The 57671-nt window shown below is 72.6% G+C and carries 29 protein-coding genes and 3 pseudogenes (1 of these 32 running past the window's edge); 16 read left to right on the forward strand and 16 right to left on the reverse strand.

The window, feature by feature from the left end; translation table 11 throughout:
* The first annotated feature begins 379 nt into the window (after window positions 1–379).
* Entirely contained in the window at window positions 380–1939 is a 1560-nt protein-coding gene (locus ACWEBX_RS10800; RefSeq protein WP_451884543.1) for a hypothetical protein, read from the forward strand.
* Window positions 1940–2196: 257 nt separating this feature from the next.
* Window positions 2197–6279 carry a molybdopterin-dependent oxidoreductase gene (locus ACWEBX_RS10805; protein ID WP_451884587.1) on the forward strand — a complete coding sequence of 1361 codons (4083 nt, stop codon included), beginning with the start codon at window positions 2197–2199 and terminating at the stop codon, window positions 6277–6279.
* 48 nt (window positions 6280–6327) lie between these two features.
* On the opposite strand, the gene ACWEBX_RS10810 is transcribed toward ACWEBX_RS10805, so the two are convergent.
* From ACWEBX_RS10810 to ACWEBX_RS10835, 6 genes are all read right to left on the reverse strand, one after another.
* Entirely contained in the window at window positions 6328–6828 is a 501-nt protein-coding gene (locus ACWEBX_RS10810; RefSeq protein ID WP_451884544.1) for an NUDIX hydrolase, read from the reverse strand.
* Between the two features lie 50 nt (window positions 6829–6878).
* A complete protein-coding gene (locus tag ACWEBX_RS10815) occupies window positions 6879–7109 on the reverse strand; it encodes a hypothetical protein (RefSeq protein WP_451884545.1) in 231 nt (76 codons plus the stop codon).
* Window positions 7106–8680, reverse strand: a complete 1575-nt coding sequence (locus tag ACWEBX_RS10820) for an amidohydrolase (protein ID WP_451884546.1) — start codon at window positions 8678–8680, stop codon at window positions 7106–7108. Before ACWEBX_RS10820 ends, ACWEBX_RS10815 begins: the two co-directional genes overlap by 4 nt.
* Before the next feature lie 8 nt (window positions 8681–8688).
* On the reverse strand, window positions 8689–8904 hold the full coding sequence (locus tag ACWEBX_RS10825; protein WP_351863477.1) for an MbtH family protein: 216 nt from the start codon (window positions 8902–8904) through the stop codon (window positions 8689–8691).
* Between the two features lie 91 nt (window positions 8905–8995).
* Window positions 8996–14275 (reverse strand): amino acid adenylation domain-containing protein, encoded by a 5280-nt coding sequence (locus tag ACWEBX_RS10830; protein WP_451884588.1) that lies wholly within the window; start codon window positions 14273–14275, stop codon window positions 8996–8998.
* Window positions 14245–31245: an amino acid adenylation domain-containing protein gene (locus ACWEBX_RS10835; protein ID WP_451884547.1), complete on the reverse strand. Its 17001-nt coding sequence runs from the start codon at window positions 31243–31245 to the stop codon at window positions 14245–14247. The genes ACWEBX_RS10830 and ACWEBX_RS10835 overlap by 31 nt, the downstream gene beginning before the upstream one ends.
* 188 nt (window positions 31246–31433) lie before the next feature.
* Here ACWEBX_RS10835 and ACWEBX_RS10840 point away from each other — a divergent pair, with 188 nt between their 5' ends.
* From ACWEBX_RS10840 to ACWEBX_RS10850, 3 genes are all read left to right on the forward strand, one after another.
* A complete protein-coding gene (locus ACWEBX_RS10840) occupies window positions 31434–32459 on the forward strand; it encodes a FecCD family ABC transporter permease (RefSeq protein ID WP_451884589.1) in 1026 nt (341 codons plus the stop codon).
* A gap of 85 nt (window positions 32460–32544) precedes the next feature.
* Window positions 32545–33591, forward strand: coding sequence for a FecCD family ABC transporter permease (locus tag ACWEBX_RS10845; protein ID WP_403645891.1), 1047 nt, complete (start codon window positions 32545–32547; stop codon window positions 33589–33591).
* A 4-nt stretch (window positions 33592–33595) separates the two neighbouring features.
* Window positions 33596–34474 (forward strand): ABC transporter ATP-binding protein, encoded by an 879-nt coding sequence (locus ACWEBX_RS10850; RefSeq protein ID WP_451884548.1) that lies wholly within the window; start codon window positions 33596–33598, stop codon window positions 34472–34474.
* 154 nt (window positions 34475–34628) lie between these two features.
* Here ACWEBX_RS10850 and argB read toward each other — a convergent pair whose 3' ends face one another.
* Window positions 34629–35492, reverse strand: coding sequence for an acetylglutamate kinase (gene argB, locus ACWEBX_RS10855; protein WP_451884549.1), 864 nt, complete (start codon window positions 35490–35492; stop codon window positions 34629–34631).
* Window positions 35489–36436, reverse strand: coding sequence for a methionyl-tRNA formyltransferase (locus tag ACWEBX_RS10860; RefSeq protein WP_451884550.1), 948 nt, complete (start codon window positions 36434–36436; stop codon window positions 35489–35491). The genes argB and ACWEBX_RS10860 overlap by 4 nt, the downstream gene beginning before the upstream one ends.
* Before the next feature lie 85 nt (window positions 36437–36521).
* Between ACWEBX_RS10860 and ACWEBX_RS10865 the strand changes: the two genes are divergently transcribed.
* The 8 genes from ACWEBX_RS10865 to ACWEBX_RS10900 all read left to right on the forward strand — a co-directional run bounded on the left by ACWEBX_RS10865 (window position 36522) and on the right by ACWEBX_RS10900 (window position 49136).
* A complete protein-coding gene (locus tag ACWEBX_RS10865) occupies window positions 36522–37868 on the forward strand; it encodes a lysine N(6)-hydroxylase/L-ornithine N(5)-oxygenase family protein (protein ID WP_451884551.1) in 1347 nt (448 codons plus the stop codon).
* A gap of 168 nt (window positions 37869–38036) precedes the next feature.
* The gene (locus ACWEBX_RS10870; protein ID WP_451884552.1) at window positions 38037–39731 is read left to right on the forward strand and encodes an ABC transporter ATP-binding protein; all 1695 of its coding nucleotides are present in this window, start codon (window positions 38037–38039) and stop codon (window positions 39729–39731) included.
* Window positions 39728–41629: an ABC transporter ATP-binding protein gene (locus ACWEBX_RS10875; RefSeq protein WP_451884553.1), complete on the forward strand. Its 1902-nt coding sequence runs from the start codon at window positions 39728–39730 to the stop codon at window positions 41627–41629. The genes ACWEBX_RS10870 and ACWEBX_RS10875 overlap by 4 nt, the downstream gene beginning before the upstream one ends.
* A complete protein-coding gene (locus tag ACWEBX_RS10880; protein WP_451884554.1) occupies window positions 41629–42690 on the forward strand; it encodes an ABC transporter substrate-binding protein in 1062 nt (353 codons plus the stop codon). The genes ACWEBX_RS10875 and ACWEBX_RS10880 overlap by 1 nt, the downstream gene beginning before the upstream one ends.
* A gap of 125 nt (window positions 42691–42815) precedes the next feature.
* A complete protein-coding gene (locus tag ACWEBX_RS10885) occupies window positions 42816–44627 on the forward strand; it encodes a methylmalonyl-CoA mutase family protein (protein ID WP_451884555.1) in 1812 nt (603 codons plus the stop codon).
* The gene (scpA, locus tag ACWEBX_RS10890; protein WP_451884556.1) at window positions 44627–46801 is read left to right on the forward strand and encodes a methylmalonyl-CoA mutase; all 2175 of its coding nucleotides are present in this window, start codon (window positions 44627–44629) and stop codon (window positions 46799–46801) included. Before ACWEBX_RS10885 ends, scpA begins: the two co-directional genes overlap by 1 nt.
* Window positions 46798–47781 carry a methylmalonyl Co-A mutase-associated GTPase MeaB gene (meaB, locus tag ACWEBX_RS10895; protein ID WP_451884557.1) on the forward strand — a complete coding sequence of 328 codons (984 nt, stop codon included), beginning with the start codon at window positions 46798–46800 and terminating at the stop codon, window positions 47779–47781. Before scpA ends, meaB begins: the two co-directional genes overlap by 4 nt.
* Before the next feature lie 503 nt (window positions 47782–48284).
* Window positions 48285–49136, forward strand: coding sequence for a COG4705 family protein (locus ACWEBX_RS10900; protein ID WP_451884558.1), 852 nt, complete (start codon window positions 48285–48287; stop codon window positions 49134–49136).
* A 158-nt stretch (window positions 49137–49294) separates the two neighbouring features.
* On the opposite strand, the gene ACWEBX_RS10905 is transcribed toward ACWEBX_RS10900, so the two are convergent.
* The 8 genes and pseudogenes from ACWEBX_RS10905 to ACWEBX_RS10940 form a co-directional block, all read right to left on the reverse strand.
* Entirely contained in the window at window positions 49295–50053 is a 759-nt protein-coding gene (locus tag ACWEBX_RS10905) for a CbtA family protein (protein ID WP_451884559.1), read from the reverse strand.
* A 20-nt stretch (window positions 50054–50073) separates the two neighbouring features.
* Window positions 50074–50295: a CbtB domain-containing protein gene (locus ACWEBX_RS10910; RefSeq protein WP_355775546.1), complete on the reverse strand. Its 222-nt coding sequence runs from the start codon at window positions 50293–50295 to the stop codon at window positions 50074–50076.
* Window positions 50296–50539: 244 nt separating this feature from the next.
* Window positions 50540–51625, reverse strand: coding sequence for an enoyl-CoA hydratase/isomerase family protein (locus tag ACWEBX_RS10915; protein ID WP_451884590.1), 1086 nt, complete (start codon window positions 51623–51625; stop codon window positions 50540–50542).
* Between the two features lie 96 nt (window positions 51626–51721).
* Window positions 51722–51909, reverse strand: a pseudogene (locus tag ACWEBX_RS10920) (hypothetical protein); the annotation flags it as partial.
* Between the two features lie 20 nt (window positions 51910–51929).
* Window positions 51930–52010 (reverse strand): annotated as a pseudogene (locus tag ACWEBX_RS10925) (phosphodiesterase); the annotation flags it as partial.
* A 103-nt stretch (window positions 52011–52113) separates the two neighbouring features.
* Window positions 52114–52501, reverse strand: a pseudogene (locus tag ACWEBX_RS10930) (helix-turn-helix domain-containing protein); the annotation flags it as partial.
* Window positions 52502–52731: 230 nt separating this feature from the next.
* Window positions 52732–53082: a beta/gamma crystallin domain-containing protein gene (locus tag ACWEBX_RS10935; protein ID WP_451884560.1), complete on the reverse strand. Its 351-nt coding sequence runs from the start codon at window positions 53080–53082 to the stop codon at window positions 52732–52734.
* A gap of 413 nt (window positions 53083–53495) precedes the next feature.
* Window positions 53496–54005, reverse strand: a complete 510-nt coding sequence (locus tag ACWEBX_RS10940) for a cupin domain-containing protein (protein ID WP_451884561.1) — start codon at window positions 54003–54005, stop codon at window positions 53496–53498.
* A gap of 139 nt (window positions 54006–54144) precedes the next feature.
* Here ACWEBX_RS10940 and ACWEBX_RS10945 point away from each other — a divergent pair, with 139 nt between their 5' ends.
* The 3 genes from ACWEBX_RS10945 to ACWEBX_RS10955 form a co-directional block, all read left to right on the forward strand.
* A complete protein-coding gene (locus ACWEBX_RS10945; protein ID WP_451884562.1) occupies window positions 54145–54579 on the forward strand; it encodes an RrF2 family transcriptional regulator in 435 nt (144 codons plus the stop codon).
* A 65-nt stretch (window positions 54580–54644) separates the two neighbouring features.
* On the forward strand, window positions 54645–55589 hold the full coding sequence (locus tag ACWEBX_RS10950; RefSeq protein WP_451884563.1) for a DsbA family oxidoreductase: 945 nt from the start codon (window positions 54645–54647) through the stop codon (window positions 55587–55589).
* 622 nt (window positions 55590–56211) lie between these two features.
* Window positions 56212–57671: the 5' portion of an ABC transporter substrate-binding protein gene (locus tag ACWEBX_RS10955; protein ID WP_451884564.1), read on the forward strand. Its footprint extends 115 nt past the window's final position; 1460 of the gene's 1575 nt are visible here — the first part of the coding sequence; the start codon lies at window positions 56212–56214; its stop codon lies beyond the right edge, outside the window.

Here is a 57671-nt window from a genome sequence, read left to right on the forward strand (position 1 = left end):
GGCCGGGCCCGCGTACACGCCGCGCCGAGGCCGCGGGCCCCCCCGCGCGCCGGGCGCCCGCTCCCACATTACGGGCGGGCCCGGCGACGGGAATTGTCAGACAGGCCCCAGGTCACGAACCACCCGTCAGGTCGGCGCCGAAAGGGAGCACCGGCCGGTCGGGTCCACGTGACGCAGAACACGGTGCGAAAGCCCGGCCCGAGACGTCGATGGCAGCGGCCGGCGCGGTGAGGGGCAGGTGGCGCGACGTGCGGGGCGGCTGTCGACCGGTGGGGTGGATGGGCCGTACTGGCTCGATGCGGGCTCTGTCGCGGGTGGCTGACTGTCCGTACGCTGACAAGTCAGGTAGCTTCAGGCGTGATCGACGGGGGGAACCGTCATGTCCTGGGATGATCAAGGTGCTCGTGACGGCTTCGCCGTGCCGCCGATGCCGACCGCGCCACCGCCCGGTCCGGCTCATCCGTGGCGGGCCGTCGCGGTGGCGTTGCTGAACCTCAGCGGGCTCGGGCTCGGTTATGCCGTCGTACGCCGCTGGGCGCTGATGGCCGTGTGCTGGGTCGCGACGGGGATCCTGCTTCTGGTGGCCCTGCCCGCGGACCCCGACGGAGTCCCCGGAACGGCCGTGGTGGTCTACCTCGTCTTCCTGGTGCTGGCCGCCGCGCACGGCGCGTCCGTGGGCCTGCGGAGCCGGTTGGCACTGCTGCCGAGCGCGTTGATCGCGGCCGTGGTCGGCCTCGTCCTGCTGGCCGTGCCCGCCGGCGGCGTGGTCCTGTACGACGGAGCACGTGACGAGGCGACGGAGCGCATGCTCCTCGACCGGCTCGACCGGGCCGACGAGCTGGTCGCCCGGTCCGGGAAGTCGGACTTCGCGAACGGCGAGGCCGATTATCGCCGCGCCCTGGCCGCCTACAGCGCGCTGAGCGACGACCACCCGGACTCCCGCGCGGCCCGGCGTGTGCCCGACCGGCTCAAGACCTACTACGCCACCGTCGGCGCCCCGTACGCGCGCAAGGACTACTGCGCCGCCGTACAGCCCTTGAAGTACCTCCGCACCCTGCCGGGCACCATGGGCAAGAAGGCACTGGGAGATCTCGCCGACTGGCCCGACGACCGGCTGGCGACGTCCCTCTACGAGTGCGCGGCTGCGTCCCTGAGCGGCGGGGAGGAGGGCTGGACCACGCAGTTCGGCGAGCTTCTGTCGACCTTCCCCAAGTCCGCGCAGTCCGGGAAGGTCGAACCCGCCGTGAAGAGCGCGGTCGACGAAGCGGTCGGCTCGGTGGGCGGCGACGACCCCTGTGCCGCGGTGAAGCAGCTCGACGGCCTCGCCACCCAGGTCCGTGGACTGCCCGGCGACGAGGCCGGTCTGTCCGACGCCCTCGGCCAGGACGCCGACCGGGCCTCGGGGACCGCCCGTACAGGGGCGTACGCCTGCGGCGTGGACCAGTACAAGGACAAGGACTTCAGCGAGGCCGTCACCACCATGAACGACTTCGCCAAGAACAACCCGCACCACAAGAACCGGACGCGCGCCCAGAAGATCGCCATCGCCGCGGAGGTCGCGCAGACCGTGCCCGCGGCCGGCAAGCGTCTGCCGACCACCGCGTCGGGCGGCAGCATCGCCGTCACGGTCAAGAACGACAGCCCCGACGAGATAACGGTCCTGTACACGGGACCTGTGACGGGAAGCTTCAACCTCAAGGCCTGCGGGAGCTGCACCTCGTACTCGCTGGGCAGCACGCTGGGGATCGGCTTCAAGCCGTGCAGCAACAGCGGCAAGCACTACCCGCAGCGGACCATCCGGCTGCCCGTCGGCACCACCTACTTCGTGCACAAGTCCCGCAGCGCCACTGGCAAGTCCCCCGCCTCGGACACCGCCAAACTGTCGCCGGGCTACATCTACACGGAGTGCGCGTACACCACATCGAGCTTCGGCTACTGAGACGACGGCGGGGCGCCCGGGACAGGACCGGGCGCCCTGCCGTCGCCGCAGGCCACACCCCAGGGGACCACCTCACAAGCCCCGTGGCGGCGGTGTGTGGAGCGTGTAACCGGTGGTGATCGAGCCATGTGACAACCGCGTAATGGGGCCTTCGTAGCGTCGGTGGAGAAAGGTACCGATCACACGGAGGACCGCTCGTGACCACGACCACCCAGCAGGTGCGGACGGTCTGCTCGTACTGCGGTGTCGGCTGCGGGATGGTTCTCGACGTCGCGACGGGTCCCGACGGACGGCGTACGGTCCTGAAGGCGTCCGGCGACAAGGCGCACCCCGCCAACTTCGGGCGTCTGTGCACCAAGGGCGCGACGACGGCCGACATGCTCGCCGCCCCCGGACGGCTGACCACGGCCCTCGTACGGACCGAGCGGGGAGCGGAGGCCGCGCCCGCTCCGCTCGACACCGCGATCGCCGAGACGGCCCGTCGGCTCCGGGCGCTGATCGACGAGCACGGCCCGGACGCCTTCGCGTTCTACGTGTCCGGGCAGATGAGCCTGGAGGCGCAGTACCTGGCGAACAAGCTGGCCAAGGGGTTCGTCGGGACCAACCAGATCGAGTCGAACTCCCGGCTGTGCATGGCCAGCGCGGGCACCGGATACAAGCTGTCGCTGGGCGCGGACGGCCCGCCCGGCTCGTACCAGGACTTCGAGCACGCCGACGTCTTCCTCGTGATCGGCTCCAACATGGCCGACTGCCATCCGATCCTGTTCCTGCGGATGATGGAGCGGGTCAAGTCGGGCGGCGCCAAGCTGATCGTCGTCGACCCCCGGCGCACCGCGACCGCCGACAAGGCGCACCTGTTCCTGCCGGTGCGGCCCGGAACGGACCTGGCGCTCCTCAACGGTCTGCTGCACCTGCTGTACGAGAACGGACACACCGACCCCGCGTTCATCGCCGCGCACACCGAGGGGTGGGAGGCGATGCCGGAGTTCCTGGCCGACTACCCGCCCGCCACCGTCGCCGGGATCACGGGCGTGCCCGAGGACGACCTCCGCGAGGCGGCCCGGCTCATCGGCGAGGCCGGGGAGTGGACGAGTTGCTGGACCATGGGCCTCAACCAGTCCACGCACGGCACCTGGAACACCAACGCGCTGGTGAATCTGCACCTCGCGACGGGCGCGATCTGCCGGCCCGGCAGCGGCCCCTTCTCGCTGACCGGCCAGCCCAACGCCATGGGCGGCCGGGAGATGGGGTACATGGGTCCGGGACTGCCCGGCCAGCGGTCGGTCCTGGTCGAGGAGGACCGGGCCTTCGTCGAGGAGCTGTGGGAGCTGGCCCCCGGCACGCTCCGCGAGGACGGGGCCGGCCAGGGCACGGTCGACATGTTCCGGAGGATGGCCGACGGGGACATCAAGGCCTGCTGGATCATCTGCACCAACCCGGTCGCCTCCGTGGCCAACCGCAGGACCGTCATCGAGGGTCTGGAGCGGGCGGAGTTCGTCGTCGCCCAGGACGTCTTCGCCGAGACGGAGACCAACGCTTACGCGGACGTCGTCCTGCCGGGAGCGCTGTGGACCGAGACCGAGGGCGTCCTCGTCAACAGCGAACGCAATGTGACGCTCGCCCGGCCCGCGGCGGATCCCCCCGGGGAGGCCACGGCGGACTGGAGGATCATCGCCGCCGTCGCCCGCGCGATGGGCTACGAGCGAGGTTTCACCTACGACAGCGCGGAAGAGGTCTTCGAGGAGATCAAGCGCGCCCACAACCCGAAGACCGGCTACGACCTGCGGGGCGTCAGCTACGAGAGGCTGCGGTCCACCCCGGTGCAGTGGCCCGCCGCGCGGGAGGACGGCCCCGACCGCAACCCCATCCGCTACGTGGACGGGCACGGCGGGGGTCCGGTCTTCCCGACGGCGAGCGGCCGCGCGGTGTTCCACGCCCGCCCGCATCTGCCTCCCGCCGAGATGCCGGACGACGACTACCCGTTCGTCCTGAACACCGGCCGGGTGCAGCACCAGTGGCACACCCTCACCAAGACGGGCCGGGTCGCCAAACTCAACAAACTCAACCCCGGGCCCTTCGTGGAGCTGCACCCGGAGGACGCCGCCGCCCTCGGTGTCACCGAGGGCGACTCGGTGGAGGTCGCGTCACGGCGCGGCCGGGCGGTGCTGCCCGCGGTGGTGACCGACCGGGTCCGGCCCGGCTGCTGTTTCGCTCCCTTCCACTGGAACGACCTGTTCGGTGAATACCTGAGTGTCAACGCCGTCACCAGCGACGCCGTGGACCCGCTGTCCTTCCAGCCGGAGTTCAAGGTGTGCGCGGTGTCCCTGGCCAAGGTGGCGACTCCGGTGTCGGTGACGGCGCCGCACAGGGCCGCGGTCGCCGCGACAGCGACGATCACGGGCACGGCGGTGCCCGGAGCCGGGGCCGACGCGCTCCCGGCCGTCGCGGTGACCGCCCTGTCCGCGGGGCCTCTGCCCGCCGGCCCCGCCACCGTCTTCGGGCTCGCGCCCGCCCCGCCGCCGGTCCTGGCCGCGCACGAGCGGCAGTACCTGGTGGGCTTCCTCGCCGGTCTCGCATCGGGCGCTCCCGGCGTGCCGGTACTGCCACCCGGCGCCCCGTTCAGTCCCGAGCACGCCCTGTGGGTGAACGGCGTGCTCGCCGGCATGTACTCCCGGGCCGCTCCGGGAACACCGGCCCCGGCGCCCTCCGGTCCCGTCCGGGAGGTCGTCGTCCTGTGGGCCTCGCAGACCGGCAACGCCGAGGAGTTCGCCACGGCCGCCGCCGACCGGCTCACCACCACGGGGCACAAGGCCACACTGGTCGACATGGACGACGCCCACCCGGGAGAACTGCCCGCCGGCGCCGACGTCCTCCTGATCACCAGCACCTTCGGGGACGGTGACGCGCCCGACAACGGCTCGGGGTTCTGGGACGCCCTGGCCGCCCCCGACACGCCCCGCCTGGACGGCCTGCGCTACGCCGTCCTCGCGTTCGGCGACTCCTCCTACGACGACTTCTGCGGGCACGGCCGCCGCCTCGACCAGCGCCTCGACGAACTCGGCGCCGTCCGCCTCGCCCCGCGCACCGACTGCGAGCCCGACTACGGGCCCTCGGCCACGGCCTGGCTCGACCAGGTCCTCGCCTCTCTGACCGACGCCACGGAGCCGGGCACCCCGGGGGCGTCCATTCCCCCGGCGCCGCCGTCCGTCGCACCATCGAAGAAGCCGGACCCCGTCACGGCCCGGCTCGCCGAAAACCGGCTCCTCAGTCTGCCGGGCGCGGGCAAGGAGGTCCGGCGCTTCACCTTCGACACCCGCGACAGCGAGACCCCGCTCGTCTACCAGGCCGGCGACGCCCTCGGCGTACGCCCCGTCAACTCTCCCGGTCTCGTCACGGAATGGCTGGCCACCACCGGGCTCGCGCCGGACGCCGCCGTGCGCCTCGACGGCGCCGGGGAGATGCCCTTCCACGACGCGCTGCACCGGCATCTGGACATCACCCGGATCACTCCCGGGCTGCTGCGCTTCGTCGCCGAACGCACCCACGACCGGGTTCTCAAGAAGCTGCTGCGCCCCGACAACAAGGACGAACTGGCCCAGTGGTCCTGGGGCCGTCAGGCGGTCGACCTCATCGCCGAACACCCCGTCCGGGCCGACGCCCAGGAGTGGGCCGAGGTGCTGAAGCCGCTCCAGCCCCGGCTGTACTCCATATCCTCCAGCCCGCTGACCGACCCCCACCTCGTCTCGCTCACCGTCTCCGTCGTCCGCTACGAGAACCCCGGCGGGCGAGCGCGCCAGGGCGTCTGCTCGCCCTTTCTCGCCGACGCGCCCCTCGGCACACCGGTGCCGGTCTTCGTCCAGACCTCCCCGAGGTTCAGGCCGCCGGCCGACCCCGGCACCCCCATGGTGATGGTGGGCCCCGGCACCGGGATCGCGCCCTTCATGGGTTTCCTGAACGAGCGGCGCGCGCTCGGCCACCGCGCGCCGAACTGGCTGTTCTTCGGCGAGCAGCACCGGGCCACGGACTTCTACTACGAGGACGAGCTGGACGCGTTCCTCGCCGACGGCACGCTCAGCCGCCTGGACACGGCCTTCTCCCGCGACCAGCGGGCCAAGGTCTACGTCCAGGACCGGATGCGCGAGCGCGGTCCCCAACTGTGGTCCTGGCTCCGCGACGGGGCGCACCTGTACGTGTGCGGCGACGCCTCCCGCATGGCCAAGGACGTCGACCAGGCCCTGCGGGACATCGCGGTCACCCACGGCGGCCACAGCCAGGACGGCGCCGCCGCGTACGTCAAGCAGCTCACGGCCGAGAGGCGGTACGTGCGCGACGTGTACTGACGCGCGATTCCGGTGTGCCGCACGGCTCTTGGACGACGCGGCGAAGCTTCAGACCGGCCCCGGGCCGCCGTTGGGCAGGAACCCGAGGTCGACGGGTGTCACGGGCGGGCCGTCGCGTCGTACGGCGGCCAGCAGTTCCGGAAGCCGGGGCGGCCACAGCGGCTCCGCGGGGTCCGAGAGGTCGCGCGGCGACCACCATCGGGCCCCGAGAATGCCCTCCGCCGCCTGCGAGGCGCCCAGTTCGCCACCCGGCTGCCTGCGAGGGCCGTACGCGAGGAAGATGTGCTCGTACTGCCGCACGGGGACACCGGCGCGGGTGAAGTCGTGTTCCCAGAAGCACAGCGCCGTGCCGCCGGGGGCGATGTCCGTCCAGCCGGTCTCCTCCCGCACCTCGCGCAGGGCGGCCTGGAGCGGGGTCTCCCCCGGATCCATTCCGCCGCCGGGCAGCGCCCAGTGGACGCCGACCTCCTGGTTGTCGTACCGGAACATGAAGACGGCGCCCGCCGGGTCCAGCACCGCGACTCTCGCCGCCTGCCTCGGTATCCGCATCCGTTCACCCTGGCAGAGCCGGAACCGGCTGTCGATCAGGCCGGGCGGTGTCAGGAGCAGGGGTGGCCCGGGTAGTCGTCGCTCTCCGGGACGCCCGCCTCCCGCATGCCGCTCAGCACCTCGCCCAGGGCCGACTCGTCGTCCAGGAGCAGCGGGCCGTTGGTGTCCCGGTCGAACACCATCACCCCGGTGGGCGAGTTCCAGATCACCCACCGGAGCGGGTCCGGGGACACCAGATCCGGCTCCGTAAGCGGGTCGTCGCCGTCCACCCGAGCGCTCACGGCCCGGCCTCCTCTGTCTCCAGGCCGCCGACGAACGTCGCGACCACGTCGATGTCGCCGATGCGCGAGGTCTCCACCGTCGTCGGGTCGTCCGAAAGCACCGCCAGGTCGGCGTACTTGCCCGGGGTGAGGCTTCCCAGGCTGTTCTCCCAGCGGCAGGCGAAGGCCCCGCCCACGGTGTACGCGCGCAGTGCCTCCTCCACCGTGATGCCCTCGTCCGGTCCGATCGTCCGGCCCGACGAGGAGGCCCGCTCCACCATGAACTGGACGGCGCGCAGCGGCGATCCGTCCGTCACGGGGCGGTCCGAGCTGCCGACGAGCGTGATGCCGTGCCGCAGGAAGCCCTTCCCGCGGTACAGCCAGGGTGCGCGCCCCGCTCCCATGATCGCCGCGTAGTCGTCCCCGAAGGAGCGCAGGAAGTTGGGCTGGACGACGGCGATCACGCCGAGCCGCGCGAAGCGGGCCAGTTGGTCCGGGCGGACCAGCCCCGCGTGCTCGATGCGGTGCCGTGCGTCCGGGCGTGGCTTGAGGCGCTGGGCCCGTTCGAGGGCGTCCAGGGCCACGTCGACCGCACGGTCGCCGATCGCGTGGACTGCGAGCTGCCAGCCGGCGAGATGCCCGGCGACGACAGTGTCGGCGAGCGCTTCGGGGTCGTCCTGCAACTGACCGGCGTGGTCGAGTCCTTCGTAGGGGCTGCTGAGGGCGGCCGTGCGGGCCATCATGCCGCCGTCGGTGTAGATCTTGAGCGCTCCCACGGACAGCCATGCGTCGCCGAATCCGGTGCGCAGACCGAGGTCGAGGGCGCGGGGGATGCCGTCGGACGGGTGCGCGGTGACGGGATTCAGTCGGTCGGCCGCCACCATGAGCTGCACCCGCAATGGCAATCTGCCGGTCTCGCGGGCGAGTTGGTACGCGCCGAGTTCGACCGGGCTGTGGCCGAACAGGGCGCCCGCGATTCCCGCCTCCGCGCAGGCCGTCACGCCTTCCGAGAGGCATTCCCCGGCGGCGTGGGCGATGGCGTCCGCGAGATGCTCCTGGGCGTGCGGAAGCCGCAGCGCGCGGGCGACGCCCATCGCCCCCTCGGCCAGGAACCCCTCCTCGTGCGGAAGTCCGGTGGGCAGCAGTTCCAGGACGGCGGTGCTGACCACGCAGCCGTGTCCGGAGTCGTGCGTCAGGAAGACCTTGCGTCCGCCGCTCGCCTTGTCCAGCTCGACGGCGGTCAGGTGGCGTCCCAGCGGCCGCTGGTCGTATCCCGCGAGGTTCACCCAGCCGTCCTCCGGGGCCGTGGCCGCGATGTCCGCCACGAGGGCGAGCACCTCGTCCACGGTCCGGCGTCCGGCGACGCTCGGCGTGGCCGCCTTCAACCCGGTCCAGGCCAGGTGGACATGGGCGTCGATGAACCCGGGCAGCACGGTGGCGCCCTGGAGATCCACCACCCGGCGGGCGGGCAGGGCGGCCACCTCCTCGTCCAGGCCCACGATCCGGCCCCGCCACACGCCGAGTTCACGGGCGACGGGGCGGTCGGGGTCCATGGTGAGGAAGCGCGCGTTCGTCAGTCGCGTACAGAGCATCGCCCGGGTCAGCCCGTCCGCCGCATGCTCTCCACCAGGCTCTTGGGACGCATGTCGGTCCAGTTGGTCTCGATGTGGTCCAGGCACTGCTGCCGGGGGCCGGGGCCGTGCACGACGGTCCAGCCGGCGGGCACGTCGACGAAGTCCGGCCAAAGGCTGTACTGGCCCTCGTCGTTGACGAGCACGCGGTAGACGCCGTCGGGGTTCTCGAACGGGTTGGTCATCTGTCGTTCCTCTCGGTCGGGCGGTGCGGTGGGGGTCGGGGGTGCTGTGCGGCGGGGCGTCAGGGGTCAGATGCGGCGGGGGCCTCAGGGGTCAGGGTGCCCCGGTGCCGGGGCTCCGCGGGCCCGCGTCCGGAGCCTCGGCCCGGACGACCAAGGCCCGCAGCGCCCGGAACCAGGTGTCCGCCAGGTCCTGGACCGACTCCTCGGGAAGCACGCCGGGGGCGAAGGTCCAGTGGGCGGACAGCTCGGGACCGGCGGGCCGGTCCTCGGTCAGGGCGTTGACGGTCAGAGCGTGGCTCAGCGGCATCCCCGGGTCTCCGTCGAGGTCGGCGGCGTCGTCCTCGGGAGCGTACGACCAGTCGGTGGCCTCGGGGACCCCGAAGCGGCCCATGTAGTTGAACTCGACCTGGGGGCCGCCGAGTCGGGCGAGCAGCGGTCCGGTGACCGGATTGAGGTGGCGCAGCAGGCCGTGGCCGACGCCGGCGGCCGGGAGGGCGGCCAGGTGGTCGCGGACCCGGGTCAGCGCCGCGTCCAGCGCCGGTCCGCCCGCGAAGGCGTCGGCCAGGTCGATCCTCCCGGGGTCGAGGCGTACGGGCACGACACTGGTGAACCAGCCGACCGTGCGCGACAGATCGGCGTCGCCGGCGAGTTCCTCCTCGCGGCCGTGGCCCTCCAGGTCGACCAGGACCCCGCCGCCGGCATCCCCTCCCCCGTTCCGTCGGCGGCGCCAGTCGGCGAAGGCCAGGGCCAGGGCGGTGAGGAGCACGTCGTTGACGGTGGCCCCGAGGACGCTGGGCACCCGGCCGAGCAGCGGCTCCGTGACATCGGGCGGCAGGGTGCGGGACAGGCTCCGCGAGGTGGCCGTGACGTCGAGGCGGCTGTCGAGCTCACGGAGGGTGGGCAGAGCGGGCGCGTCGGCCAGGATCCGCGTCCACAGGGGGAGTTCGTCCTCGCGTGCCGGATCGGTGGCCCGCTCGGCGAGTCGGCGCGACCAGCGGCGGAACGACAGGTCGACCGGGGCGAGGTCGGGGGTACGTCCCGCGGAGACGTGCTGCCAGGCGGCGGCGAGGTCGGGCAGCAGGACGCGCCAGGACACACCGTCGACGACGAGGTGGTGGACGAGCAGGAGCAAACGTCCCGGTGTTTCGCGGCCCGCGTCGAACCAGACGCACTGGACCATGCGTCCGGCGTCCGGGTCGAGGCGGTCCTGGGCCGCGCGGGCGTGCTCGCCGACGGCGGCGCGCAGGGCGGTGGTGTCCGCGCCTGTGACGTCGACGCGTCGCAGCCACGAGGCCACGTCCACGGTGCCGGGCGGCGGCACCTGGAGCGCCCATCGTTCCTCGCCCGCGCTGCCGGTCCGCTCCAGGCGCGCCCTGAGCAGGTCGTGCCGGTCGGCGACGGCCTGGAGCACGGAGCGCAGCGCGGCCGGGTCGAGGGCGGCGGGTGTCTGGACGAAGGCCACCTGGTGGTAGCCCGCGATCGGCCCGCCCAGTTCGCGCAGCGCGTGCATGATCGGGGTCGGCGGTACGGTGCCCGATCCGTCGTCGTGTGCCAAGTGCGTGGTGTCCGGGTCGAGTTCGACGGCGACGGCGGCGAGCGCGGCGACCGTGCGGTGCCGGAAGACCTGGCGCGGGGTGACCCGCAGTCCGGCGGCGCGCGCCCGGCTGACGAGCTGCATGGCGACGATGCTGTCGCCGCCGAGGGCGAAGAAGTCGTCGTCGGCGCCGATCCTGGGCAGTCCGAGCACGTCGGCGAACTGGGCGCACAGGACGCGTTCCCGGTCGTTCGCCGGTTCCCGGCCACCCGTGGCGGGGGTGAACTCGGGTGCCGGGAGCGCCTTGCGGTCGAGCTTGCCGTTGGAGAGCAGGGGCAGTTCGGCCAGGACGGTCACGGCGGCCGGGACCATGTAGTCGGGCAGGACGGCGGCCGCGTGGGCACGCAGCGCCGCGGGGTCGGGGGTGCCGGCGCCCTCGGCGGGGACGACGTACGCGGCGAGTTGCCTGACCCTGGGCCGGTCCTCGCGGGCGACCACGACGACCTGTCCGACGTCCTCGTGGCGGTCCAGTACCGCCTCGATCTCGGCGAGTTCTACGCGGAAGCCGCGGATCTTGACCTGGTCGTCCGCCCGTCCGAGGTAGTCGATCCTGCCGTCCTCGGTCCAGCGGGCGAGGTCGCCGGTGCGGTACATCCGGGTGCCTGGAGCGCCGTGGGGATCGGCGACGAACCGCTCGGCGGTCAGGTCGGGTCGGCCGAGGTAGCCCCGGGCCAGTCCCTCTCCCGCGAGGTACAACTCCCCGCTCACGCCCGGCGGTACGGGTCGCAGGGCGGCGTCCAGCACGTAGGCGCGGGTGTTGCCGACCGGGCGGCCGACCAGGGGGCGCGCGCTCTCGCCGACGCGGGCGGCGAGCGCGTCGACCGTGGCCTCGGTGGGGCCGTAGAGGTTGAAGGCGGCGGTGGACTCCAGCGCCGCCAGTGCGTTCCAAAGCGCGTCCGGCACGGCCTCGCCACCCACGCCGACCACGGCGAGCGGGCAGGATCCGTCGCTGATCAGGCCGGTGTCGGCCATCTGGGCGAGGAAGGAGGGGGTGACCTCGATGAAGTCGAGTCCCTGGGTCCGGATCGCCTCGGCCGTGAGGTCCGGGTCGCGGCGGGTCTCGTCGTCGAGGATGTGCAGGGCGTGCCCGTCGAGCAGCCACAACTGGGGCTGCCAGGAGGCGTCGAAGGAGAACGACCAGGCGTGTCCGACGCGCAGGCGGCGCCGGCCGGTGGTGCGCTTGGCGAGGTCGTGGAGCATGTTCCGGTGGCTGTGGAAGAGGTTCACCACACTGCGATGGCAGACCACGACTCCCTTGGGGCGGCCGGACGATCCGGAGGTGTGGATGACGTACGCCGGGTGGTACGGGTCGGGTCCGGGTTCCGGATTCTCGGCCGACCGGCGGGCCAGCCGTTCGGCGGTCTCCTCCGCGTCCAGGATCAGCAGCGGTACGTCGCTGTCCGGGAGGCGGTCCGCCAGGGCCTCGGTGGTGAGGACGAGCCGGGGCCGGGCGTCGTCGAGGAGGGTGAGGACGCGTTCGGCGGGCAGGTCGGCGTCGATGGGGAGGTAGGCGGCGCCCGCCTTCATCACCGCGAGCACGGCGGCCATGAAGTCCGCCGTGCGCGGCAGCGACAGGGCGACGATCCGCTCGGGTCCGGCGCCGTGCTCGGCCAGCAGGCCGGCCAGCCGGTTGGCGCGCCGGTTCAGTTCCGCGAACGTCCAGGTGACCGTGCCCGAGACGACGGCGACCTCGTCGGGACCGGCGGCGGCCTGCGCCTCGAAGAGCGCGGGCACGGTCGCCGGCGCGCCCGGGGCGACGGGCAGGGCGGTGTCGTTCCAGGTCTCCAGGACGGTGTGGCGGTCCTCGGGGCCGAGGATGTCGGTCCGGGCGAGCGGCTGTCCGGGGTCGGCGGTCATCGCCTCGAAGAGCCGGACCATCGCGGCACGGATCCGCTCGACGGCGGTCCGGTCGAACAGGTCGGTGCGGTACTCGGCGGTGAGCGTCAGCCGTTCGCCGGGCTCGACGGCCCAGGCGAACGGGTAGTGCGTCGCGTCCTGGTGGTCGCACACCTCGGCGCGCAGCCCGTCGTCGGCTCCGAGGCCGGGTCCGCCCGCGTCCGGGTAGGACTCGAAGACGACGAGGGTGTCGAACAACTCGCCCAGGCCCGCGCCGCGTTGGATGTCGGACAGTCCGATGTGCTGGTGCGCGATCAGCCGCGACTGCTCGTCCTGGAGGCGGTCGAGGAACGCGCCGAGGCTCTCCCGTTCGTCGATCCTGACGCGTACGGGCACGGTGTTGATGAAGAGGCCGATCATCGATTCGACATCGGCCAGCTCCGGCGGCCGGCCCGAGACGGTGGCGCCGAAGACGACGTCGGCACGTCCGGTGAGCCGGGAGAGCAGGATGCTCCAGGCGCCCTGGACCAGTGTGTTGACGGTCAGGCCACGGGAGCGGGCGAGGCCGGTGAGGGCCTCGGACAGCCCCGGGGTCAGTCGTGTGGTCAGCGTCGCGGGCACCGCCGGGGTGCGGCCGGGGTCGGCGGCCACGAGGTGGGTGGGCTCCTCCAGGCCGTCCAGGGCGCTCGCCCAGGCCGCGGCCGAGACCTCGGCGTCCTGGCGGCCGAGCCAGGCCAGGTGGTCGCGGTAGGGCGCCGGGGCGGGCAGTTCCCGGCCCGCGTACAGCTCGGTCAGCTCGCCGAACAGGCGCGGGACGGACCAGCCGTCGAGGAGGAGGTGCTGGTGGGACAGGACCAGCCGGTGTGCCGTCGGCCCGACCTTGACGAGCATCAGGCGCAGCAGCGGCGACTCGGCGGGGTCGAACCGGCGCCGTTCCTGGTCGAGGCAGCGGCTCCACCGCTCCTCTCGGGCGGTGTCGTCCAGGTCCGACAGGTCGACCTGGCGCCAGGGCAGTACGGCGGTGCGGGGCACGACCGCGACGGGGCGGCCGGAGGACAGATAGCGGAAGCCGGCCCGGAGGTTGCCGTGCCGGTCGAGCAGAGCCTGGCCCGCGCGGCGCAGCCTGCCGCCGTCCAGCGGTCCGTCGAGGTCGTAGGAAACCTGCACGGTGTAGACGTCGGGGCCGTCGTCGCCGGAGTCGAAGGAGGCGTGGAACAGCAGCCCCGCCTGGAGGGGTGACAGCGGCAGGGTCTCGGAGGCACCGAGTCCCGAGAGTTCCGCGCGCTCGTCGTCGGTGAGCGCCGCGAACAGGTCGCCGTCGGGCACCGGTCCTGCGATGTCCGCCAGGTCACCGGCGACAGCGGCCAGTGCGGCGGCCGTCTTGTGCCGGAAGACGTCGCGGGGGCTGATCGCGAGTCCGGCGGCGCGGGCCCGGGCGACGAGTTGCATCGCGACGATGCTGTCCCCGCCGAGGCTGAAGAAGTCGTCCTCGACGCCGACCCGTTCGAGACCGAGAACGTCGGCGAAGAGACCGCAGAGCTCGGCCTCGCGGGTGGTGCGCGGCAGGGTGCCGGTGGTGGCCGCCGCGAAGTCGGGTGCGGGCAGGGCCTTCCGGTCCAGCTTGCCGTTCGGGGTGAGCGGCAGGGCATGGAGCGTGACCACGGCGGCCGGGACCATGGGGTCGGGGAGCAGGGCGGCGAGGTGGGTGCGCAGGCCGGCGGGGTCGGGGGTGTGGCCGGGGGCGGGGACGACGTAGGCGACGAGACGTTGTTCGCGGGCCACGACGGCGGCGTGGGCCACCGTCTCGTGCCGGGCGAGGACGGTCTCGATCTCTCCGGGTTCGACGCGGAAGCCGCGGATCTTGACCTGGTCGTCGGTGCGCCCGAGGTATTCGACGACCCCGGCGCCGGTCAGGCGGGCGAGGTCGCCGGTGCGGTACATACGGGTGCCGGGCGGGCCGTACGGGTCGGCGACGAAGCGTTCGGCCGTGAGGCCGGGCCGGTCGAGATAGCCCCTGGCGAGCTGGACGCCCGCGAGGTGGAGCTCGCCCGCGACGCCCGGCGGCACCGGCCGCAGCGCCTGGTCCAGGACGTACAGCCGGGTGTTCCAACCGGCCGGCCGATCGGGACGCGGTCGGCGCCCGGCGGGATCCGTGCGGCCGTGACGTCCACGGAGGCCTCGGTCGGCCCGTACAGGTTGTGGAGTTCGGCCGGCAGGAGCGTGTGGAACCGTGCGGCGAGGTCGGCGGGCAGTGCCTCGCCGCTGCACAGGACGCGCCGCAGTCCGGTGCAGCGCGTGGCGGTGGGCTCGTCGAGGAACGCGCGGAGCATCGAGGGCACGAAGTGGGCTGTGGTGACGGCCTGTTCCCGGATCAGCGCGGCGAGGTAGGCCGGGTCCCGGTGTCCGTCGGGGCGGGCGAGGACCAGGGTCGCTCCGGTGATCAGCGGCCAGAAGAACTCCCACACGGACACGTCGAATCCGGCGGGGGTCTTCTGCAGGACGCGGTCGCCGTCCGTCAGGCCGTACGTGTCCTGCATCCACAGGAGGCGGTTGACGATGCCCCGGTGCGGTACCTGCACCGCCTTCGGCCGGCCCGTGGAGCCGGAGGTGTAGATGACGTAGGCCGGATGCGACGGGTCCACGGAGGCGGGCAGTTCGCCTTCGGGGCCGTCCGGCAGCACACCGTCGAGCAGGTACACCGGGCGGGCGTCCGCGAGCATGAACGCGCGGCGCTCCGGCGGGTGTTCGGCGTCGATCGGGAGATAGGCGGCTCCGGTGCGCTGGACCGCGAGCAGGGCGACGACGAGATCCACCGAGCGCGGCAGCGCGACCGCCACCGTGCGCTCGGGTCCCGCGCCGAGTCCGGCCAGGACCCGTGCGGTCCGCTCGACCCTGGACTCCAACTCGCCGTAGGTGAGCTGCTGTTCACCGGCGATCAGGGCGGGTGCGCCGGGTGTCCGGGAGGCCTGGTCCCGGAACAGCTCCACGAGGGTCGTGGCCGGCACCGCGTGCGCGGTGTCGTTCCACCGCTCGACCGCGTCGCGGCGCTCGTCCTCGTCGAGCACGTCGAGATCGCGTACGGGGCGGGCGGGGTCGGCGGCGACCTGCTCCAGCAGGCGGACGAGGCGGTGCGCCATCCGCCGGACGGTGCCGTCGTCGAACAGGTCGGCGCTGTACTCGATCCAGCCCTGGATGCCCGCCCCCTCGCCCTGTTCGACGAAGTCGAAGCTCAGGTCGAACTTGGCGCTCGGCGGACCGACCGGTTCACGTCGTGCCGTCAGGCCCGGAAGGTCCGGAACGCCGCCGGGCTCGCCCAGGTGGACGACCATCACCTGGAACAACGGGTGCCGGGCGAGGGAGCGTTCCGGGTTGAGGGCCTCGACCAGCCGCTCGAAGGGCAGGTCCTGGTGGTCGTAGGCCGCGAGGTCGGTCTCGCGGACCCGGCGCAGAAGGTCGGTGAACCCGGGGGCGCCGGACAGATCCGTGCGCAGGACCAGGGAGTTGACGAAGAACCCGACCAGGTTCTCCAGTCCTTCGTCGGCGCGTCCGGAGACCGGCGCCCCGAGGGGGATGTCGTCCCCGGCGCCGAACCGGTGGAGGAGGGCGGCCACGGCGGCCTGCACGACCATGAACATGCTGGCGCCCTCGGCGCGGGCCAGCTCCCGCAGCCTCTGTTCGAGGGCCGGGGAGAGGGTGAAGCCGACGGTGCCGCCCGCATGGCCGGACTCGCGGGGGCGCGGCCGGTCGGTGGGCAGGGTCAGTTCCTCGGGCAGGCCGGCCAGCCGCTCGGTCCAGTGGGCGAGCAGTGCGTCGCCGTCGGCGGAGAGCACGTCCTCCTGCCAGAGCGTGTAGTCGGCGTACGTCGCCGGGAGCGGGGCCCAGTCGGGGGCGTGCCCGGCGGCGCGGGCCGCGTAGGCGGTGCCGAGATCGGCGAGCAGCGGCCGGTCCGACCACTCGTCCGTGGCGATGTGGTGGAGCAGCAGGAGCAGGACGTGCTCGTTCTGGCCGGTCTCGCACAGGGTGACGCGCAGCGGGGGTTCGGTGGCCAGGTCGAAGGGGTGCGCGGCGGCCTCGGCGAGCCGGTCCGCGGGTTCCGTGCGAAGGGTGATCCGTGCCTGTTCCGGTTCCAGGACGTGCTGGTGGGGCAGGCCGTCGGGGCCGGTCGGGAAGACCGTGCGCAGGGTGGCGTGCCGGGCGACGAGGTCGCCGAGCGCGGCTTCCAGGGCGGCGCGGTCCAGGGCGCCGGTGAGCCGCCAGGCCGCGGGGATGTTGTAGGCGGGGGTGGGGCCGTCCACCTGGTGGAGCAGCCACAGGCGGCGCTGGGCGGAGGAGAGGGGCAGCCGTTCGGGGCGGGCCCGGCCGGCGGTGAGGGCCGGGCGGGCGGCGGTGCGTGCCGCGTCCAGGTGGGCGGCGAGGCGAGCCACGGTGGGCGCGTCGAAGACCGTACGCAGGGACAGTTCGGCGTCCAGCGCGGCGCGTACCCGGCTGACCAGGCGCATGGCGAGGAGGGAGTGGCCGCCGAGCGCGAAGAAGTCGTCGTCGATGCCGACGCGGTCCGCGCCGAGCACGGCGGCGAACTGCTCGCACAGCAGTTCCTCGCGGGCGGTGCGCGGCAGCCGTCCTCCGGGGGCCGCCGTCGTGTCGGGTGCGGGAAGGGCGGCGCGGTCCAGCTTGCCGCCGACCGTGCGGGGCAGAGTGGCGAGCTGGACGAAGGCGGCGGGGACCATGTGCTCGGGCAGCACGGCCGCGAGGTGGGCGCGCAGCGTCGCCGGGTCGGTGCCGTCGGGCGTGGCGGGGACGACGTAGGCGACGAGCCTGCGCGTTCCCGGTGTGTCCTCGCGGACGACGACGGCCGCCGCGGCGACGGACGGGTGGGCGCTCGTGGCGGTCTCGATCTCGCCGGGTTCGATGCGGAAGCCGCGCAGTTTGACCTGCTCGTCCGCGCGGCCGAGGAATGCGAGGGTGCCGTCCGCGCGGCGTCGCACGAGGTCACCGGTGCGGTACATGCGCTCGCCGGACGGGCTGTGCGGGTCGGCGACGAAGCGTTCCGCGGTGAGGGCGGGCCGGCCCTGATAGCCGCGGGCCAGGCCCTCGCCGGCGAGGTACAGCTCGCCGGGGACGCCGACGGGCGTGGGGCGCAGCCGGTCGTCGAGGACGTGGGCGCGGATGTTGTCGAGGGGCGCCGCCCAAGCGGTGCGGCCGATGCCGCCGCCGTGCCAGCCGTACGCGTCGACGGCGCACTCGGTGGGCCCGTACAGGTCGTGTGCGGCGACGCCGGGCAGTGCGTCCAGGCGCCGCCACAGCGCGGCGGGGGTGGCCTCGCCGCCGACCGCGATGACGGCCGGTGTACGGCTGCCGGGGGCGAGGAATCCGTGGTGGAGGAGTTCGCGCAGGTAGGTCGGGGTGAGGTCGACGAAGTCGATGGCCCGCTCGTCCAGGGTGGCGCGCAGCGCGGCCGGGTCGAGCAGGGTGGCCTCGTCGACGACGTGCAGTTCGTGTCCGGCGAGCAGCCACAGCAGCGGTTCCCAGGACCCGTCGAAGCTGAACGAGGCCGCGTGCAGGGCCCGCAGGACGCTCCGGCCGGTGTCCTGGACCGCGGGTGCGATCAGGTCGCGCCGATGCGAGGCGAACAGGTTGGACAGTCCGCGGTGGGTGCCCGTCACGCCCTTGGGGGTGCCGGTGGAGCCGGAGGTGTAGATCGTGTAGGCGGCGGACAGCGGGTGGTGGGTGCGCGGCGGGAGCGGAGCCGCCTTGGGGAGCGGGCTGTCCAGGAACAGCCACGGCAGGCCCGGCTGTTCGGGCAGCCGGGCGGCCTGCTCGGTGGTGGTGAGCACGCAGACCGGGGCCGCGTCGGTGAGCATGTGCTCCAGCCGGTGGGCGGGGTACGCGGGGTCGAGGGGCAGGTAGGCGGCGCCCGCGCGGAGCACACCGAGCAGGGCGGGCACCATCGCGTCCCGGGGCAGGGCCAGAGCCACCACGGTGCCCTCGCCCGCTCCGTGCTCCAGGAGCAGTCCGGCGACGGCGTCGACGCGGTCGGACAGCTCGGCGAAGGTGAGGCTGCCGGTGGCGGTGACCAGGGCGGTCCGCCCGGGATGCGCGGCCGCCGTGGCGGCCAGGATCTCCGGAACGGACCGGGTCTCCACCGGGTGGGCGGTGTCGTTCCAGGTGTCCGAGGCGGCCGTCCGCTCGGCGTCCGTGAGCAGGTCGATCTCCGCGAGGGGCAGGTCCGGGCTGCCGGAAGCACGGCGCAGCAGCAGGACGAGGCGTTCGGCGAGGAGTTCGGCCGTGGCCGGGTCCACGAGATCGGTGGCGTACTCCAGGAGCAGGGTGACGCGGCCGCCGGTGCCCTCGTCGACGAAGGTGAGGTCGAGGTCGAACTTGGCGGTGCCGGTGTCCATGTCGTACCACTCGGTGGGCAGACCCAGCAGGTCCGGATCGCCTTCGGGGCGGTGGTGATAGCCGAGCATGACCTGGAACAGCGGGTTGCGGCCCGCCACGCGCGGCGGGTTGAGGGCTTCGACGACCCGGTCGAAGGGGAGGTCCTGGTGCTCGAACGCGGCGAGGTCCGACTCCTTCACCCTGGCCAGCAGTTGACGGAACGACAGGCCGGGGCCGGACAGGTCGGTGCGCAGCACCAGGGTGTTGACGAAGAAGCCGACCAGGCCGTCGAGCGCGCTGTCCGTGCGTCCGGCGATGGGTGCCCCGAGCGGGATGTCGTCACCAGCGCCGAGGCGGTGCAGCAGGGCGGCCGTGGCGGCCTGGAACAGCATGAACATGCTGGTGCCGGTGGTGGCCGACAGCTCGCGCAGCGCCTCCCCCTGCTCGCGGGCCAGTTCGCGGCGCAGGGTGGCGCCGCGTCCGCTGGGCTCGGCCGGGCGCGGCCGGTCCAGGGGCAGCGTCAGTTCCTCGGGCAGGGCGCACAAGGTTTCGGTCCAGTAGGCGAGTTGGCGCTCGCCCACCTGTTCCAGGAGCTCCGTCTGCCAGAGCGTGTAGTCGGCGTACTGCACCGTCAGGGGCGCGAGCGCCGGGGCGGTGCCGGTGATCCGCGCGCGGTAGGCGTCGTCCAGGTCGGCCAGGAACGGCCGGTCGGACCATTCGTCGGTGACGATGTGGTGCAGCACGAGCGCGACGACGCAGCCGTCGTTCCCGCCGCCGGGCGCGGGGCGGAACACCGTGGCCCGCAGGGGCGGTTCGGCGGCGAGGTCGAAGGGCCGGCGCTGCTCCGCCTCGATCAGCGCGGGCAGTTCGGCGTCGGCGCAGTCGGTCACGGTGAACGGGACGGCGGCCTCGAGCTCGTCGAGGACGTGCTGGTGGGGCTCGCCGTCGTGCTCTCCGACGAGCGTGCGCAGCGATTCGTGCCGCGCCACCACGTCGTGCAGGGCCTGGCGCAGGGCGTCCGGATCGAGTTCGCCGCGCAGCCGGAAGACCAGCGGGAAGTTGTAGGCGGCGCCGCCACCGGTGATTCGCTCGACCAGCCACAGCCGGCGCTGGGCCGCGGAGAGCGGGACGCGTTCGGGGCGCCCGGCCACGGCTGTGACGGGGGGGCGGGCGGGCCGTCCGCCGTCGGCGCGGGCGGCGAGCAGTTCCGGTGTGGGTGCCTCGAACAGGTCGCGGATCGCCAGTTCGGCGCCCAGTTCGGTGCGGGCGCGGCTGATCAGCCGGGTGGCGAGCAGGGAGTGGCCGCCCAGGTCGAAGAACCCGTCCTCGGCGCCCACCTCCGGCAGTCCGAGTACCTCGGCGAAGAGGCGGCAGAGGACTTCCTCGCGGGGGGTGCGCGGGCCGCGGCCGGTGCCGGGCGCGGCGGCGGGTTCGGCCTCGGGCAGCGCGCGGACGTCGAGCTTGCCGTGGTCGTTCATGGGCAGCCGGTCGAGGACGACGAAGGCGGCGGGCACCATGTAGTCGGGCAGCCGTGTCTTCAGGTCCTCGCGCACCCGCCGGATCAGGGTGTCCCTGTCACGGGCGGCCGTCGGCGCGTTGGCGTACGGGGGTTCGCCGCCGCCGGGCCGGTACAGCCCCGTGACGGGTCGGGGGGCCGGGCGGGTGGCCGCGGCTCCGTGGTCCCGGCGCTTTCCGTCCGCCGGCTCCTCGTCGTCCGCCCGCACGAACACGGCTTCGTAGCAGCCGGGTTCGGCCGACCAGGTGGTGAGCACCCGGTAGCCGAGGGCGGCGCCCAGGGCGTGCAGGTCCTCCGGGTCCACTCCCCCGCCGACGGCGTCGGGCCGGACGACGCGGCCGTCCTCCAGGGCGCGCAGCGCCGCGCGTTCCCCCGCGGTGCGCGCGTCGGGCACCTCGGTGACGCGCAGCCGTCCGGGCCGCTGTTCGCCCAGCCACGTGACGAGGTCGGCGGACCACGGGATCGCGGGTACTCGGGACAGGTCGACCGGGTCGGCGCCCTCGCGGTACAGGACGGCGTCGTAGCGGTGCCGGGAGAGTTCGTTGTGGTGACGGCCGCGCTTGGTGCGCAGGTCGACGTCGTGTCCGAGGGTGGTGAACCAGTCGGGGTCGACGAGGAGTTCCTTCTCCAGCCGCAGTCCGCGCCCGGCGGCCCCGCGGACGTCCTCGGGGTCCGCGTCCGTGGCCGCCCGGGTGAGCTGGACGGCGGTGTGGAAGACGGGGGCGAGGCGGGGGTTGCGCACGTCACCGACGAACAGCGCTCCACCCGGCCGCAGCAGCCGCATGGCTCCTTCGACGACCTCGGTGAGATAGTCGACACCGGGGAAGTACTGGACGACGGAATTGATGACGACGGTGTCGAACCAGCCCTCGGGCAGGCCCGCCGGATCATGGGCGGGCCGGCAGCGCAGTTCGACCTTGGCGGCGAGCGCGGGGTCGCGCGCCAGTTCCTCGCCGAGCTTGCGGATCACGGGGGCGGCGAAGTCCGTCGCCCAGTAGGCCTCGGCGTCGGGAGCCAGCCGTGACAGCAGCAGCCCGGAGCCGACGCCGATCTCCAGCACGCGGCGCGGGTTCAGTTCCCGGATGCGTTCGACGGTCCGCTCGCGCCACTCGCTCATCTCGGCGAAGGGGATCGGCCGGCCGTCGTAACTGCTGTCCCAGCCCGCGTAGTCCTCGGTGAACAGGGCGGTGCCGATCCGCTCGTACTCGTCGGAGTAGACGTCCTGCCACTCACCGACGTGTTCGCGCGCCACCCCGTCCCGTTCCTCGCCACTGCGTTCGGCGGGGACCACATAGCCGATCAGCCGCTGCGTGCCGGGGGCGGTCGCGTCGTCGCGGGCGATGACGGCGGCCTGGGCGACGGCGGGGTGCTGGGCGAGCGCGGTCTCGATCTCGCCCGGTTCCACGCGGTAGCCACGGATCTTGACCTGGTCGTCGGTGCGGCCGAGGAAGTCCAGGTTGCCGTCAGGGTTGCGGCGGACGAGGTCGCCGGTGCGGTACATGCGTTCGCCCGGTTCGCCGAACGGGTCGGCGACGAAGCGCTCCGCGGTCAGGCCCGGCCGGTCGAGGTAGCCGCGGGCCAGGCCGATCCCGGCGATGTACAGCTCACCGGGCACGCCCTCGGGCACCGGCCGCAGCCAGGCGTCCAGGATGTGCGCACGGGTGCCGCGGATGGGGCGACCGACGGTCGGAGTGGCGCTGTCGAGGGTGCCGCCACCGAGTGTGTTGATCGTGTACTCGGTGGGGCCGTAGAGGTTGTAGCCGTACGTGCCCTCGGTGTCCCTGAGCCGGTTCCACACCGCCTCCGAGACGGCTTCGCCGCCGAGCAGGACGAGCGGGGGGCGGTGTCCCTCCAACAGGCCCTGCTCCATGAGGAGATGGGCGTAGGTGGGGGTCACGTTCACGACGTCGACGCGGTGCGTCTCGCAGTACGCGACCAGCGCCTCGGCGTCGCGCCGCAGCTCCTCGTCGCAGATGTGCACCTCGTGGCCCTCGACGAGCCAGAGCAGCTCCTCCCACGACATGTCGAAGGCGAAGGACACGGTGTGCGCGATCCGCAGCCGCCGTCCGCCGACCGAGGCGATGGCCGGGGTGAAGATCTCCTTCTGGTGGTTGAGCTGCATGTTCGTCAGACCGCGGTACGGGGTGACGACGCCCTTGGGCCGTCCCGTGGAGCCGGAGGTGTAGATGACGTACGCGGGGTGCTCCAGACTGAACCGCCGTCGGGTGAAGTCACCCGGGAGGGCGGCCAGTTCGGCCTCGACGGCCGGATCGTCGAGCAGGACGCGGGGTGTTCCGGCGGCCGCGCCCGGGAAACGAGCGGCGACGGGGGCCGTGGACAGGATCAGGGCGGGGCGGGCGTCGTCGAGCATGGCCGCCAGCCGGTCGTCCGGGTGGTCCAGTTCGAGCGGCTGATAGGCGGCGCCCGTCCGCAGGACGGCGAACAGGGCGACGACCATGTCGGGCGAGCGGGGCAGGCCGAGTGCCACGACGCGCTCGGGCCCGGCGCCCCGGGCCAGCAGGAGCGCGGCCGTCCGGTTGATCCGGGCGTCCAGTTCGGCGTACGTGAGGGTGCTGTCGCCGAAGAGGAGGGCGACGGCGTCGGGGATCGCGGCGGCCTGTACGGCGAGCAGGTCGGCGATGGTGTCCTCGGGGGCTGGAACACGGCTGATGGCGTGTTCGGCGGCCAGCGCGGCGTGCTCGTCCGGCAGCAGCGGGTCGAGGCGGCCCACGGGGGCGTCCAGATCGGCGGCCAGGCGTTCCAGCAGCAGGGTGAAGCGGTCCAGGAGCGCCTGGGCCCTCGGACGCGGCACGACGTCGGGGCGGTGGGTGAGCATGACCTGGATGCACCGGCCGGGGGTGACGACCAGGTTGACCGGGTAGTGGGTGGCGTCGACGTTGGCGACGGCGGTCGCCCCGTGCCGCTCCGCCAGCTCCGCGAGCCGCTCCTCGGTGTCGCTGTTGCGCAGCACGAAGAGGGTGTCGAAGAGCCTGCGGTGACCGGTCTCGGCCTGGAGGACGCCCAGGCCCAGGTACTCGTACGGCATCACGGCCAGCCGCTCGTCCTGCACCCGGCGCAGCAGTTCGAGCACGGACTCGGCCGGGTCGTACGCGATACGGGCGGGGACGGTGTTGAGGAACATGCCGATGACGTGCTCGATGTCCGGCACCTCGCTCGGCCGGCCGGCGACGGTGGTGCCGAAGACGACGTCGGTGCGGCCGGTCGCGGCGGCCAGGGTCAGGCCCCAGGCGGCGGTGAGCACCGAGTTGAGGGTCAGGCCGTGACGGCGCGCCTGCCCGCGCAGCCGCTCGCCGAGTTCCGCCGTCAGGACCGCGTCGAGGCGATCCGGGATCCCCGGTTCGAGGCCCTGGTCGGCGGCGGCGAGGAGGGTGGGTTCGTCGAGGCCGGCGAGCGCGGTCCGCCAGGCGCCGGTCGCGACGGCGTCGTCCTGCGTCTCCAGCCAGGTCAGGTAGTCCCGGTACGAACCGGGCGCGGGCAGCGGGCCGGGGTCGCCGCCGGACTCGTACAGGGCGAAGAGCTGGTCGAGGAAGGTCCAGGCGGACCAGCCGTCCCACAGCAGCAGATGGCGGCCGATGATCAGCCGGTCGCCGCGTCCGGAACCGAGCCGCACGAGGAGCACGCGGAAGAGCAGCGGGCGGGTCAGGTCGAAGCGCCGGGCACGCTCGGCGTCGGTCAACTCGACGAGCCTGGCGTCCTGTTCGTCGGCCGTCAGGGCCGACAGGTCGACCTCTTCGAGCGGGACGGGCGGGTCCGCGACGATGAACTGCACCGGCTGGCGCAGTCCTTCGCTGGTGAATCCGGCGCGCAGGCCCGGGTTGCGCTCCAGCAGGACCGCGACGGCCGTGCGCAGCCGGTCCGTGTCGAGGGGGACGGCGAGGTCGAAGGACTCGTGGACCGTGTAGACGTCCAGGGCGCCGCTGTCGTACGTCGAGTGGAAGAACAGGCCTTCCTGGAGGGGTGCCAGCGGCCAGATGTCCTCCACGGGGCCGGGGCTGAGCCGGTGGACGCGCTCGGTCTCCTCGGGGGTGAGCGCGAAGGCGGAGCGCGCGGCACGGGCGGGCTGGGCGCCGACGGCGGCGGCCGCGAGGGCGGCCGGGGTGCGGTGCTCGAAGACGTCACGGGGGTTCACCTCCAGACCGGCCCGGCGGGCGCGGCTGGAGACACCGATCGAGGTGATGCTGTCGCCGCCGAGCATGAAGAAGTCGTCGTCGATCCCGACCTCGCCGAGCTTGAGCACCGCCGCGAAGATCTCGGTCAGGGTCCGCTCGCGGTCGCTGCGCGGGGCGCGTGGCTCGGCGCGGACCGTCGTCGGGGCGGGCAGGGCCGCCCGGTCGAGCTTGCCGCTCGGGGTCAGGGGCAGGGTGTCCAGGACCACGCAGGCGCCGGGGACCATGGGCGCGGGCAGCGACCGTGCGAGCCGGGCGAGCAGTTCGGCCGGTTCCGGGGCCGCTCCGCGGGCCGGGACGGCGTAGGCGACGAGGGTGCCGTCCGCGACGGTGACGGCGGCCTGGGCGACGGCGGGGTGCCGCGCCAACGCGGCCTCGATCTCGCCGAGTTCGATCCGGTTGCCGCGGATCTTGACCTGGCGGTCGGTGCGCCCGAGGTACTCGACGACGCCGTCGGCGCGGCGGCGCACCAGGTCGCCGGTCCGGTACATCCGTTCGCCGGTGCCGCCGTAGGGGTCGGCCACGAACCGCTCGGCGGTCAGGGAGGGCTGGGCGTGGTAGCCGCGGGCGAGCTGGACGCCGGTCAGGTAGAGCTCCCCGGGGACGCCTTCGGGGACCGGGCGCAGGCAGGCGTCGAGGACGCGCAGACCGGTGTTCCAGACCGGGCGGCCGATGGGCACGGTCGTGCCGGGGGTGTCGTCGTAGGGGTGGTGGGTGACGTCGACGGCGGCCTCGGTGGGGCCGTAGAGGTTGTGCAGGGGCACGCCGGTGAGCTCGCGCCATTCGGCCGCGGCCGAGCCCGGCAGGGCCTCGCCGCTGCTGAAGGCGCGGCGCAGGGAGCGCGACCATGTGGGGTCGGCGGTGATCTCCTCGGACCGCAGGAAGGCCTCCAGCATGGAGGGCACGAAGTGCAGGGTGGTGACGCCTTGTTCGCGGACGAGCCCGGCGAGATAGGCGGGGTCCCGGTGTCCGTCGGGGCGGGCGAGGACGACACAGGCTCCCTCGCACAGCGCCCAGAAGAACTCCCAGACGCTGACGTCGAAGCTGGCGGGGGTCTTCTGGAGCACCCGGTCGTCGGCGGTCAGCCCGTACTGGTTCTGCATCCAGGCGAGCCGGTTGACGATCGCGCGATGGGTGACGACGACGCCCTTGGGACGGCCGGTGGAGCCTGAGGTGTAGATCAGGTAGGCCGGATCGTCGGGGCCGGCCGGAGCGCGGGGCGGCACGCTCGCGTCCGTGGGCTCGGACGGGGCGTCCACCAGCAAGGGGGCAAGGCCCGGCACCGACGGCAGCCGGGCCGCGGTCCCGGTGGTCGTGACGACGGTGGCGGTCCCGGAGTCGGCCAGCATGTGGGTCACGCGGTCGGCGGGGTAGTCCATGTCGACCGGGAGATAGGCGGCGCCGGACTTGAGCACGCCCAGCAGCGCGACGAGGAGGTCCGTCGAGCGCGGCACTGCGACCGCGACGACCGTGCCGGGACCGGCGCCGCGGGCACGCAGCCGCCGCGCCAACCGGTCGGCCCGCAGGTCGAGTTCGCGGTAGCTGAGGGTCTCGCCCTCGTCGACCGCCGCGGCGGCCTCGGGGGTACGGGCCACCTGGGCCTCGAAGGCGGCGGCGAGCGTGGTGTCCGGGACGGGGACGGACTCCCCCGCCAGGTGGGCACCGGCCTGCTCCGGCTCCGTGAGCAGGCCGATGTCGGCGGCGCGCTGTCCGGGGTCGTCGGCCAGGGCCCGCAGCACCAGGGTGAGCCGGTCCGCGAGGCGCCGCGCCTCCTCGGTGCCGATCCGCCGGGTGTGGTGCTTGAGCCGCAGGTCGAGCCGGCGGCCCGGCTTCACGACGAGGGCGAGCGGATAGTGGACGGTGTCGTGGAACGCGTGTCCGGTGACGCGGACGGTGCCGGTGGGGTCGGCGAGACCGCTCGCGGCCGGGTAGTTCTCGAGGACGACCAGGGTGTCGAAGAGTTCGCCGCCGCCGGCGTGTCCGGCGACGCGCTGGATCTCGGCGAGGCCGAGGTGCTGGTGGTCGAGCAGCCCGGCCTGTTCGTCCTGGAGCCGGCCGAGCAGCCCGGCGAGGGTGTCGGCGGGCTCCCAGCGCACCCGGGTGGGCAGGGTGTTGATGAAGAGACCGACCATCGACTCGATGCCCTCGACCTCGGCGTCCCGGCCGGAGACCGTGGTGCCGAACAGCACGTCCTGGCGGGCGGTCAGCCGGCCCACGAGCAGACCCCAGGCGCCCTGCACGACCGTGCCGAGCGTGACGCCCAGGTCCCGGGCGCGGGCGGTCAGCCGTGCGGTGACCCGCTCGGACAGTTCGACGCGGACCTGTGCGGGCTCGACCGGGCCGCCGTCGGCGGGGGTTCCGACCAGCCGGGTCGCGTCCTCGGTCCCGGCAAGAGCCGCCTGCCAGGCCGTGCGGGCGGCGTCCCGGTCGGCGGCGGCCAGACTTCGCAGGTACGAGCCGTACGGGGCGACCTCGGGCAGCGGGGCGGGGGCGTCCCCGTAGCCCGCCATCAGCTCGCGGTGCAGCACGGGCAGCGACCAGCCGTCAGCGACGATGTGATGAAAGGTGAGCAGCAGGCGGCAGCTCTCCCCCGCCATGCGGACGAGGGTGCAGCGCATCAGGGGCGGGTGGGCGAGGTCGAAGCGGCGGCCCCGCTCGTCGGCGGCCACGGCGTCGGCGAGCGCGGTCGCGATCGCGCCGTCCTGGAAGGAGAGGTCCACCTCGCGCCACGGCAGCTCCACGCCCGCGGTCACGATCTGCACGGGCCGGCCGTCGGGGAGCGTGCGGAAGCAGGAGCGCAGCGGGGCGTGCCGGTCCAGGACCCGCTGGGCGGACCGGCGCAGCGCCTCGGCGTCGACCGGTCCGGCCAGTTCGAGGGCCTGCTGCACCACGTAGGCGTCGCGGGCCTCCCCGTCCACGACGGAGTGGAAGTAGAAGCCCTCCTGGAGCGGGCTCAGCGGCAGCAGGGCTTCGACGGGGAGGGGGTGCTCGCCCTGGAGTGCCGCGCGCTCGGCCTCGGTCAGGTCGAGCAGGGGGGCCTCGGACGGGCCGTCGGTGCGGTCGGTGCGGTCGGTCCGGTCGACGGCCACCTCGGCGAGTGCGGCCACGGTGCGGTGCCGGAACACGTCGCGGGAGCTGAGCCGCAGGCCTGCTCCGCGGGCGCGTACGAGGAGCTGGATGGCGGTGATGCTGTCGCCGCCGAGCGCGAAGAAGTCGTCGTCGACGGTGACGGAGTCCAGGCCGAGCACCTCGGCGTAGGCCGCGCAGAGCAGTTCCTCGCGCGCGTCCCGGGGGCGGCGTCCGGAGCTGAGGGCGGCGTAGTCGGAAGCCGGGAGCGCGGTCGCGTCGAGTTTGCCGCTCGGGGTGACCGGCAGGCGGTCCAGGGGGACGAGGGCGGCGGGGACCATGTACTCGGGGAGCTGTCCGGTCGCGTACGAACGCAGCGTCCTCATCAGGGAGTTCACGTCCCGGAAGGGTGCAGGGCGGTTGGCGCGGGATACGGCGCCGTTCACCTCGTACGGTCCGGGGAGCGGTGTCTCGGAGGGGGCGAGGAGCACGTCGAGGCCGCCGTCGTCGGAGCCGCCGTTCCAGGTGACAGCCACGCGGAGACCGTGCCGGGCGCCGAGGGCGTGGAAGGCCTCGGGGTCGGGGGCGTCGGCCGGTGCCGGGGTGTGGCTGCTGTCGTCGAGGGTCGCCAGCGCGGCCAGGTCGCGGGCGAGACGGGCGTTGGGCACGCCCGTGATCCGCAGCGGGGCACGGCCGTCGGCGAGCAGCGCGTCGACGGCGTCGAGTCCGTTCAGCCCGGACCACGCCGTGGTGTACGGGGCGGCGGGGGCGGCTGTCGTGGCGGGGGCGTCGGACCGCTTGCGCAGGACGACGTCGTACCGGTACCGGGTCAGTTCGTTGTGGTGGCTGCCCCGCTTGACGCGGATGTCGGCGTCGAAACCGTCCAGGGTGGCGAAGAAGTCGGGGTCGAGGAGCAGTTCGCCCTCCCAGGCGACCGATCGCTCGACGGCGGCGCGCAGGGCCTGCTTGTCCTCGGGGTCGGCGGCTCGACGGGTCTCCACCGCGGCGCGCAGGCACCGGAGCAGGCGGGCGTTGCGGACGTCGCCCACGAACAGGCTGCCGCCCGGCGCCAGCAGTTCTCCGGCGGCGCGCAGCACGTCGGCGAGATAGCCGGCTCCGGGGAAGTACTGGGCGACGGAGTTGAGGACGACGGTGTCGAAGTGGCCGCGTGGCAGACCGGTGGTGTCGTGCGCGGGGCGGGCGTCGAGCCGGACGCGTCCGGCGAGTCCCCCGGCGGACGCGATCTGGGCGCGCAGGGCCCGCACGGCTTCCTCGGAGAGGTCGGTGCCCCAGTACTCCTCGCAGTCCGGCGCCAGGCGCGAGAGGAGGAGGCCGCTGCCGACGCCGATCTCCAGGATCCGGCGCGGCCGGAGTTCCCGGACGCGGGCGACGGTCGCGTCGCGCCACTCCCGCAGCTCCCGGACCGGGAGGGGCAGGCCGTCGTACATGCTGTTCCAGCCCGCGAAGTTCTCGCGCAGCCCCCCGGTGCCCTGGTCGTGGGCCGGGGTGTCCTCGCGCCGGCCCTCGGCTCCCGCGGCGGAGTACAGCAGCTCGTGGAGCTCCTTCCACTCCCGGACCCGCTCGTCGGCACCGGCGCCCGCTCCCGCGTCGAGGGAGGGGACGACATAGGCGGCGAGCCTGCGGTCGCCGGGCCTGTCCTCGCGGATGACGACCGCGGCCTGGTCGACGGCGGGATGGGCGCGCAGGACCGACTCGATCTCGCCCGGCTCGACGCGGAAGCCGCGGATCTTCACCTGGTCGTCCGCGCGCCCCAGGAACTCCAGGCGGCCGTCGGCCTTCCAGCGCACGAGGTCGCCGGTGCGGTACAGCCGCTCCCCGAGGTCGCCGAAGGGGTCGGCGACGAAGCGTTCGGCGGTCAGACCGGGCCGTCCGAGATAGCCGCGGGCCAGTCCGGCGCCACCGAGGTGGAGCTCGCCCGTGACACCGGCGGGGACGGGCCGCAGCCGGGCGTCGAGGACGTAGGCGCGGGTGCCCGGGTCGGGGACGCCGATGGGCACGACGGTGCCGGCGGGGGTGTCGGGGTCGCACAGACCGAGCGTGGAGTTGGTGGTGGCCTCGGTGGGACCGTACGCGTTGAACATCATCCGGCCGCGGGCATAGCGGCCGACGAGCTCGGGCGAGACCCGCTCCGTGCCGGCGAGCAGGGTGGCCGGTGGCAGTACGACGTCCTCGGGCAGCGCGGCGAGGAGGGCCGGCGGGAGGATCATGAAGGTGATGCCGTGGGCGTGGGCGTATTCGGCGAGCGGAGCACCCGGGACGCGCAGTTCGGTGGGCACGACGACGAGGCGGCCGCCGGAGAGCAGGCCGAGGCACAGGTCCCAGAAGGCGACGTCGAAGCTCGGTGAGGCGAACTGGAGGACGCGGCTGTGCGGTCCGATCCCGAACCGCTCGGTCTGGGTGGCGACGAGTTTGGCGACACCGGCGTGGGAGAGCACCACGCCCTTGGGGCGGCCGGTGGAACCGGAGGTGTAGATGACGTAGGCGGCACCCGCGACGGCCAGCGGACCGCGGTCGGACTCCCCCGGGTCGTGGACCGGGCTCGACGCCAGCTCGCTCCTCGTCCCGGGCGCGTCGAGGACCAGGACCTCCGTGCCCGGGCACGGCGGGATGTCGCCGGCCACCTCAGCCGTCGTGATCAGGCAGACGGGTGAGGCGTCGGCCAGCATGTACGAGACGCGGTCGGCCGGGTAGTCGGTGTCGACGGGGAGATAGGCCGCGCCCGCCTTGAGCACCGCGACCTCGGCGACGATCAGCTCGGCGGAGCGGGGGACGGCGAGGGCCACGACCCGTTCGGGTCCGGCGCCGCGCGCGATGAGGGTGTGGGCCAGCCGGTTGGCGCGTTCGGCGAGTTCGGCGTAGGTCAGGCGGACGTCCTCGAAGACCAGCGCGACGGCGTCCGGCCGCAGGCGCACCTGTTCGGCGAACATCTCCGGCCAGGTGCGGGAGGCGACGTCGTGCCGGGTGTCGTTCCAGTCCAGGAGGACGCGGTGGCGCTCCTCGGCCCCGAGCAGTTCCAGTTCCCCGACGAGGGCGTCGGGGCGGGCCAGGGCGTCGGCCAGCAGGGTGGCGTAGTGGTCCGCCACGCGGTGGGCCGTGGCATCCATGAACAGGTCCGGACGGTAGATCAGCCGCAGCTCGTCGGGGCCGACTTCGAGGGTGAGGTCCAGCGGGGGGCGGAGGACGTCCGAAGCGGCGGACGGCACGGGCTCGCCGGGACCGGCCGCGCCCTCTGAGGCCTCGCCGGTCTCAACGGCAACTACCGGCACGGGCTTTGACGCCTCGCCGACCTCAACGGTTGCCGCCTCCACGCCCCTTGGCGCCTCGCCGGTCACAGCTCGGAACGCCGTGTTGAACAGCAGGCCCCCGCCACGGGTCGGCTCCGGAACCAACTGGGCGATCAGCAGGTCGAGCTCGACCGGGTGGGCGCGCGCCTGCGCGCACGCCGCGGCCGCCCGGTCCACCAGTTCCGCGAACGCGGTGCCGCCGTCCACCGCGACCCTGACCGGCAGCCCCTCGACCCCGACGGTGATGTCGTGTGCGCCGCCGTACCGGTGCAGCAGAGCCACGTACGCGGCCAGCAGGGTCGGCTCGTCGGCCGCGTGGGCGAGCGCGCGGCGCAGGGTCCGCCGGTCGCCGCCCGACCGCGCCGGATACGGGAAGTCGACGGGCAGCGAGGCCTCTTGAGGGAGCGGATCCAGCCGCCGGCGCCAGTACGCCGCCACGCCGTCGTCGACACCCGACACACGATCTTCGATAGCGGACACAGGTGACCGTGCCTCCCGAATGCGCGGAACCGGCTCAGCCGGAGGACCGCGGCCATACTAAGGTAAGGATTACCTAACCAAAAGGCCATGGCCTCGGAGATTGCCGAGTCGCCCACTACGATTAAGGCCTGCCTAACCTAAGGGAGTTGGCCGTTGGAGACCGCAAGGTGACCGGGGGCAAGCGTGTCCGCCCCGTCGTTCTGGTGACGCTGCTGAGCACGGTCCTGGCCGGGCTCTGTCTGGTGTCCATCGCCGTCGGCGCGGCCGGAATCCCGCTCGACGACGTGGTGCGGGCCCTGTTCGGCCACCCGCCGAGCCGGCTCGTCGACAACATCGTCTGGACCGCGCGGATCCCCCGGACCACGCTCGGCCTCACCGCCGGCGCGGCACTGGGCCTGGCCGGGGCGCTCATGCAGGCGCTGACGCGCAATCCACTCGCCGACCCGGGAGTCCTCGGGGTCAGCGCGGGGGCGTCGTTCGCCATCGTGGTGGCCGTGGGGGTGTTCGGGTTCGGCTCGTTCTACGGATACGTGTGGTTCGCCTTCGCCGGCGCCCTCGCGGCGAGCGTGCTGGTCTACTTCCTGGGCGGGCTCGGCCGTTCCGGGCTCACGCCGGTCAAGCTGGCGCTCGCCGGCATCGCGGTGACCTCGATGCTGTCCTCCCTGACCAGCGCGATCGCCCTCACCGACCCGGACGCCCTGGACCGCTACCGCTTCTGGTCCGCGGGCTCGATGGCCGACCAGGACTCGACCACCGTCCTGCGCATCCTGCCGTTCCTCGCCGTGGGCGCGGCGCTGGCGCTGGCCTGCGCGCCCGCCCTCAACAGCCTGGCCCTGGGCGACGACGTGGCCGCCTCGCTCGGGCGCCGGCTGGGTCTGGTCCGCCTCCAGGGTGTCACCGCGATCACCCTGCTCACCGGCGCCGCGGTCGCGGTGATCGGCCCCGTCGTCTTCATCGGACTGGTCGTGCCGCACATCGCCCGGGTGCTGGCCCGCTCGGCGGGCCTCGGGCCGGACCACCGCTGGCTGCTGCCGCTCTCCGCCGTCCTCGCCCCGTGTCTGCTGCTCACCGCCGACATCCTCGGCCGGGTCGTGGCTCGGCCCACCGAGGTCCAGGCGGGCGTGATCGTCGCCTTCATCGGCGGACCGTTCTTCATCGCCCTGGTCCGCCGCCAGCGCCTGGCGGAGGTGTAGCGTGCCCGATCCCGTGGTCACCGACCCGACCGTGAACTCCACCCCCAACCCCAAGGCGGGCGGCGCCGGTTCGGGCCGGCCGCCGCTGTCGTCCTCCTTCCGCGCCTACCGTCTCGCCGTGCCGCCCGTCTCCGGAATCCTGCGGCCCCGGCTCGTCGCGCTGTGCTCGGTGCTGGGCGTCGGCACCTTCCTGCTGTTCTGCTGGGGCCTGACCATCGGCGACTATCCGATCGGCTTCGCGGACGTCGTACGCGCCCTGGGCTCCTCCGGGGACCCCGGCACCGTGCTGGTCGTCCAGGACCTCCGGCTGCCGCGCGCGCTGGTCGGGCTCCTCGCCGGAACGGCGTTCGGCGTCTCGGGCGCGCTGTTCCAGACGATGACCCGCAATCCCCTGGCCAGCCCGGACATGATCGGCCTCACGCAGGGCGCCGGTACCGCCGTCGTCGCCGGCCTCGTGCTCGGCTGGGACGCGGGCCTCGGAACCCAGTCGCTCGGTCTGCTCGGCGCGCTGGCCACCGCCTTCCTCGTGTATCTCCTCGCCTGGCGGCGCGGCACCACCGGGTACCGGATCATCCTGGTCGGCATCGGCGTCTCCTGGATGTGCGCGAGCGCCACCGACTACCTGATGGCCAAGGGCGGGCGCTTCGAGGCGCAGGCCGCCCTCGGCTGGCTGGTGGGCAACCTCAACGGCCGCACCTGGGAGGAGACCCGGCCGCTGGCCGTCGCACTGGCCGTGCTGCTGCCGGCGGCTCTGCTGCTCGGACGGCTGCTGCGTACCCTCCAGCTCGGGGACGAGGTCGCCACCGGCCTCGGCACGCGCGTGCAGCTCGTCCGGCTGTCCATCCTGCTCACCGGGGTCGGCCTCATCGCCTTCGCCACCGCCGCCGCCGGCCCCGTCGCCTTCGTCGCGCTGGCCGCGCCGCAGATCGCCCAGCGTCTGGCCCGTACCGCCTGGCCCCCGACCGTCGCCTCCGGGCTCACCGGAGCCCTGGTGGTCCTGGGCAGCGACCTCATCGCCCGCACCCTCGTCTCCGGCACGGAACTCCCGGTCGGCATCGTCACCGGCGTCCTCGGCGCGCCGATCCTGCTCTGGCTGCTCGTCCGCGCCAACCGCGCGGGTTCAGGAGGTTGATCCCATGTCGGCGAATCCCCAGTCGGCGGACGTCCCACCGGCCGACCGCGTGCCGGGAGCGGGCCCGGACCTGCGGGCCACCGGTCTGCACCTGGCCTACGACAGCCGGACGGTGGTGGACGGCCTGGACCTCGTCGTGCCGCCGGGCCGGATCACCGCGATCGTCGGCGCCAACGCGTGCGGCAAGTCCACGCTGCTGCGCGCCCTCGCCCGGCTGATGACACCTCGTAGCGGCACCGTCCAACTGGACGGCAGGGCGCTGCACTCCATGCCGTCACGGGAGCTCGCGCAACGGCTCGGCATCCTGCCGCAGAGTCCCGTCGCACCGGAGGGGCTGACCGTCGTCGACCTGGTCAACCGCGGCCGCTCGCCGCATCAGACCTGGTGGCGGCAGTGGTCGAGGGCGGACGAGCAGGCCGTGCGGGCGGCGTTGGCCGCCACCGGTATGACAGACCTCGCGGACCGGCCCGTCGACGAACTGTCCGGCGGACAGCGCCAGCGGGCCTGGATCGCCATGGCGGTCGCCCAGGGCACCGAGGTCCTGCTCCTCGACGAACCGACGACCTATCTGGACCTGGCGCACCAGATCGACGTGCTGGACCTGATCACCGACCTCAACCGGCGGGAGCACCGGACCGTCGTGATGGTGCTGCACGACCTCAACCAGGCGTGCCGGTACGCCGATCACGTCGTCGCCATGAAGGCCGGGCGGATCGTGGCCGAAGGCCCCCCGGCCGAGGTCATCACCGTCACGACCGTCGAGGACGTCTTCGATCTGAACTGCGCGATCACCACGGACCCGGTGAGCGACACCCCGCTGGTCATTCCGATGGGACGGCACCACGGCGCGCCCGCCCTGGAGACCGCGGCACGGGCCGACTGAGCGGTCCCCGGGAGCTGTCCGGGCCCGGCTCCGGGTCCGGACCCCCCGCCGGGTCCCTGCCGGCCTCGCGGGACAGGCCCGTGCGGCCGGGTGAACCGGTGATCGCCGGCTGGGTGAAGGGGCGATGGCCGGCCGGGGGTGAGGGACTTCGGGACTACCGCCGCCCGGCGTCCGGCACGATCGTGGTGCCGCGGCCCCCGGCGAGCCCGTGGAGGAGTGCGTGCGGCGCACGGCCGTCGAGGACCCGGGCCGTGGCCACCCCCACCCGGACCGCCCGTAAGCATGCCTCCATCTTGGGCGCCATGCCGCCGTCGAGCCGGGGCAGCAGCGACTCAAGCTCGGCGACGGTGACACGGTCGACGACTTGGCCGCTGTCCGGCCAGTTCGCGTACAGGCCCGGCACATCGGTCAGGACGACCAACGCGTGCGCTCCGAGCGCGGCTGCCACCGCCCCGGCCGCGGTGTCCGCGTTGACGTTGTAGACCTGGCCGTCCTCGCCGCGGCCCACGGAGGACACGACGGGAATATGACGGTGCCTCAACAGCAGGGTCAGGACAGCGGTGTTGACCCGGACCACGTCTCCGACCAGTCCGATGTCCACGCGCTCGCCGCCCACTTCGGCGTACCGTTTCACGGCCGTGAGCGTGCGCGCGTCCTCGCCGCTGAGCCCGACGGCGTACGCGCCCCGCTCGTTGAGCAGTCCGACCAGCTCCTTCTGGACCTGCCCGGAGAGCACCATCCGCACCACGTCCATGGTCTCGGGTGTGGTGACCCGGAGCCCGCCCAGGAAGGCGGACTCGATGCCCAGCCGCTCCAGGTGGGCGCCGATCTGCGGGCCGCCGCCGTGCACCACGACCACCCTGACCCCGCCCCGCCGCAGGGCGAGGACGTCCTGGGCGAAGGCCCGCCGCCGCGGCGCGTCCGCCATCGCGTGGCCGCCGTACTTGACGACGACCGTGCGGCCGCGCAGCCGCTCGACGGGCGGGAGCGGGTCGGCCAGGCCGAGCGGAGTGCTCACGGACGGGCCGTGAGGTAGCCGCCCATGGTCCGGAAGTAGTCGGTGGCCGCGTGCTCGGCTCCGTCCTCGGTGCGCACCCGCCGGACCAGCAGCCCGGGCAGCCGGCCGTTCCTGGCCTGCGCTCCGGCCACGACGACGATGCCGTCGTCCTCGCGGATGAAGATCCGGCCCGGCGTGCCGCCGTAGCGTCCGCGGGACACGGCGGCGTCGACGACACGGATCCGCTCGCCGCGATGGTGGGTGAAGGCGTTCGGGTACGGGTCCGACTGGGCGCGCACCAGGCGCTCCAGGTCCTCGGCCGGCCAGGTCCAGTCGATACGGCTGTCCTCGGCGGAGCGCTTGTGGAAGAAGCTCGCCCTGCCGCGGTCCTGGGGTATCCAGCGGGCCCGCCCGGAGGCGATCAGGCCGAGGGATTCGGTCACGACCGGCGTGATCAGGTCCACGGTGCGGTGGAAGAGGTCGGTGACCGTGTCGGTCGCGCCGACCGGGACCGCGCGCTGCAACAGGATGTCCCCGGCGTCCAGTTCGGCGTTCATGCGGTGCGCCGTGACACCGACCTCGCGCTCGCCGTTGATCAGCGCCCAGATGAGGGGCGAGAAGCCGGCGTAGGCCGGCAGCAGCGAATCGTGGATGTTGAGCGTGCCGTGCGGGGGGAGATCGAAGACCTCCGGAGGAAGCACGGTGCGCCAGTTGTTGGCGACGATGATGTCCGGCGCCGCGTCCCGCAGCGCGGCGAGGAGTTCGGGGTCGTCGGGCCGGTTGCGCAGCAGCACCGGGATGCCGTGCTTGTCGGCGAGGTCGGCCACGGAGTCGTCCCAGATCTTTTCGTAGGCGTGCTCGCTCTTGGGATGGGTGACCGCCAGCACCACCTGGTGGCCGGACTCCAGCAGGGCCTGGAGCGTGCGATGCCCCCAGGTCTGGTAGCCGAACATGACGACCCGCATAGTCGATCCTCTCTTGGAGACCACCATTGCAAGGTAAGGCTAACCTTATTTACCATCAGGGGCGCCCAAGGGAAGGGAAGTTGCGGTGAACGCACTGCACGACGAACCGGACGCCATACACGACGTACTCGGGATCGGTTTCGGCCCGTCAAATCTCGCACTGGCCATCGCCATCGAGGAACACAACGCCCAGGCATCGGCCGAGGACCGGATCCGCGCGGAGTTTCTGGAGCGTCAGCCCTCCTTCGGCTGGCACCGCGGCATGCTGATCGACGACGCCACGATGCAGGTCTCCTTCCTCAAGGACCTGGCCACGATGCGCAACCCCACCAGCGACTTCACCTTCCTGTGCTTCCTGCGGGAGCGGGGCAGGCTGGTCGACTTCCTCAACGCGAAGACGCTCTTCCCGCTGCGGATCGAGTTCCACGAATACTTCGTCTGGGCCGCGGCCCGGCTCGCGCATCTCGTCCGCTACGACTCCGAAGTCGTCGCCGTCGAACCGGTGACCTCCGAGGACGGCGAGGTCCGCTGGTTCGACGTGACCAGCCGGGTGCCCGGCGCCCCGGAGCGCACCGTCACCCGGCGAGCCCGCAACCTGTCGGTGGCGGTCGGCCTGGAACCGCATCTGCCGCCGGACACGACGCTCTCCGACCGCGTCTGGCACAACAGTGAACTGGTCCCCCGGGTCACCGAGTTGGCCGGCTCAGGCGCTCCCGTCGAGCGGATCCTCGTCCTCGGCGCGGGCCAGAGCGGGGCCGAGGCGGTCGACTACCTGCACCGGTCGTTCCCCGCGGCGGAGATCTGCGCGGTCTTCGCGAAGTACGGCTACACACCGGCCGACGACAGCCCCTTCGCCAACCGGATCTTCGACCCCGAGGCGGTGGACGTGTACTTCCGGTCCGCGCCCGAGGTGAAGCAGTCCCTGGTGGACTACCACCGCGGCACCAACTACTCCGTGGTCGACATGGACCTCATCGAGTCGCTGTACGCCACCATGTACCGCGAGAAGGTGCTGGGCAAGGAGCGTCTGCGCCTGCGCAACGTCTCGCGCATCCGTGACGTGCGGGCCGAGGACGACCTGCTCGACGTCACGGTGGAATACCTCCCCACCGGCGAACGGGAGACCATCTCCTGCGATCTGCTCGTCCACGCGACCGGCTACCGCCCCCGGGACCTGGACACGTTGCTGGGCCGCGCCGGGAAACTTTGTCTGCGCGACGACAAGGACTCGCTGCTCGTCGGGCGCGACCACCGGGTGGACTTCTCGCCCGAGGTGACGGCGGGCATCTACGTGCAGGGCGCGACCGAGCACACGCACGGCCTCACCTCGACCCTGCTGTCCACGACCGCCGTCCGCTCCGGGGAGATCCTCGATTCCCTGCTCACCCACCGCTCGGCCGAGACGGTCCCGGCGACCGACTGCTCAGCCTGAACTCGGCTGCGCGGTAAGACAGTTGACTCCGGACAGGCCGACGCACCACGGTACGCCGACCTGTCCGGCACCACCGAGAAGCCATCCGCGCCTCCACGGCATATCTCGCCACAACTTAAGGTAGCCTCACCTAAGTTTCCGTCGTCCGTCCTTCCCGGAGGGGTATGGATGAGTGCCGCACATCCGTCGGGGCGCAGCGTCCTGAGAGGCTCGGTCGAGGGACAACGCGCACGCGTGGCGCTCGGCACGCTCCTCGCGTCCGGGCACCAGATCGGCGAGGCCCTCGTCCCCACCCTCATCGGCGTCGTCATAGACCGCGCCGTCACGGGATCCGACTCCGGCGCGCTCGTGCTGTGGCTCGCGGTCCTCGCAGCCGTCTACGCCGGACTGGCCCTCAGCTTCCGGATCGGCGCCCGGTCCGGTGAACTGGCGGCGGTCCGGGCCGAACACACCCTGCGGGTCACCCTCCTACGGCGGGTCCTGAGCCCAGGGGGCGGGACCGAGGAGGGCAGGCTGCCCGGCGCTCTGGCCAGCATCGCGACCGAGGACGCCAAACGCGTCGGCGCGGTCAACCTGGCGCTGACGCTGGGCTTCTCCTCGCTCGTCGGCATCGCCACCTGCGCGGTCGTCCTGCTGAGCACCTCGGTCGCCCTGGGACTGGTCGTCCTGCTGGGCACCCCGGTCCTGCTGTGGCTCGGGCACCTGCTGAGCAAGCCGCTGGAATCACGCAGCGAGGCCGAGCAGGACCGGGCGGCGCACGCCTCGGCCATCGCCGCGGACCTGGTCACCGGACTGCGGATCCTCAAGGGCATCGGGGGCGAGCCGGCCGCCATCGAGCGCTACCGCGCCACCAGCCGCGACTCGCTGCGCGCCACCCTGCGCGCGGCCCGGGCGCAGGCCTTCCAGAGCGGCATGGTGCTCGCACTGACCGGCTGTCTGATCGCCGCGGTCGCCCTGGTCGGCGGCCGGCTGGCCGCCCAAGGAAGCATCAGCCTGGGCCAGTTGGTGTCGGCGGTCGGGCTCGCCCTCTTCCTCGTCGGCCCACTGGAGGTGCTCGCCTGGGTCAACGCCGAACTCGCCCAGGGCCGGGCCTCGGCCACCCGGATCGCGGAGGTTCTCGCCACCGCGCCCGCCGTCACCGCGGGCGGCAGCCCCCTGCCCCAGCCGGTACGGGGCGCCGTACGGCTGGCCGGTCTCCGCCACGGCGGACTGCACGACGTCGACCTCGACGTCGCCCCCGGCGAACTGGTCGGCGTGGTGACGACCGACCCGGCGCACGCCGCCGACCTGCTGCGCTGCCTGAGCCGGCGCAGCGACCCCGACGCGGGATCGGTCGAGCTGGACGGGGTGCCCCTGCGCGACCTGGACCCGGCCGAGATCCGTACGGCGATCCTCGTGGCCGAGCACGACGCGGACCTCTTCGAAGGCACGATCCGCGGCAACGTCACGGCCGCCGCTCCCGGGACGAGCACTCCCGAGGCGGCGATGACGGCGGCCGGGGTGACCCAGGTGTCCGAGACCCTGCCCGACGGCGAGCACACGGCGGTCAGCGAACGGGGCCGGTCCCTGTCCGGCGGGCAGCGCCAACGGGTCGCCCTGGCCCGCGCGTTGGCGGCCGACCGGCCCGTCCTCGTGGTCCACGAACCGACCACGGCGGTCGACACGGTCACCGAGGCCCGCATCGCCTCGGGCATCCGTGAACTCCGCAAGGGCCGCACCACGTTGCTCGTGACCACCAGCCCCGCGCTGCTCTCGGTCACCGACCGGGTGCTGCTCATCCACGACGGCCGGGTCACGGACACGGCCCCGCACGCCGACCTGGTGCGGCGCCACGAGATCTACCGTTCGGCGGTGCTGGCATGAGCGCGGACCCGGCGACCCTGGCCGGCGAGAGCACGACCGCTCGCGAACTCCTGCCCACGGCGACCCCTGCGCGGACGCGGGCCGCCCTGCGCGAACTGGTCCGCCCCCACCGCCGTACGGCCCTCGCCTGCTTCGCCACAATGGTCGCCGCCACTGCCGTGGGACTCCTCGTCCAGCCGCTGCTGGGGCACATGGTGGACCTCGTCGCCGACCACCAGCCGCCCGGCGATCTCACGCTGCCCGCCGTCCTGCTGGTCGTGGTGGCGCTGGTGCAGGGCGGCGCGACGGCGCTCGGGCTGTCCCTGGTGTCGCAGCTCGGCGAGAGCGTCCTCGCGCGGCTGCGCGAGCTGTTCGTGGACCGGGCGCTGCGACTGCCGCTGGAACAGGTCGAGAAGGCGGGCACCGGGGACCTCAGCGCTCGCGTCACCCGGGATGTCGCACGGGTCGGCGAGGCCGTCCGTTCGGCCCTGCCCGAGCTGGTCCGCTCGGTCCTCGCCATCGTGCTCACGCTCGTCGCGCTGGCCGCGCTGGACTGGCGCTTCCTGCTCGCCGCCCTGATCGCCGTCCCCGTGCAGGCGCACACCGCGCGCTGGTACGTCCGCAACGCCGTACCCCTGTACGCCCGCGAGCGGATCGCCACCGGGGCCCAGCAGCAGCAGTTGCTGGACACCATCGCGGGTGCCGGCACCGTACGGGCGTACCGCCTGGAGGAGCAGCACACCGCGCACGTCACCGAACGCTCCTCGGCGGCCGTGGGGATGACGATGCGCGGGGTCGAGCTGGTGCTGCGGTTCTACAACCGGCTGCACGTCGCCGAGTACACGGGCCTCGCCGCCGTGCTGGTCACCGGGTTCTTCCTGGTGCGTGCCGGATCGGTGACCATCGGCACGGCCACCGCCGCCGCCCTCTACTTCCACAGCCTCTTCTCGCCGGTCAACTCGGCCCTCGTCCTGCTCGACGACGCCCAGACGGCCACGGCGGCGCTCAACCGGCTGGTCGGCGTCACGGACGGCCCCGCCACCGGAACGGCACCGGTCGCCGCCGACTCCGCCACCGACCCCACCGACCCTGACACCGGTTCCGCCGACAGGAACACCGGCAGCGAACCGTCCACCCCGGACACCGAACCGTCGCGCGCGGTCGCCGTGGTCGGTGTCCACCACGCCTACGAGCCCGGCCGGCCGGTGCTGTGGGACGTGCACCTCACGCTGCGGCCCGGGGAGCGGGTGGCCCTGGTCGGCCCGAGCGGCGCGGGCAAGACCACCCTGGCCAAGCTCATCGCCGGTGTCCACCGGCCGGCCGTCGGCTCCGTCCACCTGCCCGGTACGAGGGCGCCGGGCGGGCTGTCCGTCGCCCTGGTCACCCAGGAGACGCACGTCTTCGCCGGGCCGCTCGCCGCGGACCTGCGGCTGGCCCGGGACACGGCCGGCGACGACGAACTGCGCGCCGCGCTCGCCACCGTCGACGCGCTCGACTGGGTCGAGGCCCTGCCCGACGGACTCGCCACCGTCGTGGGCGAGGGCGGCCACCGGCTCACCCCCGCCCAGGTCCAGCAACTCGCCCTGGCCCGCCTGGTGCTGGCCGATCCGCCGGTGGCCGTCCTCGACGAGGCGACGGCCGAGGCCGGCAGTACCGGCGCCCGGCTGCTGGAGCGGGCCGCGGCCCGGGCGATCGAGGGGCGCACGGCCCTCGTCGTCGCCCACCGCCTCACCCAGGCCGCCGCCGCGGACCGGATCGTCGTCATGGAGGACGGCCGGATCGTGGAGAGCGGCCGCCACGACGAACTGTGCGCGGCGGACGGGACCTACGCCTCCCTCTGGCAGGCCTGGTCCGGCACGCGTGCGCACGCCGACCACCCCCCGCACACCAACACCGCTCCGACCCCGAAGGACCACTGATGCCCGGCTCTTTGAGAGGCACACGGCTCGCCGCGGCCCTCGCCTCCGTCCTCATGCTCCTCAGCACCGTCGCGGCCTGCGGCTCCTCGGGAAGCACCGACGACGCCGGCTCCGCGAAACCCGCGGCCTCGGGCAAGGCATGGCCCGTCACCATCGCGCACAAGTACGGCGACACGACCATCACGTCCGAGCCCGAGCGGATCGTCACGGTGGGCCTCACCGACCAGGATGCCGTGCTCGCCCTCGGCAAGGTGCCCGTCGGTACCACCGAATGGCTCGGCGGCTACAAGGGAGCCATCGGCCCCTGGGCCGCCGGCAAGGCGGCCGGAGCCACGACCCCGACCGTCCTGAAGGACACCGGCACCGGCCCGCAGACGGAGAAGATCGCGGCACTGCGCCCCGACCTGATCCTCGCCGTCTACGGCGGCCTCACCAAGGCGCAGTACACGACCCTGTCCAAGTTCGCCCCCGTGGTGGCCCAGCCGAAGGAGTACAACGACTTCGGCGTGCCGTGGCAGAAGCAGACCGAGATCATCGGAAAGGCGCTCGGCCAGGAGTCGAAGGCCAGGTCACTGGTCTCCGGCGTCGAGGCCGACATCAAGGCCGCCGCCGCGAAGAACCCCGCGTTCGCCAAGTCCAGTGCCGTCATGGCCACCCCGTACGAGGGCATCTTCGTCTTCGGCAGCCAGGACCCCCGTTCCCGTCTGCTCACCGGCCTCGGCTTCACCCTTCCGGCCGATCTGGACAAGGTCATCGGTGACGAGTTCGGCGCCAACATCAGCAAGGAGCGCACCGATCTCCTGGACACCGACGCCATCGTGTGGATCGTGTCGGACACCGCCAAGGACGAGGCCAAGCTGCACCAGGACGCCCTCTACGCCGACCTGAAGGTCGCGCGCCAGAACCGCGAGGTCTACATCAAGGAGACCAGCGACTACGGCAACGCGGTGTCCTTCGTCAGCGTGCTGAGCCTGCCGTACATGCTCGACCGTCTGGTGCCGCAGCTCGCCGCGGCCGTCGACGGCGACCCCGCGACGAAGGTGCCCGCGCCGGCGGCCTGACGACCGTTTCCGGCGGGCCGCGCATGCCCGCCGGACGGCTGAGATCTGGATCACCGACAGCAAGAGGTCAAGGTCACAGCCTGGGCCTCTGCTGTCGCCCTAGTGCTCTGACCTAGCATCCGAGCATGACAGTCCTGCCCAACGACGGGCTCGCGCTGGCCGCCGAGTTCCCTTCCGCGACCCATGACCAGTGGCAGCTCCTGGTAGAAGGTGTGCTGCGCAAATCGGGCAAGGAGGTCTCGGGCGCGGCCGCCGAGGACGCGCTGTCCACCTCGCTCGAGGACGGTCTCGCCACCAGGCCCCTGTACACCGCACGCGACGCGGCCGCCGACGCCGGTTTCCCCGGCTTCGCCCCCTTCGTCCGGGGCGGCAGGCCCGAGGGCAACACCGTCGGCGGCTGGGACGTACGGCAGCGGCACACGGCGGCGGACAACGCCCTGGTGCTCGGCGACCTGGAGAACGGCGTCACCTCGCTGTGGCTCACGGTCGGCGAGGGCGGCGTTCCGGTCTCCTCGCTCGAAGCGGTCCTGGACGGCGTCTACCTCGATCTGGCGCCCGTCGTCCTCGACGCGGGTCGTGACGTCGAGGCGGCGGCCCAGGAGTTGCTGCGGCTGTACGCGGCACGAGGCGTCGCACCGGGTGCCGCGCGCGGCAACCTCGGCGCGGACCCGCTCGGCCACGAGGCCCGTACGGGCACGGCGATGGACTTCGCCCCGGTCGTCCCGCTCGCCCTGCGGTGCGCCGACGCGTACCCCGGACTGCGGGCACTGACCGTCGACGCGCTCCCGTACCACGAGGCGGGCGGCTCGGCCGCTCAGGAGCTGGGCGCCTCGCTGGCGACCGGCGTCGCCTATCTGCGCGAGCTGACCGAGGCGGGCCTGTCCGTCGAACAGGCCTGTGCGCAACTGGAGTTCCGGTTCGCGGCGACCGCCGACCAGTTTCTGACGATCGCCAAGCTGCGGGCGGCGCGCAGGCTGTGGGCGCGGGTCGCCGAGGTGTGCGGGGCGCCGGGCGCGGGTGCGCAGACGCAGCACGCCGTGACCTCGCCGGTGATGATGTCGCGCCGCGACCCGTGGGTGAACATGCTGCGCGCGACCATCGCGACGCTCGCGGCCGGCGTGGGCGGCGCCGAGTCCGTCACCGTCCTGCCCTTCGATCACGCTCTCGGTCTGCCGGACGCGTTCGCACGGCGCATCAGCCGCAACACCTCGACGATCCTCATCGAGGAGTCGCACCTGTCCCGGGTGATCGACCCGGCGGGCGGCTCCTGGTACGTGGAGAAGCTGACCGACGAACTCGCCCACGCGGGCTGGGAGTTCTTCCAGGGGATCGAGCGGGACGGCGGCCAGGCCGCGGTCCTGCGCTCGGGCCGGCTGGCGCGCGACCTGGCGGAGACCTGGGCGGCCCGCTCGGTGAAGCTCGCCAAGCGGCGCGAACCGATCACCGGTGTCAGCGAGTTCCCGCACCTGGCGGAGCGCCCGGTGGAGCGCGAGCCCGCTCCCGAGGCACCCTCCGGGGGTCTGCCGCGGGTGCGGCGTGACGAGGCCTACGAGGCGCTGCGGGCCCGCTCCGACGCGCATCTCGCCGCCACCGGGGCCCGCCCCCGGATCTATCTCGCCACGATCGGCCCGGCCGCCGCGCACACCGCGCGGAGCACCTTCGTCGCCAACCTGTTCCAGGCCGGCGGCATCGAGCCCGTCACGGACGGCTCGTTCGAGGACAGCGGGGCCACCGAGGCCGTCCTGTGCTCCAGTGACGCGCTCTACGAGGAGCGGGCCGCGAGCACGGCCGAAGCCCTCGCCGCGACCGGGGCCCGGCACGTCTTCCTGGCCGGCCGCCCCGCGGACCACGCCGGTGTCGACTCCTATGTCTTCGCGGGCTGCGACGCCGTCGCCGTCCTCTCCGCCACCCTCGACCGCATGGGAGTGTCCTCCTGATGGGAATCCCCGACTTCTCCGGGATCGACCTGGGGACGCCCACCGCCGAAGGCGGCGCCGACGAGTGGAAGGCCGCCGCCGACAAGGCCACGGGCGCCGGTGACGCGTTCTGGGAGACCCCGGAGGGCATCGCGGTCAAGCCGCTGTACACCGGCCGTGACGTGGAGGGCCTCGACTTCCTGGACACGTACCCGGGCATGGCACCGTATCTGCGCGGCCCCTACCCGACGATGTACGTCAACCAGCCGTGGACGATCCGCCAGTACGCGGGCTTCTCCACGGCCGAGGAGTCCAACGCCTTCTACCGCCGCAACCTCGCCGCGGGCCAGAAGGGCCTGTCGATCGCCTTCGACCTGCCCACGCACCGCGGTTACGACAGCGACCACCCCCGGGTGACGGGCGATGTCGGCATGGCGGGTGTGGCCATCGACTCCATCTACGACATGCGGCAGCTCTTCGACGGCATCCCGCTGGACAAGATGACCGTGTCGATGACGATGAACGGCGCCGTGCTGCCGGTGCTGGCGCTCTACATCGTGGCGGCGGAGGAGCAGGGCGTACCGCCCGAGAAGCTGGCCGGAACCATTCAGAACGACATTCTGAAGGAGTTCATGGTCCGCAACACCTACATCTATCCGCCGAAGCCGTCGATGCGGATCATCTCCGACATCTTCGCGTACACCTCGCAGCGGATGCCGCGCTACAACTCCATCTCCATCTCCGGATACCACATCCAGGAGGCGGGCGCGACGGCCGACCTGGAGCTGGCGTACACCCTCGCGGACGGTGTGGAGTACATCCGGGCGGGCCGCGAGGCGGGCCTGGACGTGGACGCGTTCGCGCCCCGGCTCTCGTTCTTCTGGGCGATCGGCATGAACTTCTTCATGGAGATCGCCAAGATGCGGGCGGCGCGCCTGCTGTGGGCCAAGATGGTCCGGCAGTTCGACCCGAAGAACGCCAAGTCCCTTTCCCTGCGCACCCATTCGCAGACGTCCGGCTGGTCGCTGACCGCGCAGGACGTGTTCAACAACGTGACGCGTACGTGCGTGGAGGCCATGGCGGCCACCCAGGGCCACACCCAGTCGCTGCACACCAACGCGCTGGACGAGGCGCTCGCCCTGCCCACCGACTTCTCCGCGCGGATCGCCCGCAACACCCAGCTCCTGATCCAGCAGGAGTCCGGGACGACCCGGGCCATCGACCCGTGGGGCGGCAGCGCGTACGTGGAGAAGCTGACGTACGACCTCGCCCGCCGGGCCTGGCAGCACATCGAGGAGGTCGAGGCGGCGGGCGGCATGGCGCAGGCCATCGACGCCGGCATCCCGAAGCTCCGGATCGAGGAGGCGGCGGCCCGTACACAGGCCCGCATCGACTCCGGCCGCCAGCCGGTCATCGGCGTCAACAAGTACCGCGTGGAGTCCGACGAGCAGATCGACGTCCTCAAGGTCGACAACTCCTCCGTCCGCGCGCAGCAGATCGAGAAGCTGCGCCGGCTGCGCGCCGAGCGCGACGACCGCGAGGTCCAGGACACGCTCGAGGATCTGACGCGGGCGGCGGCCGGGGAGGGCAACCTGCTGGAGCTGGCGGTACGCGCGGCCCGCGCGAAGGCCACCGTCGGTGAGATCTCCGACGCCCTGGAGAAGGTGTACGGGCGCCACTCCGGCCAGATCCGTACGATCTCCGGGGTGTACCGCAACGAGGCAGGGGAGTCGCCTTCCGTGGACCGCACCCGGACGCTGGTGGACGCGTTCGAGGAGGCCGAGGGCCGGCGCCCGCGCATCCTGGTCGCCAAGATGGGCCAGGACGGTCACGACCGCGGCCAGAAGGTGATCGCGACCGCCTTCGCCGACCTGGGTTTCGACGTCGACGTCGGCCCGCTGTTCCAGACGCCGGGTGAGGTCGCCCGTCAGGCGGTGGAGGCGGACGTGCACATCGTGGGCGTCTCGTCGCTGGCCGCCGGGCACCTCACCCTCGTACCGGCGCTGCGCGAGGAACTGGCGGCGGAGGGCCGGGAGGACATCATGATCGTGGTCGGCGGGGTGATCCCGCCGCAGGACGTGCCGACGCTGCTGGAGATGGGCGCCGCGGCGGTCTTCCCGCCCGGGACGGTGATCCCGGACGCGGCGTACGACCTCGTCCAGCGGCTCTCTGCCGACCTCGGGCACGACCTGTGATCCAACTCGACACCTATGTCAAGGGTGTGCTCGACGGGAAGCGGGCGCTGGTCGCCCGCGCCATCACGCTCGTCGAGTCCACCCGGCCCCAGCACCGGGCGCTGGCGCAGGAGTTGCTGACCGAACTCCTCCCGTACAGCGGGAAGGCCCGGCGGATCGGCGTCAGCGGGGTGCCGGGCGTGGGCAAGTCGACGTTCATCGACGCGTTCGGCACGATGCTGACCTCGCTCGGACACCGGGTCGCGGTCCTCGCCGTCGACCCGTCGTCCACGCGTACGGGCGGCTCGATCCTCGGGGACAAGACCCGTATGGAGCGCCTGGCCGTGGACCCGGCCGCGTTCATCCGCCCCTCGCCCACCGCCGGCACGCTCGGCGGGGTGGCGAAGGCGACCCGTGAGTCGATCGTGGTGATGGAGGCGGCCGGCTACGACGTGGTGCTGGTGGAGACCGTCGGCGTCGGCCAGTCCGAGACGGCGGTCGCGAACATGGTCGACTCCTTCATGCTGTTGACGCTGGCCCGTACCGGCGACCAGTTGCAGGGCATCAAGAAGGGTGTCCTGGAGCTGGCCGACGTGATCGCCGTCAACAAGGCGGACGGCCCGCACGAGCGTGACGCGCAGTCCGCCGCGCGTGAACTGGCGGGCGCGCTGCGGCTGATGCACGGCAGGGACGCCGCCTGGACGCCGCCGGTGCTGAGTTGCAGCGCCCGCGAGGCGGCCGGCCTGGACACCGTCTGGGACCGTCTGGAGCAGCACCGGGTGCTGCTCGACTCGACCGGCCGTCTCGCCGAGAAGCGCCGTGACCAGCAGGTGGACTGGACCTGGACCATGGTCCGGGACGAGCTGCTCGGCCGCCTGCACGCCGATCAGGCCGTACGGGCCGTCGCCCCCGACCTCGAACGACAAGTTCGGGAGGGCGGGTTGACCGCCACGCTGGCGGCGGAACGCATTCTCGAGATCTTCGGCGGCGAAAGCCGCTGAGCCGAACGGGGTGGTGGCGGGGCAGGTCGGAGCCCGGCCACCACCCATGGGCACATCGACGGCGGGCCACTCCCCATAGGCACGTTGACGGCGGGCCCCATAGGCACGTCGACGGCCGGTCACCCCCATAGGCACGTCGACGGCCGGTCACCACCCAATAGGCATGTTGACGGTCGGTCACGCCATCGGCACTCGCCCCGCGCGCCTCTGGCCGCACGTCATGAACACAGGGCGCCCCGCCGCCGTACCTCGTGGAACCGGAAGTGATCCGGTGCGCCCACGGCTCCTTCGCCCTTCGCCCTCCCCCATGGGGGCGTCGCGCCCGGAGCGGCGGTCGCCGCTGCGCGAGGTGGAGACGATGCAGAGACTCAGAGCGGAAGTACCGCGGCGCGGTACGTCAATATTCATGCCGCGGATGTTCAGGACGCGTTCAGGTTGGTCTTGTCAAGGTTCGACAGAGATCAAATCCCGCATATCCCCCCACACCGCCGGAGTATCAATCGATGACGACGCCCGTGATGAAGAAGCTGCCGGAAGTGACTCTGGCGTTCTGGGTCATGAAGATCGCCGCGACGACCCTGGGTGAGACCGCGGGCGACCTCTTCGCCCAGACCCTCAAGCTCGGCTACTTCGTGACCACGATCGCGCTGTTCCTGCTCTTCGTGGTGACACTGGTCGTCCAGCTCAGGTCACGCAGGTACAACCCGTTCTTCTACTGGACGGTGATCCTGTCCACCAGCATGGCCGGCACCACGATGTCCGACTTCATGAACCGCGACGCCAGCGCCAAGTACCTCTCGGGCGGCGCCACATCCCTCGGCTGGGGCCCTCAGGGCCTCGGTCTCGGCTACCCCGAGGGCGCCGCGATCCTGGTCTCGCTCCTCCTCGCGATCTTCCTCGCCTGGAAACTGAGCGGGATGACGTTCCAGATCCGGGACATCGTCACCTTCCGTGGTGAGGCGCTGTTCTGGTCGGCGATCCTCGTCTCCAACACGCTCGGCACGTCGATGGGCGACTTCCTCTCCGACAGCTCCGGCCTCGGCTACCTGGGCGGGGCGCTGCTCGTCACGGGACTGCTGGCGGTGCTCGTCGCGCTGATGAAGGTTCCGTCGGTGTCGAACGTCCTGCTGTTCTGGATCGCCTTCGTCCTCACCCGCCCGCTCGGCGCCACGGCCGGCGACTTTCTCACCAAGCCGATCGCCAAGGGGGGACTCGACCTCGGTACCGCGGGCTCGTCGGCCGTGCTGCTCATCGTTTTGTTCGGCCTCATGGCCTACGCCCACGTCAAGGAGCGCCGAGCGTCCGAGCCCGGCCCGGAGGCGCAAGCGGTCCGGCTGGAAGCCGGCAGCCGGTGAGTCCGGCCCGGCAACTTGAGTGCAGCCCGGGCGACTTCCGCCGTTCCTGACGGGTGGTCCACCCGTCACCGCGCAGTCGCCCCATGGCACCGGGTGTCCCCGGGTACGCGAGAGGCCCCCCGGATGCTTCCGAGGGGCTCTCTCGTGTGCCAGTGGGGTCAGTTCGCGGCCGGGACCGACCGACCCGAAGGAGCGGTCGCGGGCCGGGGGTTCAACAGACGCTCGGCCAACTCGCCGAAGACCAGGCCGAATCCGGCCCACAGGACGGTCTGGATGGCCAGGGCGGAGAGCCTGAACCGCCAGAGCAGGGTGGCCGGGAAGTCCTGGGGCACCTCGTTGATGACGGGCAGGAACGCGTAGGCCAGGCCGATCACCACGGCGAAGGCGGCCACCGCGACCACGGTGGCGTACCAGGTGCCCAGGCTGGGCGCGAGGCGCTTGCCGAGGATGGTGGCGGCAACAGCGAGGAGCACACTGAGGACCATCATCAGGAAGTACAGGGCGGTCCGCTTGCCGATGGTGTCGGGGTCGCCGACCGACGGCGGGTTGGCCGGGTACTTCAGGAACGGCACGACGTACACGGCCAGGAGCGCGGTCCCGGACAGCAGGAGCGCGGTCGCGCGCGGGCCGAAGCGGCCCACGCGGCCGAGGGCGAAGCAGTAGGCGAGCGCGGCGATTCCACCGAAGGAGACGCCGTAGACCAGGACACCGGTGGCGAGGCCCGCGGTGGACTGGAGGCTGCGGGAGACGAGTTCGACCTCGTGTCCGTGCGCGTGCGCGTGGGCCTCCTCGAAGCCGATGGCACTGTCGACGCTCGGTTCACCGAGCAAGTAGGCGACGACCAGGGCCAGTACACCGGCCGCGAGGCCGGCGAGCATGCCGCGTACGAGGAGGTTTCTTACCGTTGCGGAGTTCATGATGAGCGCTCTCCCTCGCGTCAGTGGCAGGGGAAGCCGAGCAGGTGGCGGGCGTCGTGCACCCACTCGTGGACGTCCTCGCCGGAGACGACGGAGGTGGCGCCCTGTTCGGCGCCGACGAAGTACAGCAGGACCAGCATCAGGATGCCGAAGAAGGCCGCCCAGGGGACGATCGCACCGATCGGCAGCTTGGCGGGGAGAGCGGGGGTGGTGGCTGTCGGCGGAGCGACGGTCTGCGCCATGGCAGGACCTCCTCGGGAGTTCGCGTCCCATCTCGGTGGTGCACAGGATGACGCCTACGGGTCTGACTCACGGGGCCCAGCGTGGCTGGACGTCTCGTTCACAGTGGCGCGACCGTGCCGGATTTCCGCCGGCTTCCGTCTTGACGTCATCGATATCGGACCGACCGTACCGCGCGGCGCGATTCTGGCCAAGACCGCACCGACCGGGGTGATCTTCCTCTCGTCCCAGGTGACGGGCCGGTCCTCAGTGCCGCCCCGCGTCCGTACCGGTGCCGGACTCGCCGTCGGACAGCCCGAGTTCGCGCTCGCCCAGGGGCGTGAAGAAGCGCTCGACGTCGGCGTCGGTGACCTCGGCGAGCGTGGCCGGGGACCAGCGCGGCTCGCGGTCCTTGTCGATGATCTGGGCCCGGACGCCTTCCACCAGGTCGGGTGCGGACAGGGCGGCGCAGGAGACGCGGTACTCCTGGTCGAGGACTTGCTCCAGCGATCCGAGCCGCCGGGCCCGGCGCAGGGCGGCCAGCGTGACCTTCAGGGCGGTGGGCGAATGGCCGAGCAGGATCTCCGCCGTCTCCTTGGCGGCCGGGTCGTCGGCCGCGAGCAGCCGCCGGATGATCTCCTCGACCGTGCTTGCGCCGTAGCAGGCGTCGATCCAATCGCGCCGCTCGGTGAGCTCGGCCGGCGGGGCGGGCCGCGCGTGAGCGGCCAGGGCCTCGGCCACGGGCCTCTCGGCGAGGTCGGACACGAACCGCGGGAGCGAGGAGGACGGCAGACAGTGGTCGGCGAGGCCGCACAGCAGCGCGTCCCCGGCGCCGATCGAGGCACCCGTCAGGGCGAGATGGGTGCCGAGTTCGCCCGGGGCGAGGGTGAGCAGACGGGTGCCGCCGACGTCGGGGACGAAACCGATGCCGGTCTCGGGCATGGCGACGCGTGAGCGCTCGGTGACGATCCGGACGCTGCCGTGCGCGGAGATCCCGACCCCGCCACCCATGACGATGCCGTCCATGACCGCCACGTACGGCTTGGGGTAGCGGGCGATGCGGGCGTTGAGGTGGTACTCGTCGCGCCAGAAGGCGGCGGAGGCGGTGCCGTCCCCGTCGCGCGCGTCGTCGTGGACGACCCGGATGTCGCCGCCCGCGCACAGGCCGCGTTCTCCGGCGCCGGTGATGACGACGGTCTCGACGGCGGGGTCGTGTTCCCAGGCCGTGAGCGCCCGGTCGATCCGGCGCACCATCGCGTGGTTCAGGGCGTTCAGCGCCCTGGGCCGGTTGAGGGTGATGTGGGCGGCCCGTCCCTCGGTGCGCAGCAGGACGGATTCCTCCGCTCCGGGCATCGGGGTGCCGTTCATCCGAACACCCCGCTCGGGCGGCGGGTCACGATGGCGCACATGCTCTCGGTGGTTCCTTCCACGCTCCGGCCGGCTCGCGGGTCACGACGGCCTCCGCGCCACCGTACCCACCTGTGCTCGAACGGCCTCGCGCAGCATCCGCAGGCCGGGCATGCTCACCGCGCTCGCCTCCTGCGTGGAGCGGGCGATGACGACGGCCTTCACGTCGGATCCGGGTTGTCCGCGCGGTGCGGCACGAACGGCGGAACGAAGGCGTATCCACCTGCCGAGCCTGCGGGCTCAGACAGCCCGCAGGTACCAGCGCGGTGAGGGTGGTGTCGATCCAGGCGAGTGTCTGGGCGTCGAGGCGTCCCTCGTCGCGGCCCGACACCCCCGGAGCGCCGTGCGGACGCCGCCGCGTCGTGGATCCCTCCCTCCGCACGGCTGGGTTGCACAGCGCACCCGCCGGCCCTGTAAGCGCTGAGGCCACGACGACCACGACAGGCGCCCGGAGCGTCGGCCGCCGACCGTCACCACCGGGGTGCGGTCGCGTCGGCCCCAGGTACGTCCTCGGGCGGCCGGCGGGTGAAACCGGCTGCGTCCTCGAAACAGACGTAGCCCCCGCAGGCCGCCCTGGCCCTTGTACCTCCGCTCAGGTCGTCTCCTTCCCTACGGTGACGGCCTGCTCATCGTGTTCGGCGATCCACCGCGCGGGACCTGCGGGCTGAAGCCGAGCCGGTGCTTCAGCCTCGTGGCACCCGAGACGCTGCAAGAGAGGTGGAACTTCCTGCCGATCAGCTTGGCCACCCGAGCGGCGGTGCACACCTGGTCCTCCACCCGGCCGTGCGCGGCCGGGCCCTGTTCCAGATACGCGGCCAGTTCACACACTACGAAATCCAGCCAACATTCCTGGCCCTACAGGTACTTTGCGAAAATTCACCCCGCCGAGCCGAAACCAGGAGCGGGTGCCTCTTCCTATTTCTCCGTAGACAGGCCGATCATCAGGCGGTGGATCGAGGTTGAGTTGGGGTGTCCGGGAGAGGAATCGTCCCACCATATCCCGGCGCTATCCGCGAGGTTTCCGTATGACGCGAACACGGCCCGTGGAGTCGTCACCGGATTTGAATTGCATTGACGTGCACCGCGTTTCGCGGTTGAAAAATGGTCCACCGGTTGATCTCCACCGTGGCCCCGTTGACGTCGTAGTAGATTATGTCATTGTTGCCGGTGGTGATCTTGTCCACCCAGATGCCGCCCGGGTACTCATCCCTGCCGGCGTTCGCGTAGCAGATCTCGAGAGACCCTCCCCAGGAGTGCCCTTCGACCTTCAGGAGGTCCGTCCTGCCTTGGCAGGGAACCTCGTCGATGGCGTAGGCGCTGCCGACCGGTACGGCGACGGTGAGAGCGGCGGCCGCGGCGATCACCATGGCCGAGGAACGCACCAGCTTCTTGATCCGTGACATTGCAATTCCCCCAGTGAGCTAATGCCGAATTGTGCGGTCACGTCACGGGGAAAGGTGAACCGGAATTGACCGTGCGGCCATTCTGTCACTTGCCCCGCGTCTCCACCGAGGATCGCTCAGGAGTCTCCCGCGCGGCAACCCTGCCCTTTGCCCCGGACCGAAATCAATCACCGGATGTCCTGAAGTGATCCCTGAATGTCCCAGTCCGGGTTGATTCAGGTTCTCCTGGCAGCCCGTATCGCAGCGCAAATGGCGGCCCGTCCGGACCGGCACCCGCTCGGGCGGGCGCATTTCACGGAGGTGCGCCATGCCACCAGCCTGGCCCGGACAGTTGCAGATGGTTCACTGGCCATTCACTTCGCCGCAGCTTCAGCTCGGCGTCCATCCCCGGCGGGCTTCGTGCTCCTTGATGGTCAGCCCTCTTCGCCGTCCCGCAGCACGTACAGTCCCGGCAGGTTGACCACGATCGCCTCCTGGGTGCTGCGGGCGATGACGACGACGGCCTCCTCGGCGGGGTCCGGGTTCTCCTCGCGGTGCGGCACGAACGGCGGCACGAAGATGTAGTCACCGGGCGAGGTGCGCAGCCGTACCTCCTCGGGTGTCTCCCCCGCGTCGTCGAGGAAGACGAACTCGGGGTGTCCGCTGACCACGTAGATGGCGGTCTCGGAGGCTCCGTGGTGGTGGTCCGAGGAGGCGGTGGAGGGGGCGACGTGGGTCTGGCCCATCCACAGCTTCTCGGAGCCGACGGTGGTGCCGCTGACGGCGGCGAATCTGCGCATGCCTCCGCTCTGCGCCGTGTCGCCGTCGAGGGCGCCGGCGCGGATGTGGTGCAGGCGGCTGCGCAGGGGGCGTACGGACTGCCCTTCGGCGTCCGGGAGATGGGGGTGGAAACCTTCGCCGGGGGTCGTCAACGGCTCGCTCATGATGGGGGACGCTAGAGCGGCCCGGAAAAGGATGTCAAGAGGTATCCATTGCGCTTCACCTGCGGCAATGTTCCCGCAATGTACGTGGGGAACCGGTGGAGACCCGCCCGGCGGACACCGTGTCGGGCATCATGGGCCCATGCATATCTCCGCGAAGGCGGACTACGCCACGCGGGCGCTCCTGGAGCTCGCCCGCGAACCGGCCCGCCCGCTCACCTGTGAGGCGATAGCGTCCTCGCAGCAGGTCCCGTTCCGGTTCCTCAAGTCCGTGGTGGGCGAGTTGCGCAGGGCCGGACTCGTGCGCAGCCAGCGCGGCTGCGAGGGCGGGTACTGGCTCGGCCGGCCCGCCGACGAGATCACCCTGCTGGACGTCGTACGCGCCGTGGACGGCGAGCTGATCACCCTGCGGGGCGAGCCACTGGCCGGGCTCGACTATCCGGGCCCCGCTTCCGGGCTTCCCGGGGTGTGGCGCCGTATCGAGGCGGACGCCGCGGCGGTGCTGGGCGGGACGACCCTGGCCACGCTCCTGCCCGCCGGGACAGCCGGGCGGATGGACCACAAGGGAGCCGCGTGACCCGCGCCCCGGACCGGCCGGCCCCGGACCGGCCGGCGCCGGACACGGTGAGGACGGGCGACGCGGTGAGAACACGCGACGCGGTGGATCCGGCTCCGGCGGTGGACGCCGTGGACAGGGTGGAGGTCGTGGAGTACACCGATCCGCTGTGTCCCTGGGCCTGGGGATCGGAGCCGGTGTTCCGCGGGCTCCGTACCGCGCTCGCCGGCCGGGTCCGCTGGCGGCGCGCGTACTGCGTCCTGTTCGAGGACGACGACGACCCGCCGCCCGATCCGGCCGCGGAGACCGCCTGGTACGCGCGGTACGTCGAGGACATCGCAGCCCATACGGGGGCCCCGCGGGCGCGGCGGCTGAGCCGGGTCGCGGCGAGTTCCTGGCCGTCCTCGCTGGCCGCCAAGGCCGCTGAGCGGCAGGGCGACGAGGTGGCCGAGCGGGTGGTGCGGCGGCTGCGGGAGAGCGTGTTCGTGCTCGGTGAACCGGCGGACACGGCGGCGCGGGCGTTGTCCGCGGTACAGGGCGTACCCGGCCTCGACCATGAGCGGCTGGCTGCCGACGCCGCGTCAGCGGCCGTACGGGAAGCGGTACTTGCCGACCGGGCGGAGGCGCGCCGGCCGGTCGCCGAGGTGCTGTCGGTGCGCGGGGGCTCGCCGCATCCCGGTGCCGCGAAGGAGACCACCGAGGGCGGGTACCGCTACGCGCTGCCGACGCTGCTGGTGCGCGCTCCCGCGGGACGGCGCGTCGTCCCCGGCTGGCGGCCGTACGAGGAGTACGCGTCGGCGTTCGACGAGCTGAGCCCCGGGCTGCTGACGGAGCCCGCGAGGCCGGCGCCCTCGGACGCGCTCGCGTGGTACCGGAGTCTGACCGGCCCGGAGGCGGCGGTGCTGAGCGACGGACCGTGGCCTCCCCGGGATGCCGTGCGCGTCGAGACCGGCAACGGTCCCCTCTGGCTGCACCCGGACGAGGCCACCGTACACCCGGCCCGCGACCCCGGCGCTCCTGCCACGCCCTGACGGTCCTGCGGCTGATGGCCGGTGATCGGTGGCGGGTGGCTGGTGGTCGGTGATCTGTGGTCGGTGATCTGTGGCCGGTGGCCGGGCCATGGCGACCGGCGTGGGGCACATCCGCCCACCCCTGCGGCCTCCTGATCAGTGATCAGAACCCGTCCCGCCCAATGAGACACCAATTGGTGTCCATTGACAGCCGACGAGAACCGGCCGCAGGATGTGCACCATGCTTACGACGCACCCCGCCGTGGAGTGCCGCTACGTGGACCTGCGGCGCACCTGCAGCGCTCTCTGTCGCTGACCGCCCGCCGACCGCGGCCCTTGGGCGCCTGACGCCGTCCCGCCGACTCCGGCACCAGCACCGGCCCCGAGCCGACTCGCCGTCCGGCCCCCGTCATCGCGCGCCGTCCTCCCAGCGTTTCGTCGTTTCCGCTCCCCCGGCCTCCCCGGCCCTCCTCGCGATCCGCCGACGCCTCCTGCCCTGAACGCGGCATGCCCCCGTGCGCACCGAAGCGCACACCGGCATGCGCCTCTCCGGCATGCGTGGCGTCCGTCCGCGGGGTGAGCCGCCCTCGCTCCGCGCTGCGCCGCCCCGGCGTGGGCGGGAGCCTTCGCAGAAAGAACTCCGATGCCCGGACGTCTCACGCCCCGCACCCCCGCCACGGCCTTCCGCTCCGCCCCGCGACCCGGCCGGCTGCGCACCGCCGCCCTCGGCACCGCCCTCGCCACCGTGCTCGTCCCCGCGCTCGGCGCCTGCGGCGGCGAGGCCTCCTCGTCCGCCGGCTCCGCCGCGCTGAAGTGGACCTCCTCCTACTTCCCCGCCCACTGGGACCCGGTCGTCAGCGGCAGCGGCGCCCAGTTCCGTGAACTCGCCCTGGTCTATTCATCGTTGACGCGGACGGACGAGAAGGGGAAGGCCGTCCCGGACCTGGCCAAGAGCTGGGAGTACAACGCCAAGGGTGATGTGATCACCTTCCATCTGCGGCCGAACCTGAAGTTCAGCGACGGCGCGCCGGTCGACGCCGCCGCTGTGAAGGCCGCGATCGAGCGGGCCAAGAAGCAGAAGAACTCCGCCCTGTTCGGCGACCTGACCTCGATCACTTCGGTGGACGCCAAGGGCCTCGACGCCGTGATCCACCTCAGCCAGGTCGACTACCAGATCCCCCAACTGCTGGGCGAGCGCGTCCTGCAGATCGCCAGCCCCAAGGCGGCCGCCTCACCCGACAAGCTGGACCAGAAGCCCGTCGGCGCCGGCCCGTTCATCGTCACCCAGCTCGTCCCGGGCACCAAGGCCGTCCTGAAGAAGAATCCGGACTACTGGGACGCCAAGAACATCCACATCGACAGCGTCGAGCTCAGCTCCGCCCCCGACGCCTCCACCGTCGTCTCCGGACTCCAGACCGGCGTCTACAACTTCGCCGACATAGCCCCGAGTCAGGCCGAGGCGGCCAAGAAGGCCGGACTCGACGTCTTCGTGCAGCCCGGCTTCAACGCCTCCAACCTCAGCCTCAACACCAACAAGGCACCCTTCGACAACGACAAGGCCGTCGACGCGGTCCGCTACGCGATCAACCGTCAGGAGTTCGTCGACAAGCTGACCTTCGGCTACGGCACGGTGACCAACCAGCCGTTCCCCAAGGGATACGTCGCCTACGACCCCGAGTCGGAGAACGCGTACGCCTACGACCCCGCGAAGGCCAAGAAGCTGCTGAGCGAGGCCGGTTACAAGGCCGGCGCCCTCAAGCTCAGCCTGGTCATCCCGGCCGAGGACCCGCAGGCCGAGATCGTGCAGGCGCAGTTGGCGAAGGTCGGCATCACCGTCACGATCAAGATCGACAAGAACTGGGCCACGCCGTTCTTCGCCAAGGACCTGACGTTCTCGCTGTACGGCACCACCGGCCGTGACTCCGCGGCGCAGACCCTCACCGCGCACTTCGGCCCGAACGGCCCGCTCAACCTCAGCTCGCCGTACGAGCCGTCCGGCTTCGAGGCCGCCATCGCCAAGGTCCGCCGGACCCCGCTGGACTCGCCCGACTACGCGAAGGTCCTCCAGGCGGCGACCCGGGCCGGCCTCGAGAGCAAGGCGCT

The sequence above is a fragment of the Streptomyces sp. NPDC005070 genome, assembly GCF_053600395.1.

What these genes read in the sequence shown, in the direction of transcription:
- ACWEBX_RS10850 (WP_451884548.1), top strand. Translation starts at nt 33,596, where the DNA reads ATGTCGGCGAATCCCCAGTCGGCGGACGTCCCACCGGCCGACCGCGTG.
- ACWEBX_RS10820 (WP_451884546.1), bottom strand. Translation starts at nt 8,680, where the DNA reads ATGCTCTGTACGCGACTGACGAACGCGCGCTTCCTCACCATGGACCCC.
- ACWEBX_RS10910 (WP_355775546.1), bottom strand. Translation starts at nt 50,295, where the DNA reads ATGGCGCAGACCGTCGCTCCGCCGACAGCCACCACCCCCGCTCTCCCC.
- ACWEBX_RS10810 (WP_451884544.1), bottom strand. Translation starts at nt 6,828, where the DNA reads ATGCGGATACCGAGGCAGGCGGCGAGAGTCGCGGTGCTGGACCCGGCG.
- ACWEBX_RS10870 (WP_451884552.1), top strand. Translation starts at nt 38,037, where the DNA reads ATGAGTGCCGCACATCCGTCGGGGCGCAGCGTCCTGAGAGGCTCGGTC.
- ACWEBX_RS10880 (WP_451884554.1), top strand. Translation starts at nt 41,629, where the DNA reads ATGCCCGGCTCTTTGAGAGGCACACGGCTCGCCGCGGCCCTCGCCTCC.
- ACWEBX_RS10935 (WP_451884560.1), bottom strand. Translation starts at nt 53,082, where the DNA reads ATGTCACGGATCAAGAAGCTGGTGCGTTCCTCGGCCATGGTGATCGCC.
- ACWEBX_RS10915 (WP_451884590.1), bottom strand. Translation starts at nt 51,625, where the DNA reads ATGCCCGGAGCGGAGGAATCCGTCCTGCTGCGCACCGAGGGACGGGCC.
- ACWEBX_RS10900 (WP_451884558.1), top strand. Translation starts at nt 48,285, where the DNA reads ATGACGACGCCCGTGATGAAGAAGCTGCCGGAAGTGACTCTGGCGTTC.
- ACWEBX_RS10800 (WP_451884543.1), top strand. Translation starts at nt 380, where the DNA reads ATGTCCTGGGATGATCAAGGTGCTCGTGACGGCTTCGCCGTGCCGCCG.
- ACWEBX_RS10875 (WP_451884553.1), top strand. Translation starts at nt 39,728, where the DNA reads ATGAGCGCGGACCCGGCGACCCTGGCCGGCGAGAGCACGACCGCTCGC.
- ACWEBX_RS10945 (WP_451884562.1), top strand. Translation starts at nt 54,145, where the DNA reads ATGCATATCTCCGCGAAGGCGGACTACGCCACGCGGGCGCTCCTGGAG.
- ACWEBX_RS10905 (WP_451884559.1), bottom strand. Translation starts at nt 50,053, where the DNA reads ATGAACTCCGCAACGGTAAGAAACCTCCTCGTACGCGGCATGCTCGCC.
- ACWEBX_RS10830 (WP_451884588.1), bottom strand. Translation starts at nt 14,275, where the DNA reads ATGTACCGCACCGGCGACCTCGCCCGCCTGACCGGCGCCGGGGTCGTC.
- scpA (WP_451884556.1), top strand. Translation starts at nt 44,627, where the DNA reads ATGGGAATCCCCGACTTCTCCGGGATCGACCTGGGGACGCCCACCGCC.
- ACWEBX_RS10885 (WP_451884555.1), top strand. Translation starts at nt 42,816, where the DNA reads ATGACAGTCCTGCCCAACGACGGGCTCGCGCTGGCCGCCGAGTTCCCT.
- ACWEBX_RS10940 (WP_451884561.1), bottom strand. Translation starts at nt 54,005, where the DNA reads ATGAGCGAGCCGTTGACGACCCCCGGCGAAGGTTTCCACCCCCATCTC.
- ACWEBX_RS10825 (WP_351863477.1), bottom strand. Translation starts at nt 8,904, where the DNA reads ATGACCAACCCGTTCGAGAACCCCGACGGCGTCTACCGCGTGCTCGTC.
- ACWEBX_RS10860 (WP_451884550.1), bottom strand. Translation starts at nt 36,436, where the DNA reads ATGCGGGTCGTCATGTTCGGCTACCAGACCTGGGGGCATCGCACGCTC.
- ACWEBX_RS10805 (WP_451884587.1), top strand. Translation starts at nt 2,197, where the DNA reads ATGGTTCTCGACGTCGCGACGGGTCCCGACGGACGGCGTACGGTCCTG.